This is a genomic window from Vibrio kagoshimensis (assembly GCF_050337535.1).
Lineage (GTDB): Bacteria > Pseudomonadota > Gammaproteobacteria > Enterobacterales > Vibrionaceae > Vibrio > Vibrio gallaecicus.
In genome coordinates, this window is sequence record NZ_JAKJSZ010000025.1 from 1 (window position 1) to 57,671 (window position 57,671).

General features: G+C 41.5%; 54 protein-coding genes, 1 tRNA gene, 2 rRNA genes and 1 riboswitch (1 of these 58 running past the window's edge). Of the genes, 17 read left to right on the forward strand and 40 right to left on the reverse strand.

The window, feature by feature from the left end; translation table 11 throughout:
* Nucleotides 1-654 precede the first annotated feature (654 nt).
* On the forward strand, nt 655-1,107 hold the full coding sequence (locus L4C37_RS19655) for an RNA recognition motif domain-containing protein (RefSeq protein WP_137375511.1): 453 nt from the start codon (nt 655-657) through the stop codon (nt 1,105-1,107).
* On the opposite strand, the gene murI is transcribed toward L4C37_RS19655, so the two are convergent.
* From murI to btuB, 3 genes are all read right to left on the reverse strand, one after another.
* Nucleotides 1,070-1,870 (reverse strand): glutamate racemase, encoded by an 801-nt coding sequence (gene murI, locus L4C37_RS19660; RefSeq protein ID WP_429769570.1) that lies wholly within the window; start codon nt 1,868-1,870, stop codon nt 1,070-1,072. The two genes, L4C37_RS19655 and murI, sit on opposite strands and share 38 nt — an antisense overlap.
* A 61-nt stretch (nt 1,871-1,931) precedes the next feature.
* A complete protein-coding gene (locus L4C37_RS19665; RefSeq protein WP_429769571.1) occupies nt 1,932-2,603 on the reverse strand; it encodes a Dph6-related ATP pyrophosphatase in 672 nt (223 codons plus the stop codon).
* Nucleotides 2,604-2,649: 46 nt separating this feature from the next.
* A complete protein-coding gene (gene btuB, locus L4C37_RS19670; RefSeq protein WP_429769573.1) occupies nt 2,650-4,488 on the reverse strand; it encodes a TonB-dependent vitamin B12 receptor in 1,839 nt (612 codons plus the stop codon).
* 40 nt (nt 4,489-4,528) lie between these two features.
* Nucleotides 4,529-4,746, reverse strand: a riboswitch (cobalamin riboswitch).
* Nucleotides 4,747-4,900: 154 nt separating this feature from the next.
* On the opposite strand from btuB, the gene trmA reads away from it, so the two are divergent.
* Nucleotides 4,901-6,010 carry a tRNA (uridine(54)-C5)-methyltransferase TrmA gene (gene trmA, locus L4C37_RS19675; RefSeq protein WP_137375507.1) on the forward strand — a complete coding sequence of 370 codons (1,110 nt, stop codon included), beginning with the start codon at nt 4,901-4,903 and terminating at the stop codon, nt 6,008-6,010.
* A 148-nt stretch (nt 6,011-6,158) separates the two neighbouring features.
* Here trmA and L4C37_RS19680 read toward each other — a convergent pair whose 3' ends face one another.
* A complete protein-coding gene (locus L4C37_RS19680) occupies nt 6,159-6,530 on the reverse strand; it encodes a YijD family membrane protein (RefSeq protein ID WP_273296384.1) in 372 nt (123 codons plus the stop codon).
* Nucleotides 6,530-7,171 carry an HTH-type transcriptional repressor FabR gene (fabR, locus tag L4C37_RS19685; RefSeq protein WP_137375505.1) on the reverse strand — a complete coding sequence of 214 codons (642 nt, stop codon included), beginning with the start codon at nt 7,169-7,171 and terminating at the stop codon, nt 6,530-6,532. Before fabR ends, L4C37_RS19680 begins: the two co-directional genes overlap by 1 nt.
* Before the next feature lie 310 nt (nt 7,172-7,481).
* Between fabR and sthA the strand changes: the two genes are divergently transcribed.
* Entirely contained in the window at nt 7,482-8,882 is a 1,401-nt protein-coding gene (sthA, locus tag L4C37_RS19690) for a Si-specific NAD(P)(+) transhydrogenase (protein WP_273296386.1), read from the forward strand.
* A 94-nt stretch (nt 8,883-8,976) separates the two neighbouring features.
* Here the strand turns inward: sthA and dinF are convergent, their stop codons facing one another.
* The 3 genes from dinF to lexA all read right to left on the reverse strand — a co-directional run bounded on the left by dinF (nt 8,977) and on the right by lexA (nt 12,054).
* Nucleotides 8,977-10,338, reverse strand: a complete 1,362-nt coding sequence (gene dinF, locus L4C37_RS19695; RefSeq protein WP_429769576.1) for an MATE family efflux transporter DinF — start codon at nt 10,336-10,338, stop codon at nt 8,977-8,979.
* A 123-nt stretch (nt 10,339-10,461) separates the two neighbouring features.
* Nucleotides 10,462-11,304, reverse strand: coding sequence for a class I SAM-dependent methyltransferase (locus L4C37_RS19700; protein ID WP_372266359.1), 843 nt, complete (start codon nt 11,302-11,304; stop codon nt 10,462-10,464).
* A gap of 129 nt (nt 11,305-11,433) precedes the next feature.
* On the reverse strand, nt 11,434-12,054 hold the full coding sequence (gene lexA / locus L4C37_RS19705; RefSeq protein WP_137375502.1) for a transcriptional repressor LexA: 621 nt from the start codon (nt 12,052-12,054) through the stop codon (nt 11,434-11,436).
* A 456-nt stretch (nt 12,055-12,510) separates the two neighbouring features.
* Between lexA and plsB the strand changes: the two genes are divergently transcribed.
* The gene (gene plsB, locus L4C37_RS19710; RefSeq protein ID WP_137375501.1) at nt 12,511-14,952 is read left to right on the forward strand and encodes a glycerol-3-phosphate 1-O-acyltransferase PlsB; all 2,442 of its coding nucleotides are present in this window, start codon (nt 12,511-12,513) and stop codon (nt 14,950-14,952) included.
* 124 nt (nt 14,953-15,076) lie between these two features.
* On the opposite strand, the gene ubiA is transcribed toward plsB, so the two are convergent.
* Both ubiA and L4C37_RS19720 read right to left on the reverse strand, forming a co-directional pair.
* Nucleotides 15,077-15,931, reverse strand: coding sequence for a 4-hydroxybenzoate octaprenyltransferase (gene ubiA / locus L4C37_RS19715; RefSeq protein WP_137375500.1), 855 nt, complete (start codon nt 15,929-15,931; stop codon nt 15,077-15,079).
* Nucleotides 15,932-16,471, reverse strand: coding sequence for a chorismate lyase (locus L4C37_RS19720; protein ID WP_273294488.1), 540 nt, complete (start codon nt 16,469-16,471; stop codon nt 15,932-15,934).
* 161 nt (nt 16,472-16,632) lie between these two features.
* On the opposite strand from L4C37_RS19720, the gene L4C37_RS19725 reads away from it, so the two are divergent.
* Nucleotides 16,633-17,043 (forward strand): flagellar basal body-associated protein FliL, encoded by a 411-nt coding sequence (locus tag L4C37_RS19725; protein WP_372266356.1) that lies wholly within the window; start codon nt 16,633-16,635, stop codon nt 17,041-17,043.
* A gap of 126 nt (nt 17,044-17,169) precedes the next feature.
* Here L4C37_RS19725 and glpG read toward each other — a convergent pair whose 3' ends face one another.
* From glpG to ftsY, 6 genes are all read right to left on the reverse strand, one after another.
* A complete protein-coding gene (gene glpG / locus L4C37_RS19730) occupies nt 17,170-18,009 on the reverse strand; it encodes a rhomboid family intramembrane serine protease GlpG (RefSeq protein ID WP_429769580.1) in 840 nt (279 codons plus the stop codon).
* A 22-nt stretch (nt 18,010-18,031) separates the two neighbouring features.
* The gene (glpE, locus tag L4C37_RS19735; RefSeq protein ID WP_137375496.1) at nt 18,032-18,352 is read right to left on the reverse strand and encodes a thiosulfate sulfurtransferase GlpE; all 321 of its coding nucleotides are present in this window, start codon (nt 18,350-18,352) and stop codon (nt 18,032-18,034) included.
* A 419-nt stretch (nt 18,353-18,771) separates the two neighbouring features.
* On the reverse strand, nt 18,772-19,626 hold the full coding sequence (gene rpoH, locus L4C37_RS19740; RefSeq protein WP_137375495.1) for an RNA polymerase sigma factor RpoH: 855 nt from the start codon (nt 19,624-19,626) through the stop codon (nt 18,772-18,774).
* A gap of 177 nt (nt 19,627-19,803) precedes the next feature.
* Complete coding sequence (ftsX, locus tag L4C37_RS19745; RefSeq protein ID WP_429769582.1) at nt 19,804-20,778, reverse strand: permease-like cell division protein FtsX; 975 nt, start codon at nt 20,776-20,778, stop codon at nt 19,804-19,806.
* Entirely contained in the window at nt 20,768-21,442 is a 675-nt protein-coding gene (gene ftsE, locus L4C37_RS19750; protein WP_171734960.1) for a cell division ATP-binding protein FtsE, read from the reverse strand. Before ftsE ends, ftsX begins: the two co-directional genes overlap by 11 nt.
* A gap of 90 nt (nt 21,443-21,532) precedes the next feature.
* The gene (gene ftsY, locus L4C37_RS19755; RefSeq protein ID WP_429769585.1) at nt 21,533-22,849 is read right to left on the reverse strand and encodes a signal recognition particle-docking protein FtsY; all 1,317 of its coding nucleotides are present in this window, start codon (nt 22,847-22,849) and stop codon (nt 21,533-21,535) included.
* A 230-nt stretch (nt 22,850-23,079) separates the two neighbouring features.
* Here ftsY and rsmD point away from each other — a divergent pair, with 230 nt between their 5' ends.
* Together rsmD and L4C37_RS19765 are read left to right on the forward strand one after the other, a co-directional pair.
* Nucleotides 23,080-23,694, forward strand: a complete 615-nt coding sequence (rsmD, locus tag L4C37_RS19760; protein ID WP_137375491.1) for a 16S rRNA (guanine(966)-N(2))-methyltransferase RsmD — start codon at nt 23,080-23,082, stop codon at nt 23,692-23,694.
* A gap of 19 nt (nt 23,695-23,713) precedes the next feature.
* Nucleotides 23,714-23,980, forward strand: coding sequence for a DUF1145 domain-containing protein (locus L4C37_RS19765; protein ID WP_137375490.1), 267 nt, complete (start codon nt 23,714-23,716; stop codon nt 23,978-23,980).
* A gap of 104 nt (nt 23,981-24,084) precedes the next feature.
* Here the strand turns inward: L4C37_RS19765 and L4C37_RS19770 are convergent, their stop codons facing one another.
* From L4C37_RS19770 to L4C37_RS19785, 4 genes are all read right to left on the reverse strand, one after another.
* Entirely contained in the window at nt 24,085-24,669 is a 585-nt protein-coding gene (locus L4C37_RS19770) for a YhgN family NAAT transporter (protein WP_137375489.1), read from the reverse strand.
* Between the two features lie 139 nt (nt 24,670-24,808).
* A complete protein-coding gene (locus tag L4C37_RS19775) occupies nt 24,809-25,045 on the reverse strand; it encodes a YecH family metal-binding protein (RefSeq protein ID WP_273294477.1) in 237 nt (78 codons plus the stop codon).
* Between the two features lie 228 nt (nt 25,046-25,273).
* Nucleotides 25,274-25,894 (reverse strand): lysoplasmalogenase, encoded by a 621-nt coding sequence (locus L4C37_RS19780; protein ID WP_273294476.1) that lies wholly within the window; start codon nt 25,892-25,894, stop codon nt 25,274-25,276.
* Between the two features lie 922 nt (nt 25,895-26,816).
* A complete protein-coding gene (locus tag L4C37_RS19785) occupies nt 26,817-27,191 on the reverse strand; it encodes a DUF4145 domain-containing protein (protein WP_137375486.1) in 375 nt (124 codons plus the stop codon).
* A 245-nt stretch (nt 27,192-27,436) separates the two neighbouring features.
* On the opposite strand from L4C37_RS19785, the gene L4C37_RS19790 reads away from it, so the two are divergent.
* Entirely contained in the window at nt 27,437-27,766 is a 330-nt protein-coding gene (locus L4C37_RS19790) for a DUF2500 domain-containing protein (protein WP_137375485.1), read from the forward strand.
* Nucleotides 27,767-27,847: 81 nt separating this feature from the next.
* On the opposite strand, the gene L4C37_RS19795 is transcribed toward L4C37_RS19790, so the two are convergent.
* The 7 genes from L4C37_RS19795 to rhtB form a co-directional block, all read right to left on the reverse strand.
* Nucleotides 27,848-28,861 carry an acyltransferase gene (locus L4C37_RS19795; protein WP_429769588.1) on the reverse strand — a complete coding sequence of 338 codons (1,014 nt, stop codon included), beginning with the start codon at nt 28,859-28,861 and terminating at the stop codon, nt 27,848-27,850.
* A gap of 126 nt (nt 28,862-28,987) precedes the next feature.
* Nucleotides 28,988-30,208 (reverse strand): organoarsenical effux MFS transporter ArsJ, encoded by a 1,221-nt coding sequence (gene arsJ, locus L4C37_RS19800; RefSeq protein WP_429769590.1) that lies wholly within the window; start codon nt 30,206-30,208, stop codon nt 28,988-28,990.
* Between the two features lie 136 nt (nt 30,209-30,344).
* Nucleotides 30,345-30,848, reverse strand: a complete 504-nt coding sequence (locus L4C37_RS19805; RefSeq protein WP_372266350.1) for a cyclin-dependent kinase inhibitor 3 family protein — start codon at nt 30,846-30,848, stop codon at nt 30,345-30,347.
* 24 nt (nt 30,849-30,872) lie between these two features.
* Nucleotides 30,873-31,874, reverse strand: a complete 1,002-nt coding sequence (locus tag L4C37_RS19810) for an ArsJ-associated glyceraldehyde-3-phosphate dehydrogenase (RefSeq protein ID WP_137375481.1) — start codon at nt 31,872-31,874, stop codon at nt 30,873-30,875.
* A 40-nt stretch (nt 31,875-31,914) separates the two neighbouring features.
* Nucleotides 31,915-32,256, reverse strand: coding sequence for a metalloregulator ArsR/SmtB family transcription factor (locus tag L4C37_RS19815; RefSeq protein WP_429769592.1), 342 nt, complete (start codon nt 32,254-32,256; stop codon nt 31,915-31,917).
* 97 nt (nt 32,257-32,353) lie between these two features.
* Nucleotides 32,354-33,568 (reverse strand): EAL and HDOD domain-containing protein, encoded by a 1,215-nt coding sequence (locus L4C37_RS19820; protein ID WP_137375479.1) that lies wholly within the window; start codon nt 33,566-33,568, stop codon nt 32,354-32,356.
* A 37-nt stretch (nt 33,569-33,605) separates the two neighbouring features.
* Nucleotides 33,606-34,223, reverse strand: coding sequence for a homoserine/homoserine lactone efflux protein (rhtB, locus tag L4C37_RS19825; protein ID WP_429769594.1), 618 nt, complete (start codon nt 34,221-34,223; stop codon nt 33,606-33,608).
* A gap of 79 nt (nt 34,224-34,302) precedes the next feature.
* Between rhtB and L4C37_RS19830 the strand changes: the two genes are divergently transcribed.
* Both L4C37_RS19830 and L4C37_RS19835 read left to right on the forward strand, forming a co-directional pair.
* On the forward strand, nt 34,303-35,298 hold the full coding sequence (locus L4C37_RS19830) for an alpha/beta fold hydrolase (protein ID WP_273296077.1): 996 nt from the start codon (nt 34,303-34,305) through the stop codon (nt 35,296-35,298).
* Nucleotides 35,299-35,435: 137 nt separating this feature from the next.
* A complete protein-coding gene (locus L4C37_RS19835; protein ID WP_273296078.1) occupies nt 35,436-36,263 on the forward strand; it encodes a Cof-type HAD-IIB family hydrolase in 828 nt (275 codons plus the stop codon).
* 71 nt (nt 36,264-36,334) lie between these two features.
* Here L4C37_RS19835 and L4C37_RS19840 read toward each other — a convergent pair whose 3' ends face one another.
* Nucleotides 36,335-36,805, reverse strand: a complete 471-nt coding sequence (locus tag L4C37_RS19840) for an EVE domain-containing protein (protein ID WP_429769596.1) — start codon at nt 36,803-36,805, stop codon at nt 36,335-36,337.
* 39 nt (nt 36,806-36,844) lie between these two features.
* Here L4C37_RS19840 and L4C37_RS19845 point away from each other — a divergent pair, with 39 nt between their 5' ends.
* Together L4C37_RS19845 and L4C37_RS19850 are read left to right on the forward strand one after the other, a co-directional pair.
* Entirely contained in the window at nt 36,845-38,386 is a 1,542-nt protein-coding gene (locus tag L4C37_RS19845) for a COG3650 family protein (RefSeq protein WP_429769598.1), read from the forward strand.
* Nucleotides 38,386-39,018, forward strand: coding sequence for a tRNA-uridine aminocarboxypropyltransferase (locus L4C37_RS19850; RefSeq protein ID WP_429769600.1), 633 nt, complete (start codon nt 38,386-38,388; stop codon nt 39,016-39,018). Before L4C37_RS19845 ends, L4C37_RS19850 begins: the two co-directional genes overlap by 1 nt.
* Before the next feature lie 167 nt (nt 39,019-39,185).
* Here the strand turns inward: L4C37_RS19850 and L4C37_RS19855 are convergent, their stop codons facing one another.
* The 8 genes from L4C37_RS19855 to lptM form a co-directional block, all read right to left on the reverse strand.
* Complete coding sequence (locus L4C37_RS19855) at nt 39,186-41,669, reverse strand: bifunctional diguanylate cyclase/phosphodiesterase (RefSeq protein ID WP_429769602.1); 2,484 nt, start codon at nt 41,667-41,669, stop codon at nt 39,186-39,188.
* 157 nt (nt 41,670-41,826) lie between these two features.
* The gene (locus L4C37_RS19860) at nt 41,827-44,322 is read right to left on the reverse strand and encodes a bifunctional diguanylate cyclase/phosphodiesterase (RefSeq protein WP_429769604.1); all 2,496 of its coding nucleotides are present in this window, start codon (nt 44,320-44,322) and stop codon (nt 41,827-41,829) included.
* Nucleotides 44,323-44,475: 153 nt separating this feature from the next.
* Complete coding sequence (gene yigB / locus L4C37_RS19865) at nt 44,476-45,192, reverse strand: 5-amino-6-(5-phospho-D-ribitylamino)uracil phosphatase YigB (protein WP_429769606.1); 717 nt, start codon at nt 45,190-45,192, stop codon at nt 44,476-44,478.
* 14 nt (nt 45,193-45,206) lie between these two features.
* On the reverse strand, nt 45,207-46,139 hold the full coding sequence (gene xerC, locus L4C37_RS19870; RefSeq protein ID WP_137375469.1) for a tyrosine recombinase XerC: 933 nt from the start codon (nt 46,137-46,139) through the stop codon (nt 45,207-45,209).
* Nucleotides 46,105-46,809, reverse strand: a complete 705-nt coding sequence (locus L4C37_RS19875) for a DUF484 family protein (protein WP_137375468.1) — start codon at nt 46,807-46,809, stop codon at nt 46,105-46,107. Before L4C37_RS19875 ends, xerC begins: the two co-directional genes overlap by 35 nt.
* A gap of 90 nt (nt 46,810-46,899) precedes the next feature.
* Nucleotides 46,900-47,730, reverse strand: coding sequence for a diaminopimelate epimerase (gene dapF, locus L4C37_RS19880; protein WP_273296973.1), 831 nt, complete (start codon nt 47,728-47,730; stop codon nt 46,900-46,902).
* An 11-nt stretch (nt 47,731-47,741) separates the two neighbouring features.
* Nucleotides 47,742-48,995 (reverse strand): diaminopimelate decarboxylase, encoded by a 1,254-nt coding sequence (lysA, locus tag L4C37_RS19885; protein WP_429769609.1) that lies wholly within the window; start codon nt 48,993-48,995, stop codon nt 47,742-47,744.
* Nucleotides 48,996-49,059: 64 nt separating this feature from the next.
* Nucleotides 49,060-49,176 (reverse strand): LPS translocon maturation chaperone LptM, encoded by a 117-nt coding sequence (gene lptM, locus L4C37_RS19890; protein ID WP_408063449.1) that lies wholly within the window; start codon nt 49,174-49,176, stop codon nt 49,060-49,062.
* Nucleotides 49,177-49,251: 75 nt separating this feature from the next.
* Here lptM and cyaY point away from each other — a divergent pair, with 75 nt between their 5' ends.
* Entirely contained in the window at nt 49,252-49,566 is a 315-nt protein-coding gene (gene cyaY, locus L4C37_RS19895) for an iron donor protein CyaY (RefSeq protein ID WP_137375464.1), read from the forward strand.
* 104 nt (nt 49,567-49,670) lie between these two features.
* Here the strand turns inward: cyaY and L4C37_RS19900 are convergent, their stop codons facing one another.
* A complete protein-coding gene (locus L4C37_RS19900; RefSeq protein WP_429769611.1) occupies nt 49,671-52,199 on the reverse strand; it encodes a class I adenylate cyclase in 2,529 nt (842 codons plus the stop codon).
* Nucleotides 52,200-52,544: 345 nt separating this feature from the next.
* Between L4C37_RS19900 and hemC the strand changes: the two genes are divergently transcribed.
* The 4 genes from hemC to L4C37_RS19920 are packed head-to-tail and all read left to right on the forward strand — an operon-like array spanning nt 52,545 to nt 56,667.
* Nucleotides 52,545-53,486 carry a hydroxymethylbilane synthase gene (gene hemC / locus L4C37_RS19905; RefSeq protein WP_137375462.1) on the forward strand — a complete coding sequence of 314 codons (942 nt, stop codon included), beginning with the start codon at nt 52,545-52,547 and terminating at the stop codon, nt 53,484-53,486.
* A gap of 2 nt (nt 53,487-53,488) precedes the next feature.
* Nucleotides 53,489-54,217, forward strand: coding sequence for a uroporphyrinogen-III synthase (locus tag L4C37_RS19910; protein WP_429769613.1), 729 nt, complete (start codon nt 53,489-53,491; stop codon nt 54,215-54,217).
* Between the two features lie 18 nt (nt 54,218-54,235).
* Nucleotides 54,236-55,486 carry a uroporphyrinogen-III C-methyltransferase gene (locus L4C37_RS19915; protein WP_429769615.1) on the forward strand — a complete coding sequence of 417 codons (1,251 nt, stop codon included), beginning with the start codon at nt 54,236-54,238 and terminating at the stop codon, nt 55,484-55,486.
* On the forward strand, nt 55,486-56,667 hold the full coding sequence (locus L4C37_RS19920; RefSeq protein ID WP_429769617.1) for a heme biosynthesis protein HemY: 1,182 nt from the start codon (nt 55,486-55,488) through the stop codon (nt 56,665-56,667). Before L4C37_RS19915 ends, L4C37_RS19920 begins: the two co-directional genes overlap by 1 nt.
* A 581-nt stretch (nt 56,668-57,248) precedes the next feature.
* On the opposite strand, the gene L4C37_RS19925 is transcribed toward L4C37_RS19920, so the two are convergent.
* The 3 genes from L4C37_RS19925 to L4C37_RS19935 form a co-directional block, all read right to left on the reverse strand.
* Nucleotides 57,249-57,325: transfer RNA gene (locus L4C37_RS19925), tRNA-Asp, on the reverse strand.
* A gap of 68 nt (nt 57,326-57,393) precedes the next feature.
* Nucleotides 57,394-57,509 (reverse strand): 5S ribosomal RNA (gene rrf, locus L4C37_RS19930).
* A 126-nt stretch (nt 57,510-57,635) separates the two neighbouring features.
* Nucleotides 57,636-57,671, reverse strand: a 23S ribosomal RNA gene (locus L4C37_RS19935); it runs 2,858 nt beyond the window's last position.

The window sequence follows — 57,671 nt, forward strand, 5'->3', positions numbered from 1 at the left end:
TCAAACTCTTCAATTTAAGATTTTGTCGGCTCAATGAATACTGACTTCAAAACTAATATTTACCGAAGTAAACATGTAATTCTAAAGCTATTACCATTCCAACAGAATGGTAATGAATTGACTGTGCCAAAATTAAGTAAACTTAATTTTGTATTGGTCACTCAGTTCATTGAAACCAAATTGATTTCCGAGGAAATCTTGCTTTGCTATTGCAAAACAAATTTTGATATTCATCAACGAGTGCCCACACAGATTGATAGGTTTAAATTGTTAAAGAGCGCTAGCATTTGTGATTAACATCTCAATTGCTAGGGGTGCGTACTATACTCGCACCGAATTGAGAGTCAAGCGTTGTTTTCAACTTCTTTTCTCTCTACCGATTCTGATGTGTGACTCTCGTCTCACTCCGTGTCGGTGAGGCGGCATTATAGAGAGATTGCTTAGGAGCACAAGGGCTTTTCGAAATAAAAATGAAATAAAGTTCTCGTTCGCTTAAAACACCATCAAATCGGCATTTTTCGAATAAAAACTAAACATTTGAAACATATCACAGCAATATATTGGAAAAATGGAAACCATGAACGTAAGATTCATGTGTCTATTTTGTTAATGGTAGATGCGTCTATTTCATTTATTAATGTGTAGTATTCAAATATGAACTCAAAAAAACCGATGTTATTAATTGTCGCACTTGCTGTGCTTGGCGGCATTGTTTTCTCTCAGGTAGAAATATCTCCTGCTATTACCTTTATTATTGGTGTCTTGGTATCCGCTTTTGTTGTAAACCTTTCAAGTAACCAGTCACAAACTGAATCAGAGCCGAAGGCATCAACTAAAACGCTTTATGTAGGTAACTTACCTTATAAGGCAAATGAGTCTCACGTACGTGAGCTATTCTCGGAACACGGCGAAGTGTTTGCAGTACGTTTAATGAAAGATAAACGCACTGGTAAAAGAAGAGGGTTTGGTTTTGTTGTTATGGCGAGTGATGACGTGCAAGCGGCTATTGCTGAACTGAATGACAAAGATTACATGCAACGCTCTCTAAAAGTGCGCATTGCAAACGACCCTAAACATCCAGAATCGGATGAAGCTGGGTTGGTGTAAAGCCTAACTGATTCAAAGCAACGTTTAGTGCACTTTCTTCCATAGGAAGTGCACTACAAAATACCTTCCTCGTACCAATCTCTTTAGTATTCGCTTTTTCATCCAGTAAACAGCTCACTCGATCAGCTATTGCTTTCCCTGAATCTATCATCACGACCTCTTGACCAAGAACGGTTTGTATCTCGTCTTTTAAAAGTGGGAAATGGGTGCATCCTAATACCGCTACATCAATGTGATTCATCAATGGGGAAAGGATTTCTGCAAGCTCTTCTAAATTCACCTCACAACCTCTCAGCTTATTTTCAGCCATATCCACCAGCCGTGTTGAACCAAGTAGTTTTACATCTCTGTCATTTGCAAAGTTTTTGATCAAGTCATGGGTATATTCGCGCGTTATCGTGGCTGGTGTCGCAATTAAGCCAACAGCTTTACGTGATATTAATGAAGCAGGTTTAATTGCTGGGACAACACCTACAATAGGAATGGAATGAGATTGGCGTAGAGTTGGTAAAACAATCGTACTCGCTGTATTGCAGGCAATGATCACTAGATCAATATTATGGGCTTGAATGAAATCATCAATGAAACAAGAAACTCTACGTATTAATGTAGCAGGCTCTAACTCACCATATGGATAAGCTTCATTATCGAATACATAGATATAGTTTAAGTTGGGTAGCAGCGAACTGACTTCGTTATAAACAGAAAGCCCACCGACTCCAGAGTCAAAGACCAATACATTCTTTTGTCGCTGTTCCAACACTGTTCTTACCTATCTATATTATTCCTGACAATAATACTCGCTTGTAGGATTTTCGCCAATATCACTCGGGATGAAGAATTGCCTCATAACGCTGATGTGTAAATCTCTTTCCCTTCTCTATTTCTGTCTTATTAATTTCCAGATAACCTTTAAAGCACGGAGCATGAGTGACTAAAGTATGGAATTCACCGTCTTCGCCGCAAGGGTCAACGTCTTCGGGAAGCGCCTCTAACAACTCTTTTGTATAAAGCTTTCCGCAAAACTCGGAGTTAAGTGCATTACCATCGACTGTTACCAACCAAGTTCGAATACCTAGATTAATGATTTCATCAGCAAGATCGCTACTGCTTTGCCCCATCAGCGGAAAAACACATTCCCAACTAGCAGGTTCTATATAACTTCTTCGATAGTCAGCAATACCATTGCAAAACATATCGCCGAAAGCGACGGCTTCGATTTCTAAGTTCGACTGTTTTAGTGCATTGATAATTGTAGATTGATAAACCTCATTAGCTGGGAAGACTTCTGGCAGTTCGATTGAAATCAACGGTAAGCCAATCAGCTTAGCTTGCATTTCAACAACAGATAATGGAGTCACCTGGAACGGCACTTCATCACCAACATAAGTGGTATATAAACCAACAACTTCATAACTTGGATCCTTGAGTAACCTTTCCAAAGTGAGTGTTGAATCTTTGCCTGATGACCAGCTTATGACGACTTTCTTTTTCATTGTATATCCAATAATAAAAAACCGCCCGAAGGCGGTTTAGATAATTTTAAAATACGTACGTGACATTCATGTAGTAAGCACGTTCTGCCGCTGGGTAGCCCAGTGCCGTCTCATACTCTTCATCAAGAAGGTTATCAACACGAACGCTAAGCGTTGTTTGCTCATTTGCGTAGTAACTTACCGCAGTATCAATTAAGGAATATGAAGGCAACGTGATATCTGAATAAGGCCAAGTGCCATAATTAACATCAGGGCGCTTGCCTACATACTGGTAACTAACAGACCAATCAATATCATCAAAGGCGACAAGAGCATTCCATTTATAAAGCTCTTTAGCACGACGTTGTAATTGCTTACCATCATCATCTTCCGCATCTTTATAATCAGCACTTAGTTGGTGCTGTACAATGCCTGTATCAAATTCAGCCACAAGCTCAACACCCTGAATGTGTGTTTCACCATCTACATTCAGATATTTATAAGTCGTCGGATGGTAATCGATAAGATTAGTGATCTTATAATCATAACCCGTAAGTGACCAATATACATTTTGGATGATACCGCTGAAACTAAGCTCAATTGCATCTGACTCCTCAGGCTTTAAGTCACTCGTGCCATAGGTAGGGTCATATTGCTGATAAAGGTTTGGCGCTTTAAAAGCCGTTCCATATGATGCTTTCACACCGAACTCAGGTATGAATTGGTAGCCAGCCCCTAAGTTATACGTCGCTTCAGAACCAAACTCCTCGTTATCATCAAGTCGTGCACTTACTTCTGCAGTAGCAGCATCAACAGTGATAGAAGATAGACCAAACACAGCTAAGTTTGAGCGATCGAAAGTTTTATTCGCAGACTTATCAACATAAGACTCATCACGCCAATCTACACCACCAGCAAATACAACCGAGTCATTAAGTTGGTAGCTATTTGTCCATTGCACATTATTCTGTTCTAACTCATCTTGGGAACCTGATGTTTTGCTAGATCCGTGCTTATAATTCCAAGAATCTTGCTTTTGTGCGGTAGCTTGAAGCTCTGAATTCCAGTTATCACCTTTATAGGTACCACCAAGCGTTACTGAAAAATCATCTTTCTCAGATTCCATGTAACTACGTGAAGTGCCGAATGTACTATCGTATTGATAGATATTTTCGTAAGCCCTTAGGTTACCAAACAGAGAAACTCTCTCACCCACTTTGTGTGTGTAACCGATTAAACCATTCAACGTTTCAAAACCATGGCGATCGCCATCATTCACACCGGGTACAGGCTTAACGTTATAGCCTTCGTCACTTTCTTGGCTAATAGCAAGGTTCAGTTGACCATTTTCAGATGTCGAAATACCTGATGCTAGGCTAAGCTCTTGGTAATCAAGACTTCCCAAACCGGCACTTAATGTTGTCGATTCTTCTGTCGCTCTAGCTAACGTAATAATATTGATTACGCCACCAATCGCTTCAGAACCATATAAAGATGCTCGGGCACCGCGAACATATTCAATACGCTGAACATAGCTTAGAGGAATTTGGTTAAAGTCTACTGCGCCTTTCGCTGCGCGAGCAAAACGCACACCATCAACCAATACTAAAACTTGATCAGAACTTGTGCCTCGCACAAAAATAGACGCAAGCTGCCCACGACCACCATTTTGAGTGATTTGAATGCCAGTTAAGCGTCTCAGAACATCAGGAATTGTTTTCGCTTGAGTGCGTTGAAAATCTTCTCGAGTAACAACCTCCACATCAGCTAAAGTTTTATGTGCTTGCTGCTCAAAACGGTTGGCAGTAACAACCATCGTTTCGTCTGCAGATGCTTCTTGTGCGTGTAAATTGGAGATAGGTGAAAGTAGCGATGCAACAGCAACCGCTAAAAGGGATTTGTTCATGTTGTGATCCTAAGTCGCGTAAATTCCTACTGAGCCATACGGCATGGTTCAGTTGCTGGCAGGTATTCGGACTTAAGAGCACAACCGACTAGTTACCTAACTAATGGCTACCTAATATTCGACTTCCCGCACAATGCTATGTGCAGTGTCTTTGAATACTCGTTCTCTTTTACCGCTGCGCGTCAGTTCTGGATTTCCACCAGATTCCCTCTTCAGCCATCTATACATCTAAATGGCACCAGCTTGCGGGGATAATATTGTTCTGTAGATACTTTGTCTAGTTAAAGATTGGTATAAGCTATAGTTTTTAGGATATGTTTTGAGCAGATTACGCGACAGCACTGGACAACTGCTATGGATTGAATAAAATCTGCGCTCTTGATTTGAATGCACCAAAGCAAAAGGCATAAACATGGCGACTCTAGACGTAAACCCACAAAGCTACCAAGAACAACTGGCAGAAAAGACCGAGCGTCTTACCGATATGTTCGCACAATACAATGTGCCTGAGTTAGAAGTGTACGAATCTCCAGAGCAACACTATCGCATGCGTGCAGAATTTCGCGTATGGCATGAAGGTGACGATATGTACTACGTCATGTTCAATCAAGAGACTAAAGAAAAATACCGTGTCGATCAGTTCCCTGCTGCTAGCCGTCTTATCAACGACTTAATGCCTCTATTAACAGATGCAATGAAAGAGAACCATTCTCTACGCCACAAACTATTCCAAGTTGACTTCCTATCTACGTTAAGCGGCGAGATATTGGTGTCACTGCTATACCACCGTCAATTGGGTGAGCAGTGGATCAAAGATGCTAAAGCACTAAAGCAGCAATTGAACGATGAAGGTTTTAACCTAAACCTAATTGGTCGAGCGCGTAAGATGAAAATCGTATTGGACCGTGACTACGTAATTGAAAAGCTAGACGTGAATGGCGACAGCTATATTTACCAACAAGTAGAAAATAGCTTTACTCAGCCAAACGGCAAAGTTGCTGAAAAGATGCTGGAGTGGGCTGTCGATTGTACTCAAGACAGTAAAGGTGACTTGCTAGAACTTTACTGTGGTAACGGTAACTTCTCACTTGCACTGGCGCAAAATTTTGACCGTGTCCTAGCGACAGAGTTAGCGAAGCCATCAGTAGAGTCCGCGCAATACAACATTGCTGCTAATAAGATTGATAATGTTCAGATCATTCGTATGTCTGCAGAAGATTTCACGATTGCAATGGAAGGTAAACGTGAGTTCCGCCGTTTACAACAAGCGAATGTTGACCTTAAGAGCTACAACTGCAACACCATCTTTGTTGATCCACCGCGTTCAGGTATGGATGAAGACACGTGTAAAATGGTTCAAGGTTATGAGCGCATTATGTATATCTCTTGTAACCCAGAAACATTGAAAGATAACTTAGACATTTTAAGCCAAACACACGATATCACTCGTTTTGCGCTATTTGACCAATTCCCATATACCCACCATATGGAAGCTGGTGTCTTTTTAGAACGCAAAGCTTAAAATTTCAGATGCTAGCTATAGCAAGCCTACAATCTTTGATTTATGAGTTTGTAATTTGCTTAAGTTTCTAATTTTCAGAAATGAGCAGAAAAAAAACGAGCCCAATGGCTCGTTTTTTATTATCTATATTAGATAGTACTTATAAGTACTAAGCCGTTTTAGACATATAACCTAGTTTCTTGCCTACCCATGCTAGTAGTAACATTGCGACAATGATTGCGAAGAAGTTCGACCCTGCATCTGGGTGTTGCGCTTTTACAAAAGCAGAATGACCAAATGCACCTACAAAGAAACAGGCTAAGCCTAATAATGGGATCTCTTCTGATACTGGGTTAGCTAAATATTCTTGATACAATGCTTGTACAGAGAGAACAAGAGCAATAAGTGGGAAAATAGAGAAAGTCACTTCACTCATCGTTACCCAAGACAACAATGCATCACCACAAACACCTGCAATCAAAGCAAGTACAAGTGCTTTTTTTTCTGAACCACGGTTCACTGTATTATTTTCATTCGACATTATTCAATCCCGCCTTTTAATCGGTTACGTTCACGTTCTTTGCGATACCAATAAGCCCCTTTGGCCATCATTCGCAGCTGCATGATCAACCGCTCAGCTAATTCATCTCGCTGACGTCGATCTAAATCTAAAGCTTCTGCCCCTGAGTTAAAGACTAAAGTAACTGAAGCCGCCGCTTGGGTATGGGCTTCATCTCTCGTCATTCCGGTTGTAATCAAGTATTCCGTTAACTCAGCAGAGAAGTGCTGTATCTCACGAACCACTGCTGTTCTGAACTCAAACGATGTTCCAGAGCGTTCGCGTAGTAATAATCTAAATACGTTCGGGCTGCTTTCTATGAATTCCATAAAAGTTTCAACCGAGGTACGAATCACACTGCCTTCTTTTACGATTCGCTGCCTTGCTTGTCGCATTAATTGACGAAGCAATAAGCCACCTTCATCAACCATGGTTAAGCCTAGCTCATCCATATCTTTAAAATGACGATAAAAAGAGGTCGGCGCAATTCCAGCTTCTCTTGCTACTTCGCGTAAGCTTAAATTCGAAAAGCTACGATCAGCACTCAATTGGCTAAATGCAGCATCAATTAAACTTCGGCGTGTTTTTTCTTTTTGCTGTGCGCGGATTCCCATAGGTTTCATACTTAATTTATATCTTCTGTCTACAGCCTAAAAAGGTGTGTTTAATTCTTAAGTCAATATAACGCGAAACTCGCTGTTATATAAGACATTCAATCCACCTCTTTGTTCACGGTATCGAAGTTAATACGTTCGAAGCTCGAATTTCAATCTTTGCGCTGTCAATTGTAGACATACAGCATACCAAATCAGGCTTTTCTTGAATTCTGCGTGATCCCATCCACTCTATAGTGCGCTTTTCATGTACCAAACAATAGAATCAGTTAAAATCTCGCTACAGCAATGTTAATCAAATATAACAAGGAAGATATCTATGCCACATTCCAACCACTTTGATGTGATCGTAATTGGTAGTGGTCCCGGAGGAGAAGGGGCAGCGATGGGATTAACCAAAGCCGGATTGAATGTCGCTATTATTGAAAAAGAAAGCAGTGTAGGTGGTGGTTGTACTCACTGGGGTACTATTCCGTCTAAGGCTCTCCGACACGCCGTTAGCCGTATTATCGAATTTAATAGTAACCCACTCTTCTGCGACAACAACACCAGTATTCATTCCACTTTTTCAAACATCTTAGGTCACGCTAAATCCGTTATCGATAAACAAACTCGTTTACGCCAAGGCTTTTATGACCGTAACCAGTGCACACTAGTCTTTGGCACGGCTCACTTTATTGATTCACATACCGTATCAGTCATGCAAAGTGACGGCACGGAAGAACATTACAGCGCCGACAAGTTTGTTATCGCAACAGGTTCACGCCCTTACCAGCCAGATAATGTAGATTTCCTGCATGACCGTATCTACGACAGCGACTCAATCTTGTCTCTTAAGCATGACCCACAACACATCATCATTTACGGTGCTGGTGTTATCGGTTGTGAATACGCTTCAATTTTCCGCGGTTTAGGCGTGAAGACAGATCTTATCAATACTCGCGACCGTCTGTTATCTTTCTTAGATAACGAAACTTCTGATGCATTGTCTTATCACTTTTGGAACAGTGGTGTCGTGATTCGTAACGATGAGACCTTTGAGAAGATTGAAGGTACGGATGATGGCGTGATCATCCACTTAGAATCAGGAAAAAAAATGCGTGCTGACTGCTTGCTGTACGCCAATGGTCGAACGGGTAATACTGATAAACTAAACCTTGGAGCGGTTGGGCTAGAAGCTGATTCTCGTGGACAAGTAGCAATTAACAGCAATTACCAAACTTCTGTTGATCATGTCTATGCAGTAGGTGACGTGATTGGTTACCCAAGCTTAGCCAGCGCAGCTTATGACCAAGGTCGATTTGTTGCACAAGCGATTATAAAAGGAAAGGCGGATAGACACTTAATTGAAGACATCCCAACCGGTATTTACACCATTCCTGAAATCAGTTCAGTTGGTAAAACTGAGCAAGAACTGACAGCCGCAAAAGTCCCTTACGAAGTTGGACGTTCGTCATTTAAGCATCTCGCAAGAGCGCAAATTGCAGGGAAAGACATTGGCAGTTTAAAGATTCTCTTCCATCGTGAAACCAAAGAGATTCTAGGTATTCACGTATTTGGTGAAAGAGCCGCAGAGATTATTCATATCGGACAAGCCATCATGGAACAAAAAGGGGAAGCCAATACCATTGAGTATTTCGTTAACACCACGTTCAATTACCCAACCATGGCAGAAGCATATCGCGTGGCAGCTCTGAACGGTTTAAATCGCCTCTTTTAACGCTCAATCATCTAATCTATACAAAAACAGCAAGCTAAATATGGCTTGCTGTTTTGTTTATGAATGATGGTAAGACGGTCAAAGGAAGTCGAGTTCAGGCAAGAAACTCCCCTCTTTTCCATTGTCGGATAAACAGCACACCTAAGCCAATACCTCTCATCCCCATAAAACCAAGCATCGCAAACCACAGCGCATGGTTTTCAGCAGCACTTGCCAAGTAAAACATAGCAAAGAATGAACAAGTCGCTACGAACATGCTATTACGCATGTCTTTTCCTTTGGTCGCCCCTACAAAAATACCATCCAATAAAAAGCACCACATAGAAACTAATGGCATCGAAATTAACCATGGGAGATAGGTGGAAGCCTCGGCTTTTACTTCTGGAATAGTAGTGATCATATTGATCAAATTAGATCCCATAACACCAAATACTAAGGTCAGTAAAATGCACGTAATTAGGCTCCAAAAGAAAGTTCCGACCAATGATTGCTTGAGTTCATGCTTATTCTTAGCACCCATGGCTTTTCCGACCATAGCTTCCATTGCGTAGGCAAAGCCATCCATCCCATAAGAGATCATCATCAAAAAGCTCATGAGTACCGCATTGGCTGCAACTACTTCATCTCCAAAGCTGGCACCTTGGAAAGTCATAAAGGTAAAAGTGGCTTGCAGGCACAAAGAACGAAGAAAAATGTCTCGGTTAAGTTTTACAAAGCGCCCTAACCCTTCCGTCGTTTGTTCTAGTAATGAAGATAAAGACGGTAACTGTTTTCTGGTCCAAATACGCCACACACAGATTAGGCCAAAAAAAAGCCCGGTGTAATCAGCAAGTACCGATGCAAGAGCTGCGCCTTCCACTTGCCAACCAAGACCAATCACGAATAACACATCAAATATAATATTCGTTAGGTTAGTAATAATGACCATCCACATCGGTGCTTTCGCATTTTGTGTTCCAAGCAACCAACCTAAGATAACAAAATTCACTAATGAAGCTGGGGCGCTCCACGCTCGAATAGAAAAGTACTGCTGCCCGTAATGTTTAACTTCTTCACTTGCTTGGCTAAATGAAAATATTGCATCAGACACGACACCGTGTAGCAGTAAAAATACGCCAGCAAAGCCTAAAGCCATCATTACGCCTTGTACAAATACAAGGGCTAACTGCTTAGTATCATTCGCTCCAAAAGATTGAGCTGCCAACCCGGTTGTCGACATTCTTAGGAAGCCAAGTAACCAAAAGGTCACACTGATCATTGTGCCGCCAAGAGCTACACCACCTAAGTACCAAGCATGCTCTAAGTGACCTATCACAGCGGCATCCACCAGCCCAAGCAAAGGTACAGTGATATTGGATAGCACCATAGGAATCGCAAGCAACAACACCTTTTTGTGCATTGCTTGATCCAATAAGATTTGAAGAATGGATTGGAATTGGGAATTAAATGACTTCACGAGCACCTCTTCTTAACGAGGTGATAGTCTAACCTAGCCCTATTTTATGAACTACTTTTTAAGTCGGAGGAGTAGCTGTCGTCCATGACTACATAGCTATATCTATTTAGCTTTTGAAGCAGATTACCACTTCACTTGAATGAGCTGAGGCGTTAAGCGCGTTTTAAATTGAGAGAGCTTGCATAACCATCGTTGCCATAATTTCCAACGACTGCATTGCTGGTCGAGTGGAGAATATGATTTAACCGACTGAGCCCAAGGTAACCAGTTTAAAATACTGTCTACTGGTGAAGCTAAACCATGAGCATACTGACCAGCCCCAAGCTTTTGCCCCAATGTCGTCGAACTTTTGTCACCAGCGAGCACTAAACATGCTTCAGCATGAACAAAGTGACGACCTAAATTCTGTATAAAGTGCGCCGCTTGCTGATCATTACAATCAAGTAGTGCATGCTCACACACAATCATAACGGGTGATTGTTCTGGAATATTAAGATGATCGAGCCAGCTAATATCTTCCACTGAACCACATTCTAATTGGTAACGTTCATTCTTATGAAACAGACGTTGTCGCCATACTAGATTTTCGGTGACATCCAACTCAACCCAATGACAACGACCATTATCAATTCGATAAAAGCGAGTATCGAGCCCTGCACCTACATTAATTATCCATGCATCAGGATGTTGGGAAATAAAATGACGAACTTGAAGATCGCACAGCTGAGTTAAAGTGGCATGAAGGAGTTGCTGTTGATCTACATCACCCGATAAACACTCAGGCGCGAGCTTGCAACGAGTGCAGGCTTGAGCCGCAATAGGATCATATACGAGACCATTATCGACTAAGCTTTCACGGCTACGAAACCAAAGAGGTTGCACTAAGCTAACAGGAACTTGAAATTCTTGCTTAGACGATTTCTTCGCTGTTGGTCGGGGTAAGTCGGGTTTCGTTGGGCGGGGCATCATCATCTTCCTTATGTCACCATAGAGAAGATGATAATGAATATCAATTACAACATCAAGCTATTGAGAATGAATATCAGTATCATAATTGATGATTACTAATGAGTAGTTGCTCAAAGCGTACTCTGATTACATCCAATCAGTATTACGGATAATACCAACAGCCAACCCTTCAATCGCTAAGTGCTGAGACTCAAGATCAACTTGAATGGGTGAAAATTCTTCGTTTTCAGCATGTAGTAACACTGTTGAGCCTTTGCGCTCTAAGCGTTTAACGGTTACGTCATCATCAACACGAGCTACGACAACTTGGCCATCACGAACATCTTGTGTTTTATGCACGGCAAGTAAGTCACCATCCATAATACCGATGTCTTTCATGCTTTCGCCATTTACACGAAGTAAGAAATCCGCTTGAGGCTTAAACATGCCAGGATCAACTTGGTAGTGCATCTCAACATGCTCTTGCGCAAGAATTGGTTCACCAGCGGCAACTTGACCAATCAAGGGTAGCCCTTGATCATCATTAGCTGCATCTTCAAGTAGGATACGAATACCGCGAGAGGCTCCCGGGATAATCTCAATGGCTTCTTTGCGAGCAAGCGCTTTTAAATGTTCTTCTGCTGCATTAGCAGAGCGGAAGCCAAGTTCACGAGCAATTTCTGCACGCGTTGGTGGCATACCGCAGTCTTCAATTTTATTCTTAATAAGATTGAACACTTCTTGTTGTCGGGGCGTTAACGGCTTCATGAGTCACCTGTCTTTTTATACAGTTAACTGTGAGTATATCCAGTGAGTGAGTAAAAGCAAAGCAATTGGTTGTTTTTAATTCATTTTAAATAATTCTTAACCAACCCAAGAGAGGTAACGCGTGAAAACTCATGAAAATATTCACTAAATAATGCCCACCTCCCTAACTGCTATAAGAATAAACACCAGCTTGTTTGAATTTCCTTTGCAGATCACTAATGAATCTCCACCTATAATCAATCAGGTGATGAATGATTTTGATTAAACTTAACGCCAACATGACTAATTCCAGTAAAAGGTTCGACCAGTTTCTGGTATTCTTGCTCCGCTTAAAATTTGCGCCTAGGCCTATCTCCATTTCACCTTTAGTTTTTACCTTCTACAGTTTGAAATAGAGATGCGCTTAAGCATTGCTACATAACTATTGTTCCCTAACTTTTGAGGCAGAGAACCTTTATGTCTTCTGGACAATCTTTTTCACGTTCATTAATGAAACTTCCTTTATCGGTATTAGTAAAAGGGACATCTATTCCTTCTAACCCGATTGAAGAGCTGAACATTGATGTAAATAAACCGATTGTGTATGCCTTACCTTTCCGTTCAAGTGTCGACTTACTGACTCTACAAAAACACGCACTTGAATTAGGCTTACCTGACCCACTTAGCCCATTAGAGCTAAATGGTAAAACACTGCAACGCTATGTGTTTATCTCATCACGTCCAACACTGCTGAAAAATGATGAGTACGTACCGACCTCGTCTATTGAACTGTTTAGTGAGTTACTAAAGCAGCACGGTGAAGATACAGAGCTAGATATTCAAGTCATCCCCGCCACCGTGCTTTGGGGTAGAAAACCTGGTAAAGAGAACAAGCAAAAGCCGTATTTACAGGCAATGAATGGTCCTGAAAAAGCCAAAGCTGTACTGCTTGCAGGTAGAGATTGTTTGGTTCGTTTCAGCCCAGTCGTTTCCTTGCGCTATATGGCTGACTCTCACGGCACGGACACATCAATTGCACACAAATTAGCACGTGTCGCGCGTATTCACTTTTCTCGTCAAAAGCTTGCAGCTTCAGGTCCTAACCTTCCTAGCCGCCAAGCGTTGTTTGATCGCCTCTTAAAATCAGAAGCCATCAAAAAAGCAATTGAAGACGAAGCAAAATCGAAAAACATCTCGATTGAGAAAGCGAACAAAGAAGCGCAAGACATCATGGATGAAATTGCAGCTGACTTTTCTTATTCGTTAATCAAGCGCGGTGAAAAATTACTGGGTTGGCTTTGGAATAAACTGTATCAAGGCTTACACATTAACAATGCATCAACGGTTCGTAAGCTTGCTCAAGATGGTCATGAAATTGTGTATGTGCCGTGTCACCGTAGCCACATGGACTATTTACTACTTTCTTACGTCTTGTATCACGAAGGTATGGTTCCTCCGCATATTGCTGCAGGTATTAACCTTAACTTCTTCCCTGCAGGTCCGATTTTCCGCCGTGGCGGCGCTTTCTTTATTCGCCGTAGCTTTAAAGGGAATAAACTTTACTCAACCATTTTCCGCGAATATTTAGCGGAGCTATTCACTAAAGGCTATTCAGTTGAATACTTCAGTGAAGGTGGTCGTTCTCGTACAGGTCGTTTACTGCAAGCTAAAACAGGCATGTTAGCCATGACTATTCAGGCAATGTTACGAGGGTTAGATCGCCCTGTAACCTTAGTGCCAGTCTATATTGGTTATGAGCATGTGATGGAAGTAAGCACTTACGCAAAAGAATTACGAGGAAAACGTAAAGAGAAAGAAAATGCAAGCCTAGTAATTCGTACCCTTCGTAAGCTAAGAAACTTTGGACAAGGCTATGTAAACTTTGGTGAGCCAATTCCGCTTAACCAATACTTAAATGAACATGCTCCGGAGTGGACTCAAGATATCGATCCTATGGGCGCAAACAAACCACAATGGATGACGCCTGTTGTGAATGACCTAGCAACAAAAATGATGACACACATTAATGATGCAGCAGCGACTAACGCACTGACATTATGTGCGACCGCTTTGCTTGCTTCTCGTCAGCGTGCATTGTCACGTGATTCTCTTGTCTCCCAAATTGAGTGTTATTTATCTATCCTGAAAAATGTGCCTTACTCGTCGACTTACACCATCCCAACAGATAGTGCAGAAGACTTGGTAAAACACGCTGAATCGTTAGATAAATTCTTAATTGAATCAGACTCTATGGGCGATATTATTTCTTTAGACCGTCACCAATCCATTTTGATGACTTACTATCGCAATAACATCATCCACTTATTTGCTCTGCCTTCTTTGATTGCGCAGATGCTCATTCGCCAGCGCAGTTTATCTATCGATACTATCCAGAAGAACATCGCAACTCTCTATCCATTCCTTAAGAAAGAGCTGTTCTTAAGTTATGAAGAAAACAAACTGGATTCTGTTGTAGCGGACATTATCGCCGAGCTGGCTCAACAAGGGATGATTGTTGTCGAAGAAAACGAAATCACGATCAACCAATCCAATAGCCAACCTTTGATGCTATTAGGTCGCACAATTTCGGAAACTTTGCAGCGTTACTCAATTGCGCTTAACTTGCTGGTTCAAACACCAGAACTAGACAAAGCTGAATTGGAACAAAAGAGCCAAGACATTGCACAGCGCCTAGGTCGCCTCCATGGTATCAATGCTCCAGAGTTCTTTGATAAAGGCGTCTTTGCTGCAATGTTCACGACACTGAAACAGCAACAATATCTAGATGAAGATGGTAACTGCGACTTAGAGAAAACGAAGCCGTTTGCCTACCTACTCTACTCCATGCTTTACCCAGAAGTTCGTTTAACGATTCAAGAAAGTATTCACCAAGCTGAAATTGCTAGTGAAAATGAATAGCGTTAGGTCATCAGTAATAACAAAAAAGGCATCCTATTGGATGCCTTTTTTATTCCTAATATGCTCAAGTTACTTCAAATAACGGGCTAAAACTTAATCTAACCTGTTACCTAAGTCAGCATAGCTACCAGAATGCCACCAGCAAGCCAGCTGTGATTGCCATACCTACATAGTTATTATTTAAGAATGCCTGAAAACATAAATCTCTATCACGATGGCGCATTAAATGTTGCTGATAAACAAACAAGCTACCGACTACCAATAAGCTCCAGTAAAAACTGTCACCTAACTGGTAATGCATACCTAAAGCAATCAACATCGCTAGAGTAATTAACTGAAGTAAACCTATGGTTAGCTTGTCAAAGCGACCGAATAAAATAGCTGTCGATTTGATACCAATCTTTAAATCATCATCCCTATCCACCATTGCATACTGCGTGTCATAAGCGATCGTCCATAGAGCATTGATCGCAAAAATAAACCACACAATACTAGGTAGCTCATTGGTTTGGGCCGCCCAAGCCATTGGTATTGCCCAGCTAAAAGCAAGCCCAAGGAATAATTGAGGAAGATGAGTAAAACGCTTCATGAATGGGTAAATAAATGCCAATCCAATTCCCGCGAAAGAAAGCTTCACGGTTAATGGATTCATTGTCAGCACAAGCAAAAATGAAACCACCGCAAGGAAAAGGAATAACCCAATAGCTTCTTTACTCGTGACTACGCCTGATGGCAAAGGTCGGTTTTTGGTTCGCTTAACGTGACCGTCTACTTTACGATCAGCAAAGTCATTGATAACACACCCAGCCGAGCGCATTAAAAACACGCCTAAGATAAACACAATCAGTACATTTATGCTTGGCATACCTTCCGCGGCGATAACCAATGCCCATAAGGTTGGCCATAACAACAATAACGTACCAATTGGGCGATCCATTCGCGTTAATTGCCAATACGCTTTCGCTTTGGTGGCGAGCATTTACACATTCTCCTTGGCGTAAATTGGTGATTCAGGTAAGAAAAGTTCAGCGACAAGCATAGGCTTATGGTTCATCCATAAACGAGAGCGACGAGCTAACAAACGAACCCCTTCTATATCTACCCAACCGACTTGCAAAGCATCTCTTTTAACATTTTCAGCGCTAAATACTGTTAGACCTAAAGGGATGTTGCCCTGCTGGGAAAGATCATAGCTCTGATCTTCTAGGGTGATACGTGGAATTAACGTTCGCCCGATCACCCACTCGACATCATCACCTTGTAAAATCACTTTACGTAGCAAACAATCTGAAGAGGAAAGCAGAGTTTCTTCATCTTCTTTCAAAAGTGAACTTTCAATAACTTGGTTGTGTAGCAGCTCAACTGACAGGTGTTGACAATGCTTCTCAAGTAAACGAGAAAGCGACCCTTGCTCCATAAGCCACCGCTGTGCAGTTTTGCTTGGAAAAGCGAATGTTTCGGTATTTTGCCAATCGACATTCATTAACAAATTCAGATAGAGCGGTATTGACTGATTCATACTAGTATTCAATAAGTGGCTTTACGCGTACAATAAACCTGCAACTAATGACCACAATTAACCATCAGCTATGTTATAAACGTATTTAGATTTAGACCGTTCATTGTAACAAGACAAACGCGTTTCGAATATCGCGATTAAACTAAAGAAAAGTCAGAAATATGCACAAACGTTATGTAACCCAAATAATTCTCGCGATTAGCCTACTTTTTTCGGTACCAAGCTTTGCAGAAGAAGAAAATGCAACGCCTCAACTTGCATACTTTACGCTTGAGCCGGATCTAACGACTAATTTCCATACAAAAGGTAAGAAGCTTGGCTACATTCAAGTTCGTATCGATATCATGGTTGCGAATAGCATCGACCTTGAGTTAATTGAATTGCACCAGCCTTTAATCAGAGATGCTGTGATTGAACTCCTTGGTAAGCAAAGCGAAGACACTATCAAGTCTCTTTCTGGTCGTGAAGACTTACGAAAAACTTTAGTCGACCATTTGAACAAAATTCTGCTGCCAGAAACCGGAAAAACGGTAATTGCAGATTTACTGTTTACTAAATATTTGTATCAATAAATTTCATACATAAAAAAAGCGGCTTTCAAGCCGCTTTTTTATTACTGGTTTATCGTAAAAATAGGTTGCTCAGTGACGTCAACAATCGAGCTCCGACCATAAAAACGAAAACTATCTATACATAATCTATGAACTGCGCTGAACCGTTTTAGCAGCATCCAACCAACCAAGTGCAATGCCCGAAGCCAAACCGGCTAAATGAGCCGTATTCGCTATCGCCATAAATGGTTGAACATAGCCCAATGCCAACCAAATAAGCATAAAGCCAACAACCTGCTTTTGAATACCTAAGCCTAATTGTGGTGCTCTAACACTCAATACCCATAAGTAACCGACCAGAGCATAAACAACCCCAGACAAACCACCAAAGTTAGCCCCTTCTATCCAATACTGACCTGCGCCAGATAAAGCTGAAGAAACAACAAAGATTTGCAGAAGTTTTAATCCACCAAGCTTCTTCTCGATGTCTCCACCTAACTGCCACCACCACAAAATATTAAAAGCGATGTGAATAGCAGAGAAATGAAGTACAGCATGACTGAGCCAACGCCATAGCTGCCACTGCTGCCCTTCAACAGCAGGGAAATGCAAAGCAGAAAAAATTTCGCTTCCAAAACCTACCTGTTGTAATGCAAAAATGACAATACACACAACCATTAAACTCAAAGTTACTGGTCCAGCTTTCGCTTTGATCATGCTGATAAAACTAGGAGTACGATAATGCAGTTTATTCTTGCGAGTTTCTGCCATATTCCAAGATGCCGCTTGATAACGAGCATGAGTGGGTTCGGCAAGAAAACGTTGTAGCTCGGATTCAGCTTCAATTTGATATTGATTATCTGTTAGCCATAGAGCGAACTTCCCCTCTCCATCTGGAGCCAATTGGATTGGGATGCGGCGAGAGTCCATATAATCAATAAATGCTTGAGCAAGTCTTGGGTTGTCTATTGCTATTAATCGAATCATATTTTCTCTCGCTTGCGGCTTTCTAGCCAGTAATCACGGGTAATTCAGCTCGATGCCATGCTTCAAAGCCACCATCGACACTGTATACCTCTTCAAAACCTTGATTCACTAAATATTGAGCGGCACCTTGGCTGCTGATCCCGTGATAGCACATCACTAAAACCGGTTGTTCAAACTCTACCTCATCCATGAATGAGACCATAGTATCGTTCGTCAAATGATATGCAGTTTCCGGGTGAGCAACAGCAAAAGATTGTGGGTCTCTAATATCCACTAGCCTTGCTTCTTTTTGCTGAATCAAAGCTTGCGCACCTTGAACATCGATATGCTTAAATTGGTCCATTACCTTCTCTTTTATGACTATTTTTATTTGCTGCCATTGTAACCTATCCCAAGACGAACATTCACATCCAGTTATTAAGGTTATCCACCAATGATCACTTTTCCATCATTTGTGGATAAAACTGTGGATTGCGTGAATAAAGTGTCTTTCTCAAAATAGATCCACTAGATGTAGTAATGATCCTGATCTAACTGTGAGTTAATAGAAACATATCCCCACGAGAAAAATAGCTCTCTAGCCTTATAACACCCTGCTTTTCGACAAGTGACGAATAAACTTCTCACAGAGTTATCCACATTTTTATTGGAATAATATCGATCACTTCTGTTACTTTTGCGATCCAAATAAAAAAGCCGAGATCTCTCGATCTCGGCTTTATATAAAACTATACGCACTAAGTGCATGTCATACGAAAAAGGCTAAAAGTCGCCTACCGCTTGTTTAAGCTTTTTCATCGCATTTTTTTCTAGCTGACGAACACGCTCTGCTGAAATACCGTAAGTATCCGCAAGGTCTTGAAGTGTAGACTTCTCATCATCCAACCAACGAGAACGCACAATATGCTGGCTTCTATCATCTAAGCTTGCTAACGCTAAGCCTAAACGATTATTCGTGTGTGATTCCCAGTTCGCAGCTTCAACTGTATCAGCTACATCAGACGCTTTATCTTCTAAGTAGTAAACAGGAGCGGTATACGCCGAACTTGAGTCATCATCATCCATTGGAGCTTCGAATGTAGCATCTTGCGCAGCAAGGCGAGACTCCATCTCTCGAACCTCAGAAGGTTCAACACCTAACTCGCGAGCAACCGTTTCAACTTCACCATTATTGAACCAACCTAAACGCTTTTTAGACTTACGTAGGTTGAAGAACAATTTACGCTGAGCTTTTGTCGTTGCAATCTTAACGATACGCCAGTTACGTAATACATACTCGTGGATTTCAGCTTTGATCCAGTGAACAGCGAAAGAAACAAGTCGAACACCAACTTCAGGATTAAAGCGTTTAACCGCCTTCATCAAGCCGATATTACCCTCTTGAACAAGGTCTGCCATTGGTAACCCGTAACCAGAGTAACCTCTCGCTACGTGCACAACGAATCTCAAGTGAGAAAGGATCAAGCCTTTCGCGGCATCAATCTCACCTTTGTAATGTAGTCTTTCTGCAAGTTCACGTTCCTCTTCAGGTTTCAGCATTGGGTAGCTGTTCGCTGAACGGATATAGCTGTCTAAACTATCTTGTGTAACTAGAGACATTTGATACGCGTTTGCCATTCGGTTCCTCATCAATCGCTGATCTGGAGTATTTTTGCTATTAAAACCCGCTAATCTTGAACCTAAAATGAACAGGATTCAAGGAGGGGGAAGTTATTATGCATAATCATTTCGTCTATACAAGGCAATTACTGGGTAATACTTGCCTATTTTTTGTCTAAATATGACCGCATTCAACTAAACTGGTTCAATTTCTTTTAGGTGTCGCTGTGCTGAAAGACGAGCTGCGATACTGCCTAACAAGGTGCCCACTATTAATAGCAATAGGGATTCATCCCAGCTGAGTCCAATCAATCTAAAGTGGCTATCGTATAACTGAGCCAACTCGTCCACCGCACCATTCAGTAATATCGTAATTAATGCTGTCATTACCCATGCCGCCACAGCGCCAAGTACACCAAACCACATACCTGAATAAAGATAAGGGCGCAAAATGAAGCTGTCCGTTGCACCAATTAACTTCATGGTTTGAATTTCTTCTTTTCGTGCCAGAACATTAAAGCGCAGCGTATTACCAATAATTAAGAATACTGCTCCAAGCATCAGTAATGTCAGAGTGATGACGATAACCGCAGCTAATGCTTTAATGGCATCAAGCCTTGCTAACCAATCTTCATCCAATCGAACATCTGTAATAGAAGGCTGTTGTTTAATTTTGCTCGATATACTTTTTGTTGCTGAATTATCTTCAACACTTGGTGTAATAACTAAAACACCAGGCAGAGAATAATCATCCAACAACGATAATGCGTCATCAAAGCCGGAATATTGGCTTAGTTCTTCTAAGCCCTGTTGCGGAGAAATATATTCAACTAGCGCAACCTGTTCCCAACTTTCGATTTCATCTTTCAACACCATGACTCTTGGCTCTGGTGTACCCTCTTCTATATAAGCACTGATTTGTGACGGGCTTGCGACATCTTTTGCGACTTCGCTGATATTTTTTCCCAATAGATACAAACAAGCGGGCATCGCCAGTGCCATTGAAATAACGGCAAGTGTTAAAATGTTACCAATTGGTCTCTGCCATAATTCTGAAAAAGAGGATTTTGCTTGTTTTAGGTGGATTCTAAAAAAGCCATCACTCGCAGGTCGATTATTGGCTCTGCTCGCTTTCGGTGCCGGCTTTTTGAGACGTTTGTTACCTGCCATAATCTTCAACCTCACTCAAGAAGCCTTGGTTCAGCTCAAGATGGCGATATTGAGGGCGAGTATTCACTAACCCCACGTCATGTGTAGCTAAAAGAATAGTGACACCCGCACGGTTGAACTCTTCAAAAAGTCGTAAGACTCGATTCGAAAGCTCTGGATCCAAGTTGCCCGTGGGCTCATCAGCTAAAAGTAATGTTGGTCGGTTTACCACAGCACGCGCAATACCGACTCGCTGCTGCTCACCACCAGAAAGTTGGCTAGGTAAACAACGGGCTTTATCCAATAGATCGGTTTTATCTAGTGCCGCATTGACCCTACGTTTAATCTCATTTTCTGAGATAGACTCAATACGCATAGGCAGTGCAACATTGTCAAAAATAGAACGATCCATCAGTAGCCGGTGGTCTTGAAAAACAATACCGATATTGCGGCGTAAGAACGGAATATCTTTAGAGGGGATACGAGTGATATCGTGATCGTTAAAACGAATTTTTCCATCGGTTGGGCGTTCAATCGCACAGATCAATTTCAACAAGGTACTTTTACCCGCCCCTGAGTGACCACCTAAAAAAGCCATTTCACCACGTCGAAGGTGAAAGTCCACTTTTTGTAACGCTTGGCGCCCGCCTCGATAGGCTTTGCTCACTTGCTGAAATTTGATCACCGAACATTCCTCTTACGATCACTAATATCAAATTTAAATCGTAGTACTTTAACGTTTAAAACACTTTACTACGTAAACTCACGGCAAGAATTATTCTTCTCGGCTGAATAACGCTTCGATGAAATCTTGAGATTCAAACGGACGTAAATCATCGATACCTTCACCCACTCCAATAAAACGAATTGGAATTTGGAATTGATCTGCAATAGAGAAGATAACGCCACCTTTTGCCGTTCCATCCAGTTTAGTCAACGTAATCCCAGTTACTGGCGCAACTTCACTGAATAGCTTCGCTTGGCTAATCGCATTTTGACCGGTACCGGCATCTAATGTCAGCATAATTTCATGTGGTGCTGAATCATCAATTTTTTTCATTACGCGAACAATCTTGCGTAATTCTTCCATCAAGTTGCTCTTGTTTTGCAAACGACCCGCAGTATCTGCGATAACCACATCAACACCACGCGCTTTAGCAGCTTCAATCGCATCATAAATTACAGAAGCACTGTCAGCACCCGTGTGTTGAGCGATAACAGGAACATCATTACGTTCACCCCACACTTGTAACTGCTCAACTGCGGCTGCACGGAATGTATCACCCGCAGCAAGCATGACTTTCTTGCCTTCGCTTTGGAACTGCTTCGCTAGCTTACCAATAGTGGTCGTTTTACCGACACCGTTCACACCCACCATTAAAATAACGTAAGGCGTTTTCGTTGTATCCACAACCAGTGGCTGCTCTACTTGGCTTAAAATTTCAGCCATCTCTTCTTTTAACAGACCGTATAACGCCTCGCCATCTTTCAAATCTTGGCGAGTTGCTTTATCTGTTAAGTTTTCAATAATTTTTACGGTTGTTGGCATACCAACATCAGCAATCAATAACTGCTCTTCCAGCTCTTCAAAAAGATCTTCATCAATCTCTTTGCCTTTGAATAGACCAAAGAAGCCAGCACCAATATTTGCTTTAGTACGGCTTAAGCTACGCTTTAATCGTGTGAAAAAGCTTTCTGTAGGTTTTTCTTGTTCTTGAACACGAGGAACAACTGGTGCTTCTGCTTCTGCTTCTGCTTCTGCTTCTGCTTCTGCTTCTGCTTCTGCTTCTGCTTCTGCTTCTGCTTCTGCTTCTGCTTCTGCTTCTGCTAGCTCAGTGTTAGGTTCTTCTTCTACAGGCTCAAGTTCTTGTTCCTGAATTTCTTCCAGGTTCGCTTCTATTTCCTGATCAGCTTCTGATTTCTCAACCTGTTTTTGTTGCTCTGATTCAACTTGAGACTCTTCTGTTTCAACAGCCTCTTTTTCTATTTCTGCAGGTTGTTCTGCTTTTGATTCGTTTTGCGTTTGTGGGCTTTGTTTTTCTTCACCAAAGCCAAGCCACGATAATAAACCGCGCTTCTTTTTTTCCGCCATCAGAGGGGTTCCCTAGATCTACTTATTAACTTTATTGACTAATACACGCGACTCTTTACGCTACCTATACAATTCGTATTTTGCATAAGCGAATAGTAAAGAAAAATGACAAAGCAGTGATAACTTTTCGTTTAGCTTGCTACACTTTGTCATTGCAAATTTATTTAATACCCGAGCCAAATTAAATTTGGGCTCGGTATAGTATCACTTTATTAGCGGTCAAAAAATCTATGGTAAGACGTCGCCAGCAAAACACATCACAAAAAAAGCCATCAGGTGGCTTTGTTCGAATCATTAGTGGCTCTTGGAGAGGAAGAAAGCTTCCGGTTCATGACTTGGAAGGGTTACGACCAACCATTGATCGAGTTAAAGAAACGCTTTTCAATTGGTTAGCTCAAGAAGTACCTCATTCTACCTGCTTAGACGTTTTCTCTGGTTCTGGCGGCTTAGGCTTTGAGGCGGCTTCACGCCAAGCCAAGCTTGTCACTTTACTAGAAATGAACCCAAAGGCAGCAAAGCAACTGTCGGATAATGCGAAAGAATTGAAAGCAGACAATATTAATGTTGTGAATACTGATGCGCTTTCTTACCTTCGTAATCAAGGTACGCCACACGATCTAGTGTTTATCGATCCACCTTTCCGTAAAGGCTTACTCGCAGAAACAGTTCAACTACTTGAGAGTAATGGCTGGCTCACTGATGATGCCATCATCTACGTGGAAACAGAAAAAGAGCTCGCATTAGAATCCATGCCGGAAAACTGGGAACTGTACCGAGATAAAACAACCGGTCAATCCAGCTATCGATTGTTCAATAGAACGCTCGTTGAATCCGAAGAATCATAAAAATAGATAGGGCAACAGAATGAAAATATTGCTTACCTTAGCCAAAGCGGCGATTGCTTTTGTTTGGCTAGTTTTAATCATCAATATATTTAACCCTTTCCCAGGTAACTCAGCGATTGCGCTATACATCATGACGGCATTTTTGTTCTTCATGCATGGGTTGCAGATGTTGATTTTCATTGGAGCGTTTGGCGACAAGATATCGATGAGTCGTTGGGAAAAGTGGTCAATTCTTATTTTCGGTATTTTTGCTTTGCTTGATATCCGACGCAAGCACATGATGTAACACTATTCGTGGAAAACTATTTAAGGAAGCCAACGCCTTATTTAGGGGACACAAAAAGGCAGCTCACTTGAGCTGCCTTTTTGTTTGTTCAATTCGCGTAAGAACTATCCAAGATAACCCTTCACGCCGTCTAGGAACATCTGAGTCGAGATCATTACTAGTAGCAAGCCCATCAAACGCTCTATCGCCTTCAAGCCTCTTTCTCCTAGAACTCGTAGGAAGAAGCCATTAAACATCAAGATAAAGAAAGTCGCGCCCCACGCTAGCATCACTGCTCCAGAGAGCTCTAACATGTTATCCGGGTGCTGCGTCGAAAGCAGAATCAGTGCAGCAATCACCGATGGACCCGCAATCATAGGAATTGCCATTGGCACGATAAACGGTTCTTCACCAGCCGCTAACCCAGTAATGCTGCCGGCGCTTGGGAAGATCATCTTAATGGCAATAATGAATAGAATTATGCCGCCAGAAATACTTAAAGTTTCAGGCTGAACATGTAAGAAGTTCATGATGCTTTGACCTGCGAACAAAAATAGCAGCAGGATTATAAGTGCAAAGATTAGCTCTCGAACGAGAACAATACGACGACGCTTCGGGTCTATATGCTTAAGGATAGAAAGGACGATTGGGAGGTTACCAAGCGGATCCATAATAAGAAACAGCATGGTAGCTGCGGATAAGATTTCCATAAGTTTGTCTCGAAAAGCGAAGTTGCGCGGAGTATAGCAGCCTCAATCTCGCTTTTCGAACTCTAGATACACTATTATTTCAGAGATTATAAAACAAAAAAATCAAAGTATATCAACGAACTAGTACGTAATAATAAACTTAATGACTGCATACACGATGGGTATTTGTACTTAGCTTGTCACCAACTAACACCACTTTTTCCATCTTAAGAAAGAAGGTTAATAAACGGTCTAAATCTAAGTCGTTGAGTTTACAAGTATGAAAGCGTGCATCCGCTCCATATTGCTCTGCCAATACTGCTTCCAGTTCTTCTCGGGTCAGAGGGGTTTCATTCAGCAGGTTTAAAACACTATGGGCATGAATTTCAGTTGTCATCTTATAAGTCTCATTTTAATCAACGAAGACCTAGAATACTGATGTATGAAAAAATCAGTTTGATACTAAACAGGATTTATTTAATTAACTGCGTAGCTGACTCCACTACGCGATTTAAATAACGCCTACTTAAAATAGAGGCTGTTAGGCAGCGTAAGAAAAAGAATTACGAACCATACTAGTCATGAATTTAACAAGCAAAGCCGTAAATGAGTAACGAGCTAGCAGTTAAAGAACTAGAGACGAGACTATTAGCCCATGAGCTAAGAAGTAACTGCCCGTGACCCAAACATAGGAACGGCGAATCGGGCTGCGATAGCTATTCAGTGCATAGGCAAGAGCTGAAAGCAGTAATACACACGCACCAACAAAACCAATACCACTCGCTAGCGTTGGTGAGGTTAACCACACTTCTCCTGACGCCCAAGACAGTTGAATAAGCATGATGCCCATAATAACGACTGGGAATACCAGTTTATCTAGCTGAGGAAGCAATAAAAAGAAAGCAACAATACTTGCGGCAAGCAATAAGGCAAATAGCCACCAAACCATCTCTCCGGACAATTGAAGCCAAAATGCTTTGCTGTAACAAAATTGGGCAACAAGGAAGCAAATGAAATGAAAGGTACGTTTTCGCTTTAAGGTATGCAAAGTATCAGCAAGTGCGGACACCGCTAAACCGCCCACAATCCAATATGTATGCTCATAGATAGAAGCCTGAGTCATAGCAATGATGATCAGTAAGGCAAAGGTAAAGATTTTATACAGTAAGGACTGAGCGATAAACCCATGTTTCGTACCTGATACAGCTCCAATACTTGCTAATGAAACCGCCAACCAACTCCACATACGCTTACCTTATTACTACAAATCGCGGTCAGTCTAGGCACACTGGCTTTGATGTAAAGAGCCAGCACTTCAAAATTGGATCTTGATTACGGTTCCACTAAAAAGCTACGGTAAAAATTAGATAAGAGGATTTAATAAGGAACTATTCTAGTTTCCTGACCTTGACCACTTTATGACAATTATTCACCGCGAGACCGATTTCAACCTTCCGAGCCTACAAACTTTACGTTCGCTATTAACCATCCTCTCGAAAACCTTTACACAAAAAACATTTAAACTGGAAAAAATTAAGAATTTAAACAATAAAAAACAATAACTTAACAATTAAAATCACAACTTATAAAGTTAATAGAACTCATAGCTTCGCCAATCATTCAAACCAACGAGATTTAAATTAAATATCTTAAAAATCACCAAAGTTATGCCCCGACGAACGAAAACCCCACATACAAAGCCATCAAAAACCAACAAACAAGCCTCAGTGCAACATCCCAAACCATGAAATCTATTAATACACTTTAACAACTATTAACAATATTCATTACATTGAAAATTTCATTAATTTCATATAGTTAAAACAACAAAGCTCAATTAAAGAGCACTTAGATCGATTAGCAACCACATCAAAACAATAGCTAAACATGGACAAAACAACCTAGTTTTAGCTAACTTTAATGCTACTTTTGGAAGCTTCAAAAGTAATACTTGAATAAACACCAAAAACAGTGCTATTCTAATAAGCATAAAGAGTATCAACCAAATCAAGGGGCAGTGTTATGATTTCTTCTTCACAAAAACAAGGGCTTGTAATGATCGCAGTAGTTGTTGGCCTAATGACACTGCCGATGATGTACTAAGCAACTTATAAAGTTACTAAAGAAAAAGGGACGCTAATGCGTCCCTTTTTCTTTATGAAATCGGATTATTTAGATAAAAAATGATGCGTGAGTACATCCCAATTGGCGTAATAAAAGCCAGCTGCTGCTAATGTCATCACTACCATCAATAAAATAGCCACTCGCCAGATAAATCGGCTACTCCTTGGTGTGAGCTCTTTTTCACAGTCATCACACATTAATATAAATTTAGCCTGATCTTCTAGTTCAGATTTATCATCCTTCACAACTTTATTACGACACGTCGCTACGTATCTTAGTTTACTCACTACATCATGAGGCAGCCGCTCTTCGCAACTTGTAATGAGTTCATGTAATCCTTCACCTTCAGCGTGATACTGAAGCCGTAATAACTTCTCAATGTTTCGAGTTCTTGTCACTACTTGTTCTATGTCTGTCATTTCGGCCCTCCTACTCTACTCATCATTCTAGTTGAGCATTTGCCTATTCTTCTATAAACCCTAATCTTTTTACGTGAGAAAGAGACAATAAATAACAATGCCTTATCCCTCACTAGTTTGTAAATGTGATGTCAGCCGAAAAATAACCATCTATCAATATGGGAATTAACGATATAGAGGCTTAACACACAACCTATAAACGCCCGTAACACTAAAATATCACCTACGATTATTTGGAGGGTTATATGCCTAGCACACTGTTTTTTGCCATTTTTACACTTGCCCTACTCGCTGGTTGGGTATTTGTGAGTTTTTATCGAAAACACATGCAAGGTGAAAATGCACCCGAACAAAAAGCTGATGTCACTATTTTAGATAAACAATCCATTGATCTTCCTGATGCTGAACCAGGACAAGAAGACCAAGAGTATTGGATATATGTACAAAAAGGTCGCATTGGTCCAAAACGTGAGTTTCAAGTGGGGATCCATTATTTCCATGCCCTATCTCCTGGGGATAAAGGCACAATGACCTACCAAGGTGATAAGTTTTTGCACTTTGCGTTAAAGCGATAGGTTTATCGATTAAGACTGCAGAGCGCTTCCCACGCTGCTCTGCAACTCATTTCTACAATTTAACCTATGGCTGCAATAACTCTACGGCAGTAACCAGCGAGTCTTACTTGATTTCGCCAACAACCAACTCATCCATAATGCCCCAGCCCCCCCAATCAATACCCACAGAGGTATAACCCAAGCAGGATGACCTTGATACCAACCAAACTCTTTCATCGGCCATAGGAAAATCGGATGTAACAGATAAATGCCCAAGCTGTATTTACTAACAAAGCTCACGAGTTGATTACTTTTATCTGAGAGCCCTTCTCCGAAATAACGACACAGTAAAAAAACCATGCTGGCAATAATCACGGTATTCAGCGTTTTATATGAAAGCCAGCGACCTACAGTGTATTTTTCAGCGGCCAAACTGGCATCCACGACCATAAATACGGTAGCAAATAACGCTAAACCACCAAGGGTGACAATCGACCACATAGTGGTTTTAGTTAACGGTACCTTTTTATAAAGGATGTAGCCTAACGGCAAGTAACCCGTGTAAAGCCATAATTCATGACTCCAAGGTCCATCAATACCGAGTAAAAACAGTAACGTTGTAAACAGCCACACACCAGTTAGGGCATAAATGCTTTTATCACCATATTTTCGAAGCATGATTTGTAAGAAAGGAATCACGAAATACAGAGGGATGAAGTAATAAAAGAAACCTAAATGGTAATAAGTGTAATGGTGATAACTTTCAGCCAATACTTGCCAACTCACACCGCTATCAAAGCCTTCTAATGACCAACCTGATAAATAGGTATAAAACAAAGACCAAACAATGAAAGGGATGAGAACTTTCCCCAACCGGCGCTGCACATAATATTTAGCGTCAAACGGGCGCTGGTCACTCAGCATAAGAGCACCAGTGATCAAGATAAAGACAGGAACCGCCCAGCGGCTAAAACCATTTACCGTGATAGCGGTAAACCATTCTCCAAATGGAATACTATTCAATTCATGACGATAAGGCGCCAATACATGAATAGCAATTACGGCAACCGCAGCGACACATCTTGCTAAGTCAAAAAACAATACTCGTTGCTTCATAGAGCTTTCTATTCCATTTAAGTATCTGATTAATATTCAATCATCAAACTATAGCAATAAAAAAGCTGACCGGTATACATGCCAAGTCAGCTTATTGTTAAAGGAGTTACATATCGCTTATTTAGGCTAGGCGGCTGAAGTTTGCGGAACCTTCGGTAGTCGAAGAGAAATCAAAGTGGTCAGTGCTAAGAAAGCGAAAGACACCCATAAACACGCTGACAAGCCAGCCATTTGGAATACCAAGCCAGATAAAATAGTACCAATCAAACGACCCATTGCATTCGCCATGTAGTAAAAACCGACATCAAGAGACACACCATCACCTTTCGCATAACTCACAATCAGGTATGAGTGTAGCGATGAGTTCACAGCAAAGATTGCCCCAAATATCATCAAACCACCGATGATAACCACTTCTGGTTGCCAGCCGATTTGAACAGCGTAAGCAATAGCAGCAGTTACAACCGCTAATGCTCCAGCCCATAATAAAGCAGCATACCCATCTGGTACTTTACCTTGGGCCTTACCGGTAATCTTAGGTGCGATACCTTGCACAAAACCATAAGCAATGGTCCAAGCCGCTAAAAAGCCGCCTACCCATGAATGGTTCCAACCAAACACACTGCCTAGGTAAATCGGCAACGCAATCACAAACCACACGTCACGAGCACCAAACAAAAACATTCGCGCCGCAGAAAGAATATTGATTGAGTCTGACTTGGAAAAAATTTGTTTAAACTTAGGTTTTGTTTTCGCTTTGCCCATATCTGCTTCTAGGCTTAATACGCTGCCAATGAAGACTAATGTGAGAACCGCAGCCATGGCGAGTACTGCATATTGGAAACCGATAGTCGAAAGCAGTAAGCCGCCAATGAAAAAGCCAGCGCCTTTAAGTGCATTCTTAGACCCTGTCAGAATCGCTATCCACTTATAAAGCGCACCCTGCTGCTCATCCGGCACTAAAGTCTTAATTGAGCTCTTGGCACTCATCTTGTTAAGATCTTTTGCAATGCCCGATAAAGCTTGCGCCGCCATGACCCATGGAATAGTCAACATTGCACTTGGCACTGCGAGCATGCCCAAGGCGACGACTTGCATCCCTAACCCGATGTTCATGGTCTTATTGAGACCAAGACGAGCCCCTAACCAACCGCCAATTAAGTTGGTCACCACACCAAAGAATTCATAGAAAAGAAACAGTGAGGCGATCTCTAACGAACTGTAGCCAAGGTCGTAGAAATACAACACCACCAGCATACGAAGAGCACCATCAGTAATGGTGAAGTTCCAATAATTGAATGTCACCAACATATATTGGCGAACACTTTTACTTAAGTTTGAAAACATACGTTTCTCACAAATTCAAACCATGGGCTCAAATAAAAAGAGCTTTTGGATCATGGTGTCCCAAAAGCCCTTTAACCAGTCTTAATCACTTAGCCTTACTATAACGAGCTATTAACTCGGTCTAGACCATTAATGATTACTGAGCAGCAACACCATGAATGTATTCAACTTGAATTGGTTTTGTAAAAGCACCTGGGCGAAGAGCTTGAACTTCCTGAACCACTTTTCCAATGTCCCAATTTTTTTCAAGTAACAGATGAGCAGCCAATAAACCAGTACGCCCCGAACCGCCCATACAATGCATAGCCACTTTGCCGCCATTATTCACTACATCATGCAGTGCTGGGCTAGCAGCTTGCCATTTCGAATCAAAATCAGAACCCGGAGCTCTATCATCTTCAATTTCAATTTGAAACCATTGCATACCAAGCTCTTGGGCTTTTTCACCCAGCTCAGAAACGCCTTTGCTTCCTAGTTCTGCGTCATCAAGCGCAGTCACAATCGCTTCAACACCTTGCGCTTTAAGCTGGGCAAGAGAATCATCAAGGTTCGATTCTTTCGTACCAGGGCACGGAGTCAGTACCAAAGCACCAGTTTCAAGGTTAAGTTCCCACGTTGGGTGAGCAGTAGAATTTGTCATTATTTTTCTCCTAGAAACCAAGGCTTACGCCAGACCAACAGTACGAACTAGCTCAGCAGTGCGAGTTGCGTAGCCCATTTCATTGTCATACCAAGCGTAGATTTTCAACATACGCTTACCAACTAACATGGTTGATTGCGCGTCAACAATCGTTGAACGTTGGTCGCCTTTGTAATCAATAGAAACCAGTGGGCGCTCTTCAAAGCCCAGAATGCCTTTTAACTCGTTTTCCGATGCTTCTTTAAGTAGCGCATTCACTTCCTCAACAGTCGTATCACGTTTCACATCAAAGATGATGTCGGTTAGTGATGCGTTCGCAAGAGGAACACGTACCGCATGACCATTAATTCGATCTTTTAGCTCAGGGAAAATTTCAACAATAGCGGTTGCACTACCTGTTGTTGTAGGGATAAGGCTCATGCCACATGCACGAGCGCGGCGTAAGTCTTTGTGAGGCGCATCAAGAATAGTCTGCGTATTGGTTAGATCATGAATGGTCGTAAACGCCGCCTGTTCAATACCTAGTTTTTCGTTAATTACCTTAACCACTGGGGCAATACAGTTAGTTGTACAAGAAGCGGCTGTCACAATCTTGTGTACTGCTGGATCGAAGATTTCATCGTTCACACCAACAACAATATTCGCAACGCCTTCTTCTTTCACTGGTGCAGAGACAACAACACGCTTCACGCCTTGCTCAAGGTATTTATTTAGGAAAGAAGTTTTACGATGAACACCTGTCGCTTCGATAACTACATCACAACCCGACCAATCAATAGCGTCAAGATCGCGCTCTTGAGTGGTTTTAATGCGCTGTCCATTGATGATCATCTCATCGCCTTCAACAGCAACTTCGTGGTTCCAGCGACCTTGCACTGAATCGAACTCAAGAAGGTGTGCCAATGTTGCTGTATCGCCAGCTACATCATTAATTTGTACGAATTCTAATTCAGCCCAGTCGAATGCCGCGCGAAGTGCTAGACGGCCAATACGACCAAAACCATTAATACCTACTTTAACTGTCATTGTCTTTTCTCTCAGCTAGTGGTGAAACTTAAATTTGGATTTAAACGCAACATACAGGGCGTGAGCTCATAGCTTCTAAACGCGTGATGTCTTGCTGGTATTCAATTTTCAAACAGTTTGATGCGATAAGGTCGTCGATCAACTTTAGCATCCAACCCGGTAAATCTTGTGACAGGCGATAAAAAACCCATTGCCCTTGGCGAACATCAGTCAAAATGCCACTCGAACGTAATTGCGCTAAGTGACGAGATATTTTTGGCTGACTTTCTTCTAATGCCTGTGTTAATTCACCAACCGATAAACAAGTCTGGCGTACTATCAACATTAAACAGCGCACTCTTGTTTCATCAGATAGTAATTTAAAGAATTGGTGAGGAAGCATAACTACATACTCATATATGGATATGCATATATATTAGTTATTAAAAAACGCACGTCAAGGCGTGCGTTAGTTTGTCATCAAATATTCATATTCAATGTTAGAGCTGCATGGTTTGGCTCCAACGCTGAGCTTGAACCAATTCATGCTGTACATCTTCAGCATTTAATCCTAACTGCTGGCAATAACCTTCAATACTTTTCCAATCAGCAAGCTCAAAGCTCTCTTCTAATGCTAATAGCACTCCATAGGGTCCTTCTCGGCGCAATAAGGCGACTTTAATGACTTTGCATAATGGGAGTTGATCGACAAGGTTTTCCAGCGACAGATCAAGTAGTGCATCCAACATGGAGAATAAGCCAATCATAAAGGCTTGTTCAGTATGGTTTTGAAAGGGCTGGTAGCGTGACATCAATTGGCAAAATTGAGCTCGCTGAAGAGATAAGTTAAGCAACTCTTTTGGCTTGGAGTCTGCAATATACGAAGCGACGGCGAGTGAAACAAACATCTTCAACTTATCTTGACCAAGATAAACAAGCGCTTGTCTAAAAGAGGATATCGTCACTTCAAGGCGAGGAGACATGGTATTCACAAAACGCAGTAACTTATAAGAAAGTGCCACATCTTTCGCAACAATACTTTCTACACGTTTAAAGTCCACATTAGCTTGGCAGACTTCTTGAAATAGCTCCATGGCAATGGCTTGCTCTGGACTCACGTATTTCGTTTTTATTATTTCTGGCTTACTAAAAAAATAACCTTGGAAGAATTTAAAACCAGCCTCTTTCGCTTGTTCAAACTCTTTCAATGTTTCTATTCTTTCAGCTAGAAAACTGTATTTTTGCCCATGATGCTCACGAACCAATTCACAGGCAGCATCAAGCCCCATCTGCATGATGTCGAGCTTAATAATGTGGACATATTTAAGAAATCGCTTCCACTCTTCAGTCAACGTGAAATCATCCAGCGCGATCATATAACCTTGCCGGTACAGATCTTTAATGGCTTCAAATAACTCATCTGTTGGCGAACATGTTTCCAACACTTCCACCACGACTTTATCTTTAGGTAGGCTCAATGGTAAGCGACGAATCAAGCTTTGATACGGAAAGTTGATGAAACAACGAGATGTAGGAATGGAAGGGTTTATCCCAACAGACAGGAAGTTTTCGACAATTAATCGATACGTCGCGCGATTAGATCCAATATGCGAAGGATAAGCATTTTTCTCCCCATCCCGAAAAAGCAGCTCATAACCTAATGTATGCTTTTTTCGGTTAAAGATCGGTTGGCGCGCGACGTACGTTGAAGTCATTGTCTTTCTATTTTAATCCGTTAAGCCGTTATTATCATTATGCTTTCGCGGCAGCAAGTAGAGCTCCACAGCCCATAAACATACCACCAAATACTTTATTAATTTTGCCCATTACGCGGTCAGAACGAATAAATCGACCCATTTGTGCCGCCAATGAAATGTAACCAAGCATTACGATACCATCAATAACAACTGTCGTAACACCTAGAACCAAAAGTTGTGGCATCTGAGGTTGCATTGGGTTTATAAATTGTGGGAAAAGTGCCACAAGGAAAACTATTGACTTAGGGTTGGTCAAATTAATCAACACTGCGTTACGCATAAGGTCCCAACTCGACTTAGTTCCTTCGCCGGTTTGTGCGATCAAACTTGAGCGATCTCGCCACTTTTGAACACCTAACCAAACTAAATAGATCACACCCACCCATTTGATAACAGAGAATGCTAGAGCCGATTTCGCGACCAAAGCACCAATACCTGCACCAACAAGAACAATATGAAAAGCAAGACCGAGTTGCAGGCCAATAATCGATGCTAATGACTTCCTCGTCCCATAACTCAAACCATTACTGATTGAGTTAACGGTACCAGAACCAGGTGCTAGGCTAAAAAGAATAGCGGTAACAACATAAGCTAACCAAACATGAGTATCCATTGCATTTCCTTATGAGTTCATTAATCTAATATCATTAGTAGCGACTACGCTCTCACTGTTTCACTTAGGCATTTTCATCATGGAAAATTCAGGTGCCACGCACCCTTCTTATACGCAAGAGCATCAGTTCGAGCAAGCGATTAAACACCCAATAGCCAACCTTTGGCAACAAAGAAATGAAGGTTATGTTACAACATCCCATAAAAGAAAATCATACTGGTGCAGTTATACCCATCCTGAACACAATAAAGTCATTGTCATTGTTAATGGGCGTATTGAGTCATGCTGGAAATACCAAGAGCTTTTCTACGACCTTTTTCAAAAAGGCTACGATATTTATTCCTTTGATCATCAAGGGCAAGGATTATCAGAACGATTGGTAAAAGACTCTGACATTGGGCACATCCAAGAATTTGATGATTATGTCGCTGACATGGCAACTTTAGTGAAAAGCTTCCAGATAGAGCGCTATAAAGAACGCTACTTATTAGGTCATTCTATGGGAAGTACGATATCAACTCGGTACTTGCAAACCACACCGGAACATACTTTTGATAAAGTCGCACTGTGTGCCCCAATGTATGGTGTAAATACAGAATGGTACTTAAAACCAGTGGCACTAATACTAAGCCAACTGCTAACAGCCATTAGTACAAAAGCAACCTATGCTCCAGGACAAAAGGAATACTTCCAAAAACCATTTGAAGATAATCCTTTAACGCAAAGTAACGTTCGCTATCAATGGTTTCGTAAACTCTATGAAGAAAAACCCGAATTGAAAGTGGGCGGCGCCAGCACTCGCTGGGTATGGCAAGGTCTGATGGCTGCTAAGCAATGTATTCAGCAAACTCGCCAAATTCAAATCCCCTTACTGATTGTTCAAGCCGGAAGCGAGAGGATTGTGAGTAATGAAGCTCAAGTTCGTTTTATCAAAAAACTGGCTAAAACCAACCCTTTCTGCCAATTTAAGATCATTAACAATGCGCAGCATGAAGTGCTCTTTGAAAAAGATCAGTATCGAAACCAAACACTGGATGCCATTTGTGATTTTTTAAGCGCTCAAGATAAGCGCTGAACAATAGCAAACTAGCTAAAGAGGAAGAGAAGTCAGTGACCTTTACCCTCTTTTCTTTCTCTGTTTTCGCATACAATTTGTAGGTCAAAAAAACGATGCTAGATCACTAGCATTCATAACAACGCAATGAGGGCTAAATGACTACTTCTGCATTAAAAGATACCGTTAAAATTGTCGCGTCAGATCTCGATGGCACACTACTCGCTCCAAACCACCAGCTCAGCGACTTTACTAAGCAAACCCTCACTGAATTGCACCAGCAAGGTTATACCTTCATTTTTGCTACTGGTCGTCACCATGTAGATGTTGCAGGCATTCGCGAGCAAACCGGCATTCCTGCCTACATGATCACATCCAACGGTGCACGTGTTCATGACTTAAATGATAACCTCACCTACGCAAAGAACATTCCTGCTCACCTAGTTCAACAAGTTGTTGATGTCCTTAAAGATGATCCGGAAATTTTCATTCATATTTACATGAATGACGAATGGCTAATGAACCGTGATGACGAAGGCATGAAGAACTTCCATGACCAAACCGGATTCACTTATCGTTTATTTGACATCAACAATGCCCCTCAAGAAGGTATTGCTAAAATTTTCTTCACTCACCCTAACCAAGAACACGAATACCTTGTTCCGTTTGAAGACAAACTCAATGAGCTATTGGGTGACAAGCTAAACATCGCATTCTCAACACCTTGGTGTTTAGAAGTGATGGCGGATGAAGTATCTAAAGGTCACGCTTTAGAAGCCGTGGCTAAATCTATGAATTTAGGCTTGGAGCATTGTATTGCCTTTGGTGATGGAATGAATGATGCTGAGATGCTTTCAATGGCTGGCAAAGGCTTAGTGATGGGTACATCTCATGAAAAAGTATTGAAAGCTTTACCAAATAATGAAGTAATTGGTAGCAACGCCGATGACGCTGTCGCTCATTATCTGCATGAGCACTTGCTGTAAGCGATTAGCGAGCTGTATTTAGCCTAAAAAAAGCAACCACTCGGTTGCTTTTTATCCTTCCAACAGACAGTTTAACTGCGCTTCGGTAATGTCTCTTTACTTAAAATTGCCGTCCATTCTGCTTCTGAAACGGGCATGATTGATAAGCGGTTTCCACGTTTGACCAAAGGCATATTTTCAAGCTCAGGCATCGCTTTTAATGTCGCAAGGGGTATAAGCCTTTTTGTTACTCGTACAAACTCGACATCAACCATGATCCACCTAGGATTCTCTTGGGTAGATTTTGGATCGTAATCATCGCTTTCCGGATCTAACTGAAAATGATCGGGGTACGCTTCTCGGGTCACTTTTGCAATCCCTGCTACCCCAACCTTTTTGCATGAAGAATGATAGATCAGCACTAAATCACCCAACTTCACATCATCACGCATCATATTTCTTGCTTGATAATTGCGCACCCCCTCCCAACAGGAGGAGTTTTGTGTCCGTAATGTGTTAATTGAGAATGTGTCGGGTTCTGTTTTAAATAACCAATATGCCATAATAAATCCAGTTAACGGTTGCTCATAGGAAGATATAACATGAAGGCATTTAAAAACCCAGCAACGTGGCTGGCTATTCTGGCACTTCAAGGCTGCAGCTCCGCACCTGAAGTTGTCACTGAACCTGAGTTACCACCAGCAACTTTAGATGAACCTAAAAGCATTCAACCTCAAACATTCATCATGCGTGGGCAAGTGGTTGTCGGACATGAGACCCGAACCTTCACTCCTTGTGGTAGCCAGCAACAATACTGGTTAGATCTCCCTAAAGGCGCGCTTCAACAAGCACTGGCTCTGCCTTCAAGACCTTATCAAACCATGTATGGTGAGATGATTGGTCACCTTAGTGTTCCCAGCCAAACAGGCTATAACGCAGATTTCACAGCTCGCTTTGTTGTTGAGCAAGTCAATTTACTGACTACAGAAAACCCTGAACGATGCTCTCAACCGCTTCGCCCGACTCGTGCCTTTGGTACAGAACCTTTTTGGTCTGCATCTTTTAACAAAGACCAAATTACTTATACCCCAATGGGTGATAAACCACAGAATCTTGCTATCCAATCAAGTCGAGTAAGCGCTGATAAAAGGCAATATAGCCTGAATGACGGTGATCTTGAGCTACAAAAAGAAACCTGTAACGATGGAATGAGCGATTCAATATACGGTTGGAAATCTCAACTTACTATTGGGAGTAAAGACTTAGATGGGTGCGCAACTGTAGCGAATGTCGACTCAACTCTGGATTGGTCTGGGCTATATTTTGCTAGCTCAACGGATAACATAGGGTTTTCTGTTCAACTAGAGCTGCATGACAACCATAGTGCAACGACCACTTATTCTTATACTTCCGGCGAGCCATCTATTATCGAGCAAGGCTTCTGGCAACAGTTAAATAAAGATCAAGTGCAAGTAGTAATGACACAGCATCAACAGCAATATTTAATATCAGAACGAATCTTTACTCGTGATGGTTATCAGTTAACTGCAGAAAAAGAAAAAGTTGGTAACGTGGTTTACCCTATCTCGAATGGGGGGCTTACCTTATTTAGAGCAAAATCAACGCTAAGCACTCAAGTTGAAAAAGCATCAAATACATCCGTAGATTTATCGGCAAAACAGATAAACTCCAGCTCCGCTTTTAATCAAGACGTCGACAATGCCATTCGTCGATATTTCAAGATCCACCAAACCTCCCCAGACAACACCAAATATAGGTGGCTGACCTATGACCTCAATGGTGATGGAAATGATGAACTGTTAGCGCAGTTAGATTGGTGCGGCTCCGGTGGGTGTACATTGCTTATCTTTGAAAACCATAATGATGATTGGCGTTTCAATAGTCGTATCACCCTAGTACAAGATGATATTCGATTAGGCAAAAACCAAAATCATGGCTGGCAAGATCTTATCTTCAATGTTCGAGGTGGAGGAGCAACGCCAGCTCAACACAAATTAAGCTACACCGGAGTAAGCTATCCAATGAACCCGAGTGTAGCACCGGTTGTTCAAGGTAATAATGTAACTGACGTAATACTCTTCGCTGACAAAATCACTCCAGTACAAGACGGAGTCATGCTGTAATGCAAGAGCAGCAAGAGCAGCAAGAGCAGCAAGAGCTAAAAGTATGTACTGGTTGTGGGTTTAAGCACCAATGCATTTGCGATCAAACACCACAAGTGGACAGCTCGATTGAGTTAGCGCTCTTAACTCATGAGAACGAGCATTCTCGCGAAACCAATACCGGAAAGCTGCTCAACCAAACCCTAGAAAACTGCCACGTATATACATGGCAGAGAAAAGAGCCTCCGATAGAGTTGCTTAAAAAGATTGCTCAGCCTAAGCTTCAGGCGTTTGTTCTCTTCCCTAGTGAAACCAGCCAATCTTGTCAGCAAATCATAAAAAGCCTGCCTGCGAGCCAAGAGCGTATCCAGCCACTATTTATTATGCTGGACGGAACCTGGCAAGAAGCAAAGAAGATGCTCAATAAAAGCCCATGGCTAAAATCATTACCCGCGATTCATCTGCAAACCACTCAAGATTCCCTGTATACACTAAGGCGAAACCAAGAAACTGGTCATTTATGCACTTGTGAAGTCGGTATCCAATTGCTTAGAGAGCTCAACCAAGATCAGCAAGCTGACCAAATTGAGCAGTACTTTGAACAGTATTTACAAGTCTATAAAGCGGATAAGTGCGGGCATAAACTGCAGTAAGCAGCTAAGGTAACAACACAAACAATAAAGGGAAGCTAGCGCTTCCCTTTATTGCAAATCATATGCATGGATGTTTCACGTGGAACGTCAGCCCCTTTATTCTCATCCACTTTAAACCTTATGATTATAAGCAGATTGCCAAGCTCCACTGAGCACAAGTCAACGCGTTAGAACAAACGCTTCGGTTCACTAAAGTAAAAGCCTTGCAAATAATCAACCCCCATATCTTCAACAATTTCACAAACCTGCTGATTATGAACAAATTCAGCGACCGTCTTTGCATTCAATATCTGGCATAAACTCACCAGTTGTTGTGCTATTTTTCTTTGCTTCTCATCTTGGTCAATATTGCGAATCAAGCTGCCATCTAATTTGATGACTTGCGGTTCGAGTTTTAATATTTCATCAATGTTCGAGTACCCCGAGCCAAAATCATCCACAATAATATTCACCCCTAAATCGCGGAAGTGATTACATACCTCTATCAGACGGCTGTAATCCTTAATTTGTTCTGTCTCTAAGACTTCTAACCCAATACGCTGCGGGTGGCTTATCAATCCAATGGCATCTTCCAAGTGATATAAGGTTTTCTCATTGGTTAGGTCTTGAGGAGATAGATTGATCGAAAAAGAGTCGGTTCTTTCACTCATGCACTCAAACGTTCGAGTAATCATCTGTCGACTGAGACGAGTGTATAGGTGTGTACCTTCTATAATAGGTAGAAATTTACCTGGTGCGATGAGTTCTCCATCTTCTTCAATACGAACCAAACATTCATAGCTTTCCACTTGATGGGTATGAGCTGCCACGATAGGCTGAGCACAAGCGACCACGTTTTTATGTAAAACCGCACGGCTAACACAAGATAACCAGCCAAGTTGCTCTTGCCTTTCTTGTTCTAACTTAATTAAGGTTCGAGCATTCACTAGGTGTTTATTATTACGTACCGCATCACGGCGCGCTTCTATCGACTTAAGCAGTAAATCGTCAGTTGATAAATTAGGAAAGTCGCAACGGCTCGCTAAGCCAGCACTTAGAGACACCGACAAGTAATCAATATCAGGTAGCCCCATCGGCTCAAAGTTTACATGCTCTGTTGTATCTGCAAATTCAGAGAAACGCATTTGTATAAACTCTTCACTCTGCATACTTTCAAATACCACCGCCCACTCACCGATACCAATGCTGTACAACAAGCAGTCTTTATCAAATAGCTTCCAAAGAGCTTTTTGAAAGTACTCACTTAAATCATTCAATAGCTGATCACCCACGTGATAGCCATATTTTTCATTTATCTGGCTGAAGTTACTCACCTTTAAGCTCAATAAATGGCTTGATGGCTTCATCTGCGCGAGCTTTTCTCTCAATACACTACGATTTGGTAACTGAGTCCGACGATCTACTCGATAACTCGCCGTCAATTCTGTCGCTTGTTTTTGTATTTTACTCGTCATGGTTTGGTTCATGTCATCAACATCAACAAGCGCATTTCGGATCAAAGAAAATAATGGCGATATTGCACTTGCCGTTTTATTGATAGGTGTGGCTTGTTCGCTAGAGTGAACCCCTTCTCTCAATGCTATATAGGTCAAACTATGGTGCAATAATCGCTGCTGGTCATCATCTCTGAACAGCTCCCCCATACAATATACACCAAAGCTATCTGCCAAATTTTGGAACACAGAAACTTCTTGGTTGCCTTCAATGAAATCAAGACGCGAGGTACAGTTATAAATAAAAAATTGCTCGGGAGCGTGACTAGCGACTTGCTGCACACCATTCCGCACTTGCTCTAGGGTCAGCGATGGATGGTCGTAACAAAAACGAACCTCATCACCTACATTAAACTCCCCATTAAACTCAAGCGCATTATCGTCGACAATTCTCATCGGTAAAAAAATACTTTGGTCTTTAGGCTCACCAACCATTAATGGAAAATCATGCAATTGCTCTAAAGGTACTTCTAGACCATCCGCTAAATAATGATTATAAAGTTCTCTTACTGGGCGACCATCCAGTTCATAAACCAATTTCCCATCAGCGGCAGTCACGCAGAATGTTTTACCTATTGGGTTCCACTCGGTGTAAAAGCCTTTGGCAATAGCCAAATCGGAGCCATGCAGAGCCACCATCACATAAGCATTTTCATAACAACAACCATCCAACATGACCCAGCGGCCGTAATCAGTAATCGTCGAAGCACCACCAGCAATCGGGATTTGCAATCGAGAGTGATTGAATGAGGAAAAAAGAGCTTGTTTGCTCATATTCATTCGGTCGGCAAAGCAAATAATGGCTTGAGTATGCTTAGTGCATTCTAATTGGTGCCACATTTGCGCGCTGTCGGTTGCTAAGTCATCACTATATGAGACAAGGCTGCAAGAAAGGGAAACTGAAGAGAAGCGAGTGATAATAAGATAAAGGCCTTGATACTCTATTTCACCTTTACGAATAAAATGATTTGCGCTTGCGCCAATGAGCTGAGCGTTGGGGAAAGTCTTTTTAATCTCCAGACATGCAGATTCAACTCGACTCTTTTCAAATGAAGAAAAGACCTGAATTAATAGTTTTTCATTAGATAAAAAAGAGACCTGACTTAACTCCGTTTGAAGTTGGTCAAAATCTTGTACCAAGATTGAAATAGACTGCATATTCACATTAATCTTTAGGTTAATGGCTTGTTATTCTGCTCGCATTTCTAGTGCTATGCACGTAATAAAACTGATAGCTTTATTAATAATGTGAGGTCCGTGTCATCCAGTTTATGGAATGCGCCACCAATATACAGTTAATTTCTTTCGTTTTTTGCTAAAACAAGCGTTTCGGTTTACCTAAATGATAACCTTGCAAATAGTCGACACCCATATCCTTTGTAATATCACAAACTGCCTGATTATGAACAAACTCGGCCACAGTTTTCGCATTGAAAACCTGGCACAATCGCACGAGCTGTGAAGCAATTTTTCGTTGCTTAATATCTTGATCTATATTTCGAATCAAACTGCCATCTAACTTAATAATTTGTGGCTCAAGCTTAATGATTTCATCGATATTCGAATACCCAGCACCAAAGTCATCCACTATGATACGAGCCCCGAGTGCACGAAAGTGGTTACACACTTCAATCATACGACCATAGTCTTTTATTTGTTCTGACTCTAAGACTTCCAAACCAAGTCGAGTGGGATCATTCATATTCAGGATTGAACTTTCTAGCACTTCGAGCGTTTTGTCACTAAACAAATCTTGAGGGGATAGGTTAATGGAAAATGAACCTTGTTTATCCGCCATATACCCTAAAGTACTCTTTATCATATGTCGGCTGAGTCTAGTGTATAGGTGCGTATCAGTAATAATAGGCAGGAACTTACCCGGCATGACTATTTTGCCATCCGGCTCCATGATTCTCACTAAACACTCTTGAGCAATCACTTCATGGGTTCTGGCCGAAACAATCGGCTGTGTGTAAGTAATGATTTTTTGGTCTAGGATTGCGCGGCTCACACAACTTAACCAACCTATGCGTTCTTTACGATCCTCTTCACTAACCTGAATATCTTTTGCATTGGTAATGTGGGTATTGTTTCGAACACCATAACGCCTTGCTTCGATGGCTTTGAGTAATATCTCTTCACCAGTTTCATTTAAAAAATCACACCGGCTGGCAAACCCACCACATAAAGAAACAGAAAGGTAATCTACGTCAGATAAACCATAAGGCTCAAAGTTAATTCGTTCGATATCATCGGAAAACTGAACAAATTTTTGCTTAATAAGATGACTTTCAGTATTGGCGTTGAAAATCAGCGCCCACTCTCCAACTCCAATACTAAACAAGCTTATCTTCAGTGGTATCTGGCTCAGCCTTTTTTCAAGGCGACGAATGAAGTGACTAGATAGGTCGAGTAACAGTTGGTCACCAACTTGATAGCCATATTTTTCGTTCACATGATTAAAATTAGTCAGCTTTAAAGTAAGCAAGTGCTCACTGAATGCGAGCTCATTCAACCGCTCTTTTAAAGCCATCCGATTCGGCAAACCAGTCCTAGAATCAATGCGGTAATTATCCGTTAGCTTTCTTGCTTGCTGATGCAGCTTCTTTTCCATTTCAGCATTTATCTGATCCAGGTCTGCCACTGCATTTCGCACTAAATTCAATAATGGGGAGACGGTTGACTCTGACTTTTGCTCAGAACGATAAAACTCTCTAAGGTCTTGAGATTCACGTATCGCGAGGTAGGTTAAACTATGGTGCAAAATTTCTTGCTTTCCGTTGTCATAATATAACTCCCCCATGCAATACGCCCCTGTCGTTTCAGCAATTCCTTTAAACGGCATTAGCTCTGTTGTGCCATCAATGAATTCTAGACGAGAAGCACAGTTGTAGATAAAGACGGATTCGGGCTGATGAATAGACAGAACTTCTGCCCCATGACGTACTTTTTCAGAGGTGAGAGATGGGTGGTTATAACAAAACTGAGCATATTGACCGGATTCCCAAACACTGTCGAACTCAATACTGCCGTCACTGTTAATCCGGAGTGGCGTTGATATACCTTTCTCTTTGCCTGACTCCCGATACAGCGGAAAACTCATCATCTGGTTAAGCGGTAGATCTTTACCATCAGACAAATAATGCTTAAACACTTCAAAGATTGGCTTGTCGTTTAAAGAGTATACTCGACGACCTTCAGCTTTGGTCACGCGTAACTTCATTCCAATAGGGTTCCACTCTGAGTATGCGTCCGACCATACTTTTAGGTCAGGGTTAGTGAGTGAGACCGCCACACAAGCATGCTGGTAAACATCAGCATTATGTAAGACCCAACGACCAAATTTGTTTTCTTGACACAAACCACCAGCAACAGGGACCACATAAGGGAGCTGTTCAAATGCGCTGTAAATTGGATAGTCCCGCGCATTCAGCTGATCGCTTAAGCTAATCACAGCTTGTGTGTCTGAGGATATTCGCAGTTGTTCAACGAGGAATTGGCTATCTCTTTCCGGCAGTTCCGTAAAAACTTGTACGGCTGAAGTTAAACGAGTATGTGAGAACTCGCTGATTATAAGAATTGTGCCAGTATTTTGAAGCAGGTTATCACGGATAATATTACAAGCACTTTGCCCAATAATAATAGGGGAAGGAACCTTAGAAAGGGCAACACGAGCAAAGCTTTGGGCGACATCAGCAGGTTGAGTAGAAAATAATTGAATGAGATAACTATGATTAGTATTCCATTCATGTTCCATCAACTGAGACTCTAATAGTTCCTCAGTATGAGCTAAAAAAGTATACGTTTGCATGCCAAGCCTTGTTCACAATTTATAATTATTAACGTGTTGGCAACCACTGTTTCTAATCTTTAATGCTGTGGTGACCCTTTAGGTGATTCCTAATTAATCACCAATGTATCAACTCAGTCTTATAAATGCGAATTATTAAGCAATCTGAATGTTTTATATTAATATCAGTAAATCACTGATTTGGGTGATTTCTAAATCAGGTAACGCTCGCATTTTTGACGTGTGGTAAGGCGTTTTACCTTGGTCATTAAACCAGCAAGCTTGATAACCATTTCGTTTTGCACCTAAAACATCCGTAATTGGGTGGTCACCAACATGTAATATTTCGGCAGGGTTCACGTTTAAGAATTGTTGAGCTCGGTCAAACATATCTGGATGTGGCTTTGCTCGTCCATCTGGACCGGCTCTAAGTATCAATTGGAAATAAGATCCTAAACCAATTTTGTGAGGATCCACGTTGCCATTCGTTATAGCCACTAAAGGCATTTTCTGGCTTAACTTAGCCAAAACACGATGAGTCTCTTGCGGTACATCAACTTGGTTACGTAACCATAACGCATGAGCAATGCCTTCTTGTGCGGCATGTTGAGCTTTAGATCGCTCATACCCCAGCATAAGCAAACCTTGCTCAATTTGGGTTTGACGCCATAAAGTAACATCGTGCTTGAGCATGGGGTTTTTGATCGCAGCGTCTTGTTTAACTTGTTGCCAACGTTCGAGACTGATAGAAGCTGATACAGGATGATGTTGATGTAACCAAAGCACCATCTCACGCTCAACCTTCATAATGACAGGCCAGTTGTCATAAAGCGTATCATCCAAATCGAACGTCATCGCTTTAATGGGAGTAATGCCTCGGTACACATGCATTCTAATAAACCTCGTTATTCTTTATTTTTCTTACGAGCTCGCGGGTGAGCTTGATCATAAGCTTGAGCTAAATGTTGAAAATCCAAATGAGTGTACACTTGAGTCGTAGAGATATTCTCATGCCCTAGTAGCTCTTGTACTGCCCTTAAGTTTTGGCTAGATTCCAGCACATGTGTTGCAAAAGAGTGACGTAATTTGTGTGGGCTTATATGGCTAGCAACAGCTTGTTTCTTACCCCACTCTTCCATTCTTTTTTGCACACTACGATGCGAAATTCGTGTTCCTAATTTAGAAACAAACAGAGCCTTCTCACTCGGGTGGGCTAATTCATTTCGAACTCTCAGCCACTTATCAACCCACTCTTTTGCTAGCCCTGAAAAGGGTGCTTTGCGCTCTTTGTCCCCTTTACCAATAACTCGAATCTCACCTTGCCTGCTCAATACATCTTTCATATTGATACCAACAAGTTCTGCTAAACGTAAGCCAGCTCCATACATAACTTCCATCATAGCGCGATCACGAATAGACAAAGGGTCATCTTCGTTCACTTCCAGTAACTGTCCTACTTCATCGACATCTAAGTTTTTCGGTAGTGGACGCTGTTTACGAGGTGCTGATACGCCTTTCGCAGGGTTAGCAGACATCTCACCGCGTAATACAAGGAAATCAAAAAAACTGCGTAACGATGATAAGCGAGTTGCTAAGCTGCTCGCTTTCATTCCTTCTCTCATACCTTTACTTGCCAATTGGCGCACCCAAGCCGCATCTACTTGGTCCCAGCTTTTTAAACCAAGATCCACCAAATGGAATGCCATTGTTTCTAATTGCTGTTTGTAATTGCGTTGGGTGTGTAAACTGAGCCCCTTTTCACTTCTTAGATATTCATAGAAGCGCTCAAGAGGCTTTTGTAGGCTAGATGGAAGAGGTATTTTGGGCTGGTTGCTCATCAAGTTTCTGCCAAGGTAGTGTCGCGGCTAAATGAGCCACAACAAGGGCTAAGTGACGCAAGAAAAGCGTATCCATATAAGGCTGAAAGTGACCACCATCTTCACTTGAGAAAGCTAAAAAACCTAACTGGCTTTGCTTAACAAGCGGTAATACAACATAAGAGCCCAATTCGGGTACCGCTATCTCATCAAAGAGATCACTTCTATCCGCTTTTCTCAAACGACCAAGATACGCTTCTTTACCATTTAGATGGTTAGTAGAGAAGCGAGAATATCCCGTCTTACTTAAATGATAATAGCCTGAATCTTGAGAAAGTAAGCGAATATAGGCTTTTAGCCCTAACTCTACAGCTTTTTTCTCGACAGCCGTAATCACTTCAACAAAATCGGAGCATTTCAAGATCTGGTCTTGTAGTGTCATGAATTCATAGAAAGTTTTGTCATTACTCGCCGCTAAAGACATCAGGCTAGTAATTTCTTCTTCTAGGTCCTCAATTCGCTGACGCTGCCTTTTCAGTTGAATTTCAACTAATGAAACGGCACCTTGCTCAACATTATTAATCGCGAGGTGATCAACCAACTCTTTACGCTGCTGAAAGAAATCAGGGTTATCACGTAAATATTCGGCGACCACTTCTGCCGTTAGTGCGTCAGCTTCTACGTAAGACACAACTTTTCCTTTATTTTATTAATACCAACTTATTTTCGTCGTTGGCTTATTGATACAAATGAGTCACATAAATGCTAGCTTATTTGGAAGCTAGCAAGAAAGTTGACCGTCAAACACATGTGTAGCAGGACCTGTCATATACAGAGGTTTACCAGGACCTTGCCAGCTAATATGCAAATTACCGCCAGGTAGAGAGACTTTTACGTCTTCATCAAGTAGACCTTGTAAGATCCCCACAGCAACAGCGCCACATGCACCACTTCCGCAAGCTTGAGTTTCACCAGCGCCACGCTCATAAACACGTAAGCGAACTTCATTGCGATTAAGTACTTGCATGAAACCAGCGTTTACTCGCTCAGGGAAGCGTTCATGAGACTCCAAAAGAGGACCTAACGTATCAACATCAGCAGTATCAACATCATCCACCACAGTCACAACATGAGGGTTACCCATGCTTACTGCACCACAAAACAAAGTGTGAGATTCGGTACGAAGAATGTAGGTCTTTTCTGTTTGTTTTGCTTTGAAAGGAATTTTATTTGGCTCGAACTCTGGAATGCCCATATTCACAGTGATTTGGTCATTCTCTTCAATTTTCAGTACCATCTTGCCTTTTTTGGTGCTGACATTGATGCTGTATTTATTCGTTAAACCTTTCATGCGAACGAAACGAGCAAAACAACGTGCACCATTGCCACATTGCTCCACTTCACTGCCGTCTGCATTGAAAATTCGATAATGGAAATCAGTTTCAGGATCATAAGGTGCTTCAACAACAAGCAGCTGATCGAAACCAACCCCTGTATGACGATCCGCCAAGCGACGGATCAAATCAGGGGAAAAGAAAATGTTTTGGGTAATACAGTCTACGACCATGAAATCATTACCCAAACCATGCATTTTAGAAAAATGGAAATGCATAACGCTTCAAATTACTCCGGAAGAATGTTTTCAAGTTCCCATAAGCTCGCAAGCTCTTCACGCTGACGAACCAAATGAGCTTTCTCGCCATCAACCATCACTTCTGCCGCTCGAGAACGAGTGTTGTAGTTAGATGACATCGCAAAGCCATAAGCACCAGCAGAACGAACCGCTAATAGATCACCTTGCTCAAGAACCAAATCACGGTCTTTACCCAAGAAATCGCCAGTTTCACAAATTGGACCCACTAAATCGTAAGTCACTACTTCACCTTCACGAGGGCTAACAGGCACGATATCTTGCCATGCTTGGTATAATGCAGGGCGCATTAAGTCGTTCATGGCCGCATCAATGATCGCGAAGTTTTTATGCTCTGTTGGCTTTAGAAACTCAACTTTTGTCAATAATACACCAGCGTTCGCCGCAATCGCTCTTCCAGGCTCAAAAATCAGCTCTAAGTCAGAATGATTATCTAAACGAGCCAATAATGCTTTCGCGTAATCAGATGGCTGAGGAGGCAATTCATCGCGATAAACCACGCCTAAACCACCACCCACATCAAGGTGCTTAATCGTAATACCGCTGTCTCGTAGCTGATCAATTAATGCTAGCAGGCGATCTGTTGCATCAATGAAAGGTTCAATATCGGTTAATTGCGAGCCGATGTGGCAATCAATACCTTGGATATCAAGGTTACCTAAGCTTTGTGCAAACTGATAAACAGCAGGTGCACGGTCAAAAGCAATACCAAATTTATTATCACGCAGACCTGTTGAAATATAAGGGTGAGTTTTTGCATCTACATCTGGATTAATACGTAAAGAAATCGGCGCTTTCACACCTAATTCACCCGCAACTTTATTTAGACGCTCTAATTCAGGCTCAGACTCAACGTTGAAACACTTAATGTTTAATTCAAGTGCTCGCTTCATTTCTGCCTCGGTTTTACCGACACCTGAGAAAACAATTTTTGACGCTTCGCCGCCGGCTGCAATAACACGCTCAAGTTCACCACCTGAAACAATATCAAAGCCAGAACCAAGACGAGCAAGAGTATTCAACACACCTAAGTTTGAATTTGCTTTTACTGCATAACAAACAAGATGAGGATGTTCTCCAACTGAAGAGTCAAAAGCATTCCAATGGCGCTCTAGCGTTGCACGTGAATATACGTACAAAGGTGTGCCATATTGCTCGGCTAATTGTGAAAGTGCGACGTTCTCAGCCCAAAGCTGACCATCATCCTGATAGTTAAAGTAATCCAAAATTCTTATCCCTTATAAATACGATTGCTGTTGTTGCGTTTATTCACTTGTTGCGATTAGGCATTTATTGCGATGGTTCGCTTTGCTGCGGTTCATCAGGAAGATATAACGCTCCCGTTTGACCACACCCAGAAAGACCGATAACGGACACCATAAACAGAGCTGTAATTAACTTTTTCATTTTGCATATCGTGATTATTAACTCAATGCCCCCTATAATCGCACCACACTCAAGAAAAGCAATAGGATAGAAAGGATGAACGATACTGAATTTCATCAGCTGGTCGATATACAGATGCAAAACATCGAAGAAGCTATCGATGAATCAGAGGCAGATGTGGATTACGAAGTGACAGGTAACGTGATGACGCTGGAATTTGAAGACCGCAGCCAGATCATCATTAACCGCCAAGAGCCGATGCACGAAATTTGGTTAGCGTCTCGTTCTGGAGGCTTCCACTTCAAACTTATTGAAGATAAATGGACGTGTTCAAAAACAGGGATGGAGCTTTTTGAGATGGTGAAGGAAGAGTGCGTTAAGCATGCGGGCGAAGATATTGACTGGGTGTAAACCTGGAAGACCGTGCATTAAATCTAAGCCTTAAAAAACCTAAACTATAAAAACAAAAAAGGAGTGATTGATTCACTCCTTTTTTATTGAAAAATTTAGTTTATTTACGCGTTAACGATTTTTGATGCTCGTGAGCACACCTGATTATCATTACGGTAAGGCACAACATAAGAGTTGCCTTCTTCTGGATGAACAATCTGGTAATACTGAGGTAAGTTGAAATTAATCAACTTAGATGACATCTTCGATTCATCTTTTACCGACGTATAGAAAGAGTTAACACTCGCGATCATCTCATCTTTTTCGCCACTAAATTGGTGATATACCTCAACCTGATTAGATTCATCCAACACGTAGATATTGAAGCCTTTTTCCGTATCTTCGAAGAAGAACTGAATTAATCCTTCACTAGCAAAACCATCAACCACGTCAGGAAGCTGATATTCTTGCTCTTTATCTAGCATGAGCAGCGGAGAGCCTTTTAGCTTATTCGATGAAATACTGCGATAAAAATCCACTGAGTTTTCAAGCTTCTGGACCGATACACCACGACGCTCAAAGAACAAACCAAACATTTGGTTCGCTAAGCGGATCGCTTTAAAACGACGACGTTTTTCTTGCTCGATCGGCTTCAAACGTAAATCGATACATTCTGCTAATAGCTGGTACACCATATTACGCATCACACCGCGTAAATTTTTGCTGTAACAAAAAACATCTACGGATTCTGGTGGTAAAGCATCTTGGTGCATTTTTCCAAGCACCGTCTTCAAAGCATCCAACATTGCGGTTTCACCTTGGAAATGAAGCGTACGCACTTCATGCCAAGAATTTCGATAAACCAAATCAACACTTCCGACTAAGCTTTTACCTTCTTCACCAAAACAGAAAATATCAGCATTTTTCAAATCAACTTTGAGCGAACGACCACTTAGCTCTGACGTAGGATCATTCTCAAAGTTAATAAACATCGCCAGTTGGCTTATTTCACACGGGCTAGCTAAGGCTTGCATGCTTGGACGACGTTTACGCAGTGAGAACGTATTACGTAAGTCACTCACCATTTGATAAAACTTATCGATATCAATTTGAGCATCACGTACAACAGAATGAAGACGTGTTGACTCAGTAATAAGCCCATTAAAGAAAGACCAAGCCACGAGTTTACTTAAATACTCATGATGCTCTAAAGATGGTTGCCCTAGAATACGATGAGCAATCAAAGGCTGCTTATACAAATACCAGCCCGCTTTGTTCGCTTGCCCTTGGCGAACTTCAATAAAGCTTAAATCTGATTCGTGTAAGTCTGGTGATATTTGCGGATTAAGTAAGGTCACTTTACCAGGCAGAACTTCAAAAGCCGCATAAAGCTTACGTGCAAGAATACTGATATCTTGGGGACTAATAGCAGAAGTGATGTCATTACGACGTGCAAACTGAATCAAGTTACGATAGCTCAACATTAATGCATCAAGCAATGCATGGTGCACCACTTTAACTTGTTCCACTTTCCAATTTCTTCGGTCATCAAGCTCAATAATAGTTTCAGAATCCCAATTCCAAGAGCGCGTCATTTCAATCAACGCTTCTCTGCGCCAAGGTACCGAACCAATACCAGCTTCACGTGATAGTTTTTCATGAGTCTTTAAATAGAAACAACGTCGTACCAAATCTAAACGAGTGTGATCATTAATTCTTTCTAGGTAACGAGTCACCTTTTCTAGCATGAGATAATAAGTATCCATACCATACAGATCCGGTTCATCAGCAAAAAAACGACGCTTAGTATCAATACTCAGTAATTGAGTTTGTGGGTACTCCCAAGAATAAGCTTCTAATAAAATTGCTTTCAATACAGACTTGTACGGAGAGTCGATACTTTTATACAACTGCCATAAGTTCGAACCAAAGTACTCTTCAGCTGGAATTTGATTGAGCTTTCCAAAGTCTATCCACTGTGAACAATCGATGTAATTGTTACTACAGAGATCTTGAACGTATTCGTCGTAACACTCTTCCATTTCAGGCGGAATAATTTGCCATAGCAAACGCTGGCCAGCTAAACGTACAGCTGAGCGATAGAATTCATCTAAAAGGAGTAAGTGTTGCGAAGACCCACAATTATCGCCCGTCATTTCCTCTGAATAATTTGAACGAAAACGCTCTTCATCCATCAAAAAGAAATTGGCTTCAACACCTTGGGTTTGAGCCCAATCGGTAATCAAGAGACATTTATTGGTTAGACTGTCGCGAGTCGCGCTGTCCATCGTAGGAGAGACGCACACCCAAATGTCTAAATCACTCGATGTGCTTTGACCAATAGAAGACGTACTACCCATGGTATAAAGACCGAGAATTTCAGGCTGACTAGTAGTATTTAGCTTTCCGCCTAACGTCAGTTCCGCATCTTCTACAAATTGCTTTTGGAATTCATTTAATTCGAAGTTGTGAATTCCAAAAGGAACTGTTTGGTCGTAGTAACCAGGAATCATCGGGTGGTTGAAGTGGAAAAGTGCTGGTATCAAATTGAATACACGCTGACTTTGTAAATCCATCAATGCCAACGCACGATCAATGCATTGTTGATTTAGATTATCCAATCGTTGAATTAAAGTCTGAATGTAAGCCTGCAAGGTAAGTCCTTGGTTTGAGAGTAAATACACTTTCTGTTTAGTTACCAATCAAAAACAGCAACAAAACGTGATCAATCTAACACTTTTAAGCTTATCGGTAAAGCAAAGGAACCCTCATGATAACGAGCCTTTTCACCATAAAGAATGAGATTTCACAACCTCGTAGTGTCCTCTTAATTCTCTATTTCTAATAATAGCCCATGTTTCAAATGAGATACCAATCACACTATTTTGGTGAACTTCTGCAAATCATATATCTATCAAAGTCAGCATCGATCAAACAGTAAGAATTTTCACTTCACAATGGTAGGATTAGGCTATCAAAGAACTCATACCGGACACACCATGACAAATTCAGCACCTATCCGCATTGCAACCAGAAAAAGCCCGCTAGCCCTTTGGCAAGCTTACTATGTAAGAGACGCGCTTCAAGCCGCTCACCCTGGTTTAGAGGTTGAGTTAGTCACTATGGTGACCAAAGGCGACATCATTCTTGATACACCATTAGCTAAAGTTGGTGGTAAAGGGCTTTTCGTAAAAGAGCTGGAAGTAGCCATGCTAGAAGGCAGAGCCGATTTAGCCGTACACTCAATGAAAGATGTGCCTGTCGACTTTCCTGAAGGCTTAGGGCTTGTCACCATTTGTGAGCGTGAAGACCCACGTGATGCTTTTGTATCAAATACCTACAACAACATCGATGAACTTCCGCAAGGCGCAACTGTCGGAACTTGCAGTTTACGTCGTCAATGTCAGTTACTTGAAGCACGCCCAGACCTAATCATCAAAGAACTGCGTGGTAACGTAGGAACTCGCTTAGGTAAGCTGGATGACGGTCAGTTTGATGCTATCGTTTTAGCTGCTGCAGGTTTGAAACGTTTAGAGCTAGAAGAACGTATTCGCAGCTTTATTGAGCCAGAGCAGTCACTTCCTGCTGTTGGTCAAGGTGCTGTTGGCATTGAATGTCGCTTAGACGACGAACGCTTAATCAAGCTACTAGAACCACTAAACGATACAGACACTGCAGACCGCGTACTATGCGAGCGAGCAATGAACCTTACTTTAGAAGGTGGCTGTCAGGTTCCAATTGGTAGCTATTCTTTACTTGAAGGTGAAGACGATATTTGGCTACGAGCACTAGTTGGAGAGCCTGACGGTTCAAAAATCGTTCGAGGTGAAATCCGTGGTTCGCGTAAAGATGCTGAATCTTTAGGTGTTACACTGGCGAACCAATTACTCGATGATGGCGCAAAAGAGATTCTAACTAAACTTTACGCAGATCACGATTAATCATGACGGTGTTGGTAACGCGCCCAGGGAAACAAGGGCAAGCACTTTGCCAACAATTAGCGGATGAAGGTATCCAGGCGATCCATCATCCGCTTATTCGTATTGCTGATAATCAGAAAGTAGATAATTTTCACCTCCAGTTAAAAACAAGCGATCTAATCATCGCAGTCAGTCAACATGCGGCAACTTCCGCACATAATATACTCTCCTTATCTGCTGATATATGGCCTCTACACCCTATATATCTTGCCGTTGGTCAAAAAACCGCACAGATTTTAAGCAAACTTTGCGAGCAACCCGTAAACTATCCAGAAGTCAGTGATAGTGAACATCTTCTCCAACTCAAAGAACTTCAAGATATCGAAGGTAAACGAATTACCATCCTTAGAGGAAATGGAGGTCGAGAACTAATAAGAGACTCACTTCTCAGCAGAGGAGCGACCGTCACTTATAGTGAGACTTATCATCGAGAATATATTCCAATAACTGATCACAATATTTTTAAAGACTGGATTCAATGTGGTATTTCAAAAATAGTCATCACTAGTCAAGAGCAGTTGGAGTATTTAGTGTCCATAACTCCTGACGATGACTTTCATTGGCTGCAAGGTTGCCATTTATTCGTACCCAGCCAACGCATTGCTAATCGAGCTCAACAATTAGGCTTCTCTAAAGTCGAAAATACTTTAAGCGCAACTAATCAAATATTACTGGCTGCTCTCCAGCCATAGCTAGAATAGGAAATCAGTATGACAAGCAAAAAAAATAATGACCAAATTGTCCCTGAACAAAAGAGCGAAGCTTCAGAAACAGTAAAGGAAAGTTCTACAGATTCATCAGAAAAAAATTCTGCTGAAAATGTTGTAGAGCCCTCTCCATCTGAAACAACAGAAGAAACTAAAGTTGATAGTACATCAACACCAAAGAGCCAAAAGCCACAAGATTCAGAGCAAATTGAGAAAGCAGAAAAGCAAGGTAAGCGAGGTGTGAAACTCGGTGCTATCGCAATAGCAATCTCAATCATATTTAGTGGTGGTATTGCTTTCCAAATGCAGAAACAAAATAGCCTTCAAGCTGAACAAATTACAGCATTACAGAATCAGCTAAAAACTACTCAGTCATCTCTGACTCAAGAATTAGAAAAGACAAAGCAAGAAACGATTCAACAAGCATCAGTCACTGTAGAAAAAAGTCAGGTTGTTTTGTCTCAACAGCAAAAAAGTATCGAAAGTCTTCAAGTTGCTGTTGCAGATGTAAAAGGACGTAGACCAAATGATTGGTTACTTGCTGAAGCCGATTACTTAGTAAAGCTCGCAGGACGCAAATTATTCTTAGAGCATGATGCTGTAAGCGCAACAAAGCTAATGGAAAGTGCCGACCAACGTATCGCAGCATTAAATGACCCAAGCTTAGTTACCCTTCGCCAATCAATGGCTAACGACATCACTAAATTACGCACCATCCCACTTATTGATAGGGATGGCTTAGTACTTCGAATTACTAGCCTTCAACAACAAATTGATGAGTTGCCACTAGCAAACGCGATTCTTCCAGATGCTCAAGAAGAAGCTAAACAAGCAGTATCACAAGATATCAATGATTGGCAAAGTAACTTAATGACATCAATGAAGGATTTCTCTGAAAACTTTATTACTTTCCGCAGCCGGGAAGGCAATGTAATCCCTCTACTTTCGCCTGAACAACACTTTTACTTACGTGAAAATATAAAAGGTAAATTAGAAACGGCTATTCGCGCTGTCTATAAAGAGCAGGGTGACATCTATTCAACCGCTCTAGCTACAGCTAATGAGTGGTCTACGGCGTATCTAAATCAAAATGATCACGCGGTTATAGAGTTCGAAAAGACGCTTAACCAATTAAGTAAGCAAAATATTTCGGTTAAATACCCGGTTAAACTTGAATCACAGAAAGACCTTTCAAATGTTATTCGTGAACGTTTACGCCGTGAAGTAACAACCATGACTTCGGAGGAGAAATAATGATTCGTTGGATTTTTCTTTTTCTAGTTCTTGGGGCTGGTTTATTTGCTGGCACTCAATTTTCTGGTCAGCAAGGTTATGTCTTAATCTCTATCGCTAATCAAACGATAGAAATGAGCGTCACTACTATGGTGATCTTCATAATTGCGCTATTAGCAGCGCTCTTTGGCTTAGAGTACTTATTAAAGAAAGCTGTTTATGCAAGCACAACCACTTGGAATTGGTTTAGCGTAAGAAAACTAAAACGTTCAAGACGCTATACAAATGAAGGTATTATTAAATTAATTGAGGGTGACTGGAAAGCAGCTGAGAAGAAAGTTACTCGCTGGGCCAACCACCATGATATGCCGCTACTATGCTATCTAGTCGCATCTGAAGCGGCTCATGGTCAAGGTAACAATAGCAAGCGAGATCACTACCTCTCTCTCGCGAGTCAGCAAGACGATTCCTTGCTAGCGGTCGAGCTAACTAGAGCAAAACAACAAATTGCTGAGGCTAACTTTGAGCTCGCATTTGATACGCTTTCAACACTAAAAAGCAGTTTCCCTAATAATCCTGTCGTTCTTAACTTACTTAAAACAACGTACATTAAGTTGAACCTCTGGCAGCCTCTTATTGATTTAGCTCCTAAGCTCGTGAAGCAAAATCAGCTAACAAATGAAGAACATGCTGAACTCAACCAAAAAGCTCAATGTGGCTTGTTATCGGAAATAGCTCAGCAGCAAGGAAGTGAAGGGTTAATCAGCCATTGGGATAAGCTGCCTAAGAAGCAAAAACAAAGCGACCATCTGATCGCTTGCTTTGTAAAACAGCTGATTGCTCGTAAAGCGGATTCCGAAGCATTTACTGTAATAAAGGAAAGCCTGAAGAAGTCTGATATTCCTGCTTTGTACGCTCTATTACCAGAGATGAACTTACCTGATCATCACCCTGTAGTCGTGATGTTACAAAATACCCTGAAGAAAGAAGCTAACAATGCAGGAGCTCATAGCGCACTGGCTCAATTTTATTTACGCGAAGAGAAGTGGAATGAGGCGCAGAATCACCTTGAGAAGGCACTGGAGATTCGTGCAGATGTTTCTGATTACGGTTACTTATCAGATGCACTAGAGAAGCAGAACTTAACCAAAGCGGCTCACGAGGTATCTCGTAAAGCACTTGAGCTGATACAACCAGCTTAAACAGCCAAGCTGTAATCATCAAGCCGACGTTTACACGTCGGCTTTTTCATACCTACAATTCGCTAAATGTTCATGTGAGTTCGTGAACTGATCTGAGTATTCAAATACCTTAACCAATCATTCTGCTAGTTAATTTAGTAATGGCAAACTTCACCTACGCTAACGAATTAAATCCAAGCCAAGATGGAAGCTACTACACAACATTTGCTGCTCCTGCCGTGATGACAATTGACATGGTAATACCTTACTAGGAAGCATTACAAGTTAAGCCATCTAAAATATATAACGCGATGAGTCAGTGATTAGAGACAGAAGCTAAGCTATAGATTGCGTTCACTATGGTAATAAATGAAGAGATACCAGATTGGGGAAATGTGCTTAATGAGAAGGTCGTAAAAGAGGTTTTTGCATTTATTTAAGGCATTAACGAGGATAGATAAGTCAGAGTATTCCAATAAACTATGGCTATTGATTCGTTCACCGTAATGGGTATTCGTAGGGGCTTTTTACCTACTGAGCACGATTTACTGAACTCCGAACGTAAAAAAGCCCTAGTCGTAAGACTAGGGCTTTTCAAATAGTGGCGGAGTGGACGGGACTCGAACCCGCGACCCCCGGCGTGACAGGCCGGTATTCTAACCAACTGAACTACCACTCCGCAGTGGTCAACTCACTAAGTGAGCGTCCATATCTCCAGGTTGGTCAACCTAAAGATTATAATTTAAAGCCTGGCGATGTCCTACTCTCACATGGGGAAGCCCCACACTACCATCGGCGCTATTGTGTTTCACTTCTGAGTTCGGCATGGGATCAGGTGGGTCCACAATGCTATGGTCGCCAAGCAAATTTTGCTTTTACTTCCAGTTTAAAAACTGAAGGCAAAATAATCTGGAAAGCTGTTTCGTTCTCTTCAAACTCATTCAAGGTCTGRTATTTCTATTGAGTCCACAAAACCCCTTGGGTGTTGTATGGTTAAGCCTCACGGGCAATTAGTACAGGTTAGC

Coding starts and splice junctions, on each gene's coding strand:
- L4C37_RS19655 (WP_137375511.1), top strand. CDS start 655: ATGAACTCAAAAAAACCGATGTTATTAATTGTCGCACTTGCTGTGCTT.
- L4C37_RS19665 (WP_429769571.1), bottom strand. CDS start 2,603: ATGAAAAAGAAAGTCGTCATAAGCTGGTCATCAGGCAAAGATTCAACA.
- btuB (WP_429769573.1), bottom strand. CDS start 4,488: ATGAACAAATCCCTTTTAGCGGTTGCTGTTGCATCGCTACTTTCACCT.
- trmA (WP_137375507.1), top strand. CDS start 4,901: ATGGCGACTCTAGACGTAAACCCACAAAGCTACCAAGAACAACTGGCA.
- L4C37_RS19680 (WP_273296384.1), bottom strand. CDS start 6,530: ATGTCGAATGAAAATAATACAGTGAACCGTGGTTCAGAAAAAAAAGCA.
- fabR (WP_137375505.1), bottom strand. CDS start 7,171: ATGAAACCTATGGGAATCCGCGCACAGCAAAAAGAAAAAACACGCCGA.
- sthA (WP_273296386.1), top strand. CDS start 7,482: ATGCCACATTCCAACCACTTTGATGTGATCGTAATTGGTAGTGGTCCC.
- L4C37_RS19700 (WP_372266359.1), bottom strand. CDS start 11,304: ATGCCCCGCCCAACGAAACCCGACTTACCCCGACCAACAGCGAAGAAA.
- lexA (WP_137375502.1), bottom strand. CDS start 12,054: ATGAAGCCGTTAACGCCCCGACAACAAGAAGTGTTCAATCTTATTAAG.
- plsB (WP_137375501.1), top strand. CDS start 12,511: ATGTCTTCTGGACAATCTTTTTCACGTTCATTAATGAAACTTCCTTTA.
- ubiA (WP_137375500.1), bottom strand. CDS start 15,931: ATGCTCGCCACCAAAGCGAAAGCGTATTGGCAATTAACGCGAATGGAT.
- L4C37_RS19720 (WP_273294488.1), bottom strand. CDS start 16,471: ATGAATCAGTCAATACCGCTCTATCTGAATTTGTTAATGAATGTCGAT.
- L4C37_RS19725 (WP_372266356.1), top strand. CDS start 16,633: ATGCACAAACGTTATGTAACCCAAATAATTCTCGCGATTAGCCTACTT.
- glpG (WP_429769580.1), bottom strand. CDS start 18,009: ATGATTCGATTAATAGCAATAGACAACCCAAGACTTGCTCAAGCATTT.
- glpE (WP_137375496.1), bottom strand. CDS start 18,352: ATGGACCAATTTAAGCATATCGATGTTCAAGGTGCGCAAGCTTTGATT.
- rpoH (WP_137375495.1), bottom strand. CDS start 19,626: ATGGCAAACGCGTATCAAATGTCTCTAGTTACACAAGATAGTTTAGAC.
- ftsX (WP_429769582.1), bottom strand. CDS start 20,778: ATGGCAGGTAACAAACGTCTCAAAAAGCCGGCACCGAAAGCGAGCAGA.
- ftsY (WP_429769585.1), bottom strand. CDS start 22,849: ATGGCGGAAAAAAAGAAGCGCGGTTTATTATCGTGGCTTGGCTTTGGT.
- rsmD (WP_137375491.1), top strand. CDS start 23,080: ATGGTAAGACGTCGCCAGCAAAACACATCACAAAAAAAGCCATCAGGT.
- L4C37_RS19765 (WP_137375490.1), top strand. CDS start 23,714: ATGAAAATATTGCTTACCTTAGCCAAAGCGGCGATTGCTTTTGTTTGG.
- L4C37_RS19770 (WP_137375489.1), bottom strand. CDS start 24,669: ATGGAAATCTTATCCGCAGCTACCATGCTGTTTCTTATTATGGATCCG.
- L4C37_RS19775 (WP_273294477.1), bottom strand. CDS start 25,045: ATGACAACTGAAATTCATGCCCATAGTGTTTTAAACCTGCTGAATGAA.
- L4C37_RS19780 (WP_273294476.1), bottom strand. CDS start 25,894: ATGTGGAGTTGGTTGGCGGTTTCATTAGCAAGTATTGGAGCTGTATCA.
- L4C37_RS19785 (WP_137375486.1), bottom strand. CDS start 27,191: ATGACAGACATAGAACAAGTAGTGACAAGAACTCGAAACATTGAGAAG.
- L4C37_RS19790 (WP_137375485.1), top strand. CDS start 27,437: ATGCCTAGCACACTGTTTTTTGCCATTTTTACACTTGCCCTACTCGCT.
- L4C37_RS19795 (WP_429769588.1), bottom strand. CDS start 28,861: ATGAAGCAACGAGTATTGTTTTTTGACTTAGCAAGATGTGTCGCTGCG.
- arsJ (WP_429769590.1), bottom strand. CDS start 30,208: ATGTTTTCAAACTTAAGTAAAAGTGTTCGCCAATATATGTTGGTGACA.
- L4C37_RS19805 (WP_372266350.1), bottom strand. CDS start 30,848: ATGACAAATTCTACTGCTCACCCAACGTGGGAACTTAACCTTGAAACT.
- L4C37_RS19810 (WP_137375481.1), bottom strand. CDS start 31,874: ATGACAGTTAAAGTAGGTATTAATGGTTTTGGTCGTATTGGCCGTCTA.
- L4C37_RS19815 (WP_429769592.1), bottom strand. CDS start 32,256: ATGCTTCCTCACCAATTCTTTAAATTACTATCTGATGAAACAAGAGTG.
- L4C37_RS19820 (WP_137375479.1), bottom strand. CDS start 33,568: ATGACTTCAACGTACGTCGCGCGCCAACCGATCTTTAACCGAAAAAAG.
- rhtB (WP_429769594.1), bottom strand. CDS start 34,223: ATGGATACTCATGTTTGGTTAGCTTATGTTGTTACCGCTATTCTTTTT.
- L4C37_RS19830 (WP_273296077.1), top strand. CDS start 34,303: ATGGAAAATTCAGGTGCCACGCACCCTTCTTATACGCAAGAGCATCAG.
- L4C37_RS19835 (WP_273296078.1), top strand. CDS start 35,436: ATGACTACTTCTGCATTAAAAGATACCGTTAAAATTGTCGCGTCAGAT.
- L4C37_RS19840 (WP_429769596.1), bottom strand. CDS start 36,805: ATGGCATATTGGTTATTTAAAACAGAACCCGACACATTCTCAATTAAC.
- L4C37_RS19845 (WP_429769598.1), top strand. CDS start 36,845: ATGAAGGCATTTAAAAACCCAGCAACGTGGCTGGCTATTCTGGCACTT.
- L4C37_RS19850 (WP_429769600.1), top strand. CDS start 38,386: ATGCAAGAGCAGCAAGAGCAGCAAGAGCAGCAAGAGCTAAAAGTATGT.
- L4C37_RS19855 (WP_429769602.1), bottom strand. CDS start 41,669: ATGCAGTCTATTTCAATCTTGGTACAAGATTTTGACCAACTTCAAACG.
- L4C37_RS19860 (WP_429769604.1), bottom strand. CDS start 44,322: ATGCAAACGTATACTTTTTTAGCTCATACTGAGGAACTATTAGAGTCT.
- yigB (WP_429769606.1), bottom strand. CDS start 45,192: ATGCATGTGTACCGAGGCATTACTCCCATTAAAGCGATGACGTTCGAT.
- xerC (WP_137375469.1), bottom strand. CDS start 46,139: ATGAGCAACCAGCCCAAAATACCTCTTCCATCTAGCCTACAAAAGCCT.
- dapF (WP_273296973.1), bottom strand. CDS start 47,730: ATGCATTTCCATTTTTCTAAAATGCATGGTTTGGGTAATGATTTCATG.
- lptM (WP_408063449.1), bottom strand. CDS start 49,176: ATGAAAAAGTTAATTACAGCTCTGTTTATGGTGTCCGTTATCGGTCTT.
- cyaY (WP_137375464.1), top strand. CDS start 49,252: ATGAACGATACTGAATTTCATCAGCTGGTCGATATACAGATGCAAAAC.
- hemC (WP_137375462.1), top strand. CDS start 52,545: ATGACAAATTCAGCACCTATCCGCATTGCAACCAGAAAAAGCCCGCTA.
- L4C37_RS19910 (WP_429769613.1), top strand. CDS start 53,489: ATGACGGTGTTGGTAACGCGCCCAGGGAAACAAGGGCAAGCACTTTGC.
- L4C37_RS19915 (WP_429769615.1), top strand. CDS start 54,236: ATGACAAGCAAAAAAAATAATGACCAAATTGTCCCTGAACAAAAGAGC.
- L4C37_RS19920 (WP_429769617.1), top strand. CDS start 55,486: ATGATTCGTTGGATTTTTCTTTTTCTAGTTCTTGGGGCTGGTTTATTT.